General features: G+C 34.6%; 60 protein-coding genes (2 of these 60 cut by a window edge). 41 read left to right on the top strand and 19 right to left on the bottom strand.

What is annotated here, in order from left to right:
• From F0460_RS07305 to F0460_RS07245, 12 genes are all read left to right on the top strand, one after another.
• Nucleotides 1-227, top strand: the 3' portion of a protein-coding gene (locus tag F0460_RS07305; RefSeq protein WP_150011744.1) for a hypothetical protein. The gene continues 31 nt to the left of window position 1, outside the view; only the last 227 of its 258 coding nucleotides appear in the window; its start codon lies off the left edge, out of view; it ends in the stop codon at nucleotides 225-227.
• 340 nt (nucleotides 228-567) lie between these two features.
• Nucleotides 568-1,368 carry an RHS repeat-associated core domain-containing protein gene (locus F0460_RS16295; RefSeq protein WP_223810786.1) on the top strand — a complete coding sequence of 267 codons (801 nt, stop codon included), beginning with the start codon at nucleotides 568-570 and terminating at the stop codon, nucleotides 1,366-1,368.
• Between the two features lie 10 nt (nucleotides 1,369-1,378).
• On the top strand, nucleotides 1,379-1,690 hold the full coding sequence (locus tag F0460_RS07290; protein ID WP_150011742.1) for a hypothetical protein: 312 nt from the start codon (nucleotides 1,379-1,381) through the stop codon (nucleotides 1,688-1,690).
• A gap of 157 nt (nucleotides 1,691-1,847) precedes the next feature.
• On the top strand, nucleotides 1,848-2,066 hold the full coding sequence (locus F0460_RS07285; RefSeq protein ID WP_150011740.1) for a hypothetical protein: 219 nt from the start codon (nucleotides 1,848-1,850) through the stop codon (nucleotides 2,064-2,066).
• A 340-nt stretch (nucleotides 2,067-2,406) separates the two neighbouring features.
• Nucleotides 2,407-3,198, top strand: a complete 792-nt coding sequence (locus tag F0460_RS07280; RefSeq protein WP_150011738.1) for an RHS repeat-associated core domain-containing protein — start codon at nucleotides 2,407-2,409, stop codon at nucleotides 3,196-3,198.
• Entirely contained in the window at nucleotides 3,191-3,658 is a 468-nt protein-coding gene (locus F0460_RS07275) for a hypothetical protein (RefSeq protein ID WP_150011736.1), read from the top strand. Before F0460_RS07280 ends, F0460_RS07275 begins: the two co-directional genes overlap by 8 nt.
• Nucleotides 3,659-4,193: 535 nt before the next feature.
• On the top strand, nucleotides 4,194-4,898 hold the full coding sequence (locus tag F0460_RS07270; RefSeq protein ID WP_150011734.1) for a hypothetical protein: 705 nt from the start codon (nucleotides 4,194-4,196) through the stop codon (nucleotides 4,896-4,898).
• 3 nt (nucleotides 4,899-4,901) lie between these two features.
• The gene (locus F0460_RS07265) at nucleotides 4,902-5,291 is read left to right on the top strand and encodes a hypothetical protein (protein ID WP_150011732.1); all 390 of its coding nucleotides are present in this window, start codon (nucleotides 4,902-4,904) and stop codon (nucleotides 5,289-5,291) included.
• Nucleotides 5,292-5,470: 179 nt separating this feature from the next.
• A complete protein-coding gene (locus F0460_RS07260) occupies nucleotides 5,471-5,689 on the top strand; it encodes a hypothetical protein (RefSeq protein ID WP_150011730.1) in 219 nt (72 codons plus the stop codon).
• 340 nt (nucleotides 5,690-6,029) lie between these two features.
• Nucleotides 6,030-6,857 carry an RHS repeat-associated core domain-containing protein gene (locus F0460_RS07255; RefSeq protein ID WP_150011728.1) on the top strand — a complete coding sequence of 276 codons (828 nt, stop codon included), beginning with the start codon at nucleotides 6,030-6,032 and terminating at the stop codon, nucleotides 6,855-6,857.
• Nucleotides 6,858-7,649: 792 nt separating this feature from the next.
• The gene (locus tag F0460_RS07250) at nucleotides 7,650-8,522 is read left to right on the top strand and encodes an RHS repeat-associated core domain-containing protein (protein WP_150011726.1); all 873 of its coding nucleotides are present in this window, start codon (nucleotides 7,650-7,652) and stop codon (nucleotides 8,520-8,522) included.
• Nucleotides 8,523-8,531: 9 nt separating this feature from the next.
• Nucleotides 8,532-8,837 (top strand): immunity 53 family protein, encoded by a 306-nt coding sequence (locus F0460_RS07245; RefSeq protein ID WP_150011724.1) that lies wholly within the window; start codon nucleotides 8,532-8,534, stop codon nucleotides 8,835-8,837.
• 53 nt (nucleotides 8,838-8,890) lie between these two features.
• Here the strand turns inward: F0460_RS07245 and F0460_RS07240 are convergent, their stop codons facing one another.
• The gene (locus tag F0460_RS07240; RefSeq protein WP_150011722.1) at nucleotides 8,891-9,208 is read right to left on the bottom strand and encodes a helix-turn-helix domain-containing protein; all 318 of its coding nucleotides are present in this window, start codon (nucleotides 9,206-9,208) and stop codon (nucleotides 8,891-8,893) included.
• Nucleotides 9,209-9,497: 289 nt separating this feature from the next.
• On the opposite strand from F0460_RS07240, the gene F0460_RS07235 reads away from it, so the two are divergent.
• Entirely contained in the window at nucleotides 9,498-10,202 is a 705-nt protein-coding gene (locus tag F0460_RS07235) for an IS1 family transposase (RefSeq protein WP_150011720.1), read from the top strand.
• A 249-nt stretch (nucleotides 10,203-10,451) separates the two neighbouring features.
• Here the strand turns inward: F0460_RS07235 and F0460_RS07230 are convergent, their stop codons facing one another.
• Nucleotides 10,452-12,254 (bottom strand): helix-turn-helix domain-containing protein, encoded by a 1,803-nt coding sequence (locus F0460_RS07230; RefSeq protein WP_150011718.1) that lies wholly within the window; start codon nucleotides 12,252-12,254, stop codon nucleotides 10,452-10,454.
• 205 nt (nucleotides 12,255-12,459) lie between these two features.
• On the opposite strand from F0460_RS07230, the gene F0460_RS07225 reads away from it, so the two are divergent.
• From F0460_RS07225 to F0460_RS07185, 9 genes are all read left to right on the top strand, one after another.
• Nucleotides 12,460-13,104, top strand: coding sequence for a hypothetical protein (locus F0460_RS07225; protein WP_150011716.1), 645 nt, complete (start codon nucleotides 12,460-12,462; stop codon nucleotides 13,102-13,104).
• A gap of 152 nt (nucleotides 13,105-13,256) precedes the next feature.
• Complete coding sequence (locus tag F0460_RS07220; RefSeq protein WP_150011714.1) at nucleotides 13,257-13,493, top strand: hypothetical protein; 237 nt, start codon at nucleotides 13,257-13,259, stop codon at nucleotides 13,491-13,493.
• 326 nt (nucleotides 13,494-13,819) lie between these two features.
• Nucleotides 13,820-18,769, top strand: a complete 4,950-nt coding sequence (locus F0460_RS07215; protein WP_150011712.1) for a PKD domain-containing protein — start codon at nucleotides 13,820-13,822, stop codon at nucleotides 18,767-18,769.
• Nucleotides 18,770-19,196: 427 nt separating this feature from the next.
• A complete protein-coding gene (locus tag F0460_RS07210) occupies nucleotides 19,197-20,996 on the top strand; it encodes a T9SS type A sorting domain-containing protein (protein ID WP_190304114.1) in 1,800 nt (599 codons plus the stop codon).
• 361 nt (nucleotides 20,997-21,357) lie between these two features.
• On the top strand, nucleotides 21,358-22,149 hold the full coding sequence (locus tag F0460_RS07205; RefSeq protein ID WP_150011708.1) for a glucose 1-dehydrogenase: 792 nt from the start codon (nucleotides 21,358-21,360) through the stop codon (nucleotides 22,147-22,149).
• Between the two features lie 137 nt (nucleotides 22,150-22,286).
• Entirely contained in the window at nucleotides 22,287-22,712 is a 426-nt protein-coding gene (locus F0460_RS07200) for a MarR family winged helix-turn-helix transcriptional regulator (RefSeq protein ID WP_150011706.1), read from the top strand.
• Nucleotides 22,709-23,131 carry an organic hydroperoxide resistance protein gene (locus tag F0460_RS07195; RefSeq protein ID WP_150011704.1) on the top strand — a complete coding sequence of 141 codons (423 nt, stop codon included), beginning with the start codon at nucleotides 22,709-22,711 and terminating at the stop codon, nucleotides 23,129-23,131. Before F0460_RS07200 ends, F0460_RS07195 begins: the two co-directional genes overlap by 4 nt.
• 5 nt (nucleotides 23,132-23,136) lie before the next feature.
• Nucleotides 23,137-23,505 carry a DUF1304 domain-containing protein gene (locus F0460_RS07190; protein WP_150011702.1) on the top strand — a complete coding sequence of 123 codons (369 nt, stop codon included), beginning with the start codon at nucleotides 23,137-23,139 and terminating at the stop codon, nucleotides 23,503-23,505.
• Between the two features lie 4 nt (nucleotides 23,506-23,509).
• Nucleotides 23,510-24,142: a nitroreductase family protein gene (locus F0460_RS07185; RefSeq protein WP_150011700.1), complete on the top strand. Its 633-nt coding sequence runs from the start codon at nucleotides 23,510-23,512 to the stop codon at nucleotides 24,140-24,142.
• 66 nt (nucleotides 24,143-24,208) lie between these two features.
• Here the strand turns inward: F0460_RS07185 and F0460_RS07180 are convergent, their stop codons facing one another.
• The 4 genes from F0460_RS07180 to F0460_RS07165 form a co-directional block, all read right to left on the bottom strand.
• On the bottom strand, nucleotides 24,209-25,231 hold the full coding sequence (locus tag F0460_RS07180) for a hypothetical protein (protein WP_150011698.1): 1,023 nt from the start codon (nucleotides 25,229-25,231) through the stop codon (nucleotides 24,209-24,211).
• A gap of 275 nt (nucleotides 25,232-25,506) precedes the next feature.
• Entirely contained in the window at nucleotides 25,507-25,836 is a 330-nt protein-coding gene (locus F0460_RS07175; protein WP_150011696.1) for a nucleoside triphosphate pyrophosphohydrolase family protein, read from the bottom strand.
• Nucleotides 25,837-25,887: 51 nt separating this feature from the next.
• Complete coding sequence (locus F0460_RS07170) at nucleotides 25,888-26,574, bottom strand: LytR/AlgR family response regulator transcription factor (protein WP_150011694.1); 687 nt, start codon at nucleotides 26,572-26,574, stop codon at nucleotides 25,888-25,890.
• A complete protein-coding gene (locus F0460_RS07165) occupies nucleotides 26,571-27,674 on the bottom strand; it encodes a sensor histidine kinase (protein WP_150011692.1) in 1,104 nt (367 codons plus the stop codon). Before F0460_RS07165 ends, F0460_RS07170 begins: the two co-directional genes overlap by 4 nt.
• 186 nt (nucleotides 27,675-27,860) lie before the next feature.
• Between F0460_RS07165 and F0460_RS07160 the strand changes: the two genes are divergently transcribed.
• The 4 genes from F0460_RS07160 to F0460_RS07145 all read left to right on the top strand — a co-directional run bounded on the left by F0460_RS07160 (nucleotide 27,861) and on the right by F0460_RS07145 (nucleotide 32,864).
• Entirely contained in the window at nucleotides 27,861-28,547 is a 687-nt protein-coding gene (locus F0460_RS07160) for a DUF2490 domain-containing protein (RefSeq protein ID WP_223810785.1), read from the top strand.
• A gap of 19 nt (nucleotides 28,548-28,566) precedes the next feature.
• Nucleotides 28,567-29,859 (top strand): CitMHS family transporter, encoded by a 1,293-nt coding sequence (locus F0460_RS07155; protein ID WP_150011690.1) that lies wholly within the window; start codon nucleotides 28,567-28,569, stop codon nucleotides 29,857-29,859.
• A gap of 46 nt (nucleotides 29,860-29,905) precedes the next feature.
• Nucleotides 29,906-31,156 carry a cation:dicarboxylate symporter family transporter gene (locus tag F0460_RS07150; protein WP_150011688.1) on the top strand — a complete coding sequence of 417 codons (1,251 nt, stop codon included), beginning with the start codon at nucleotides 29,906-29,908 and terminating at the stop codon, nucleotides 31,154-31,156.
• A gap of 541 nt (nucleotides 31,157-31,697) precedes the next feature.
• Entirely contained in the window at nucleotides 31,698-32,864 is a 1,167-nt protein-coding gene (locus tag F0460_RS07145) for a MalY/PatB family protein (RefSeq protein ID WP_150011686.1), read from the top strand.
• Nucleotides 32,865-33,016: 152 nt separating this feature from the next.
• Here F0460_RS07145 and F0460_RS07140 read toward each other — a convergent pair whose 3' ends face one another.
• Nucleotides 33,017-34,390, bottom strand: a complete 1,374-nt coding sequence (locus F0460_RS07140) for an FAD-dependent oxidoreductase (RefSeq protein WP_150011684.1) — start codon at nucleotides 34,388-34,390, stop codon at nucleotides 33,017-33,019.
• 117 nt (nucleotides 34,391-34,507) lie between these two features.
• On the opposite strand from F0460_RS07140, the gene F0460_RS07135 reads away from it, so the two are divergent.
• Nucleotides 34,508-34,978, top strand: a complete 471-nt coding sequence (locus F0460_RS07135) for an META domain-containing protein (protein ID WP_150011682.1) — start codon at nucleotides 34,508-34,510, stop codon at nucleotides 34,976-34,978.
• Nucleotides 34,979-35,074: 96 nt separating this feature from the next.
• Here the strand turns inward: F0460_RS07135 and F0460_RS07130 are convergent, their stop codons facing one another.
• On the bottom strand, nucleotides 35,075-36,394 hold the full coding sequence (locus tag F0460_RS07130) for an aspartate kinase (RefSeq protein ID WP_150011680.1): 1,320 nt from the start codon (nucleotides 36,392-36,394) through the stop codon (nucleotides 35,075-35,077).
• 293 nt (nucleotides 36,395-36,687) lie between these two features.
• Here F0460_RS07130 and F0460_RS07125 point away from each other — a divergent pair, with 293 nt between their 5' ends.
• The 5 genes from F0460_RS07125 (at nucleotide 36,688) to F0460_RS07105 (ending at nucleotide 41,561) form a co-directional block, all read left to right on the top strand.
• Nucleotides 36,688-37,050: a DUF2200 domain-containing protein gene (locus F0460_RS07125; RefSeq protein ID WP_150011678.1), complete on the top strand. Its 363-nt coding sequence runs from the start codon at nucleotides 36,688-36,690 to the stop codon at nucleotides 37,048-37,050.
• Nucleotides 37,051-37,063: 13 nt separating this feature from the next.
• The gene (locus F0460_RS07120; RefSeq protein ID WP_150011676.1) at nucleotides 37,064-37,519 is read left to right on the top strand and encodes a DUF1801 domain-containing protein; all 456 of its coding nucleotides are present in this window, start codon (nucleotides 37,064-37,066) and stop codon (nucleotides 37,517-37,519) included.
• A 12-nt stretch (nucleotides 37,520-37,531) separates the two neighbouring features.
• Entirely contained in the window at nucleotides 37,532-38,164 is a 633-nt protein-coding gene (locus tag F0460_RS07115) for a class I SAM-dependent DNA methyltransferase (RefSeq protein WP_150011674.1), read from the top strand.
• Nucleotides 38,165-38,341: 177 nt separating this feature from the next.
• Nucleotides 38,342-38,893 (top strand): RNA polymerase sigma factor, encoded by a 552-nt coding sequence (locus tag F0460_RS07110; protein ID WP_223810784.1) that lies wholly within the window; start codon nucleotides 38,342-38,344, stop codon nucleotides 38,891-38,893.
• Nucleotides 38,877-41,561, top strand: a complete 2,685-nt coding sequence (locus F0460_RS07105) for a VWA domain-containing protein (RefSeq protein ID WP_223810783.1) — start codon at nucleotides 38,877-38,879, stop codon at nucleotides 41,559-41,561. Before F0460_RS07110 ends, F0460_RS07105 begins: the two co-directional genes overlap by 17 nt.
• Before the next feature lie 39 nt (nucleotides 41,562-41,600).
• Here F0460_RS07105 and F0460_RS07100 read toward each other — a convergent pair whose 3' ends face one another.
• On the bottom strand, nucleotides 41,601-42,254 hold the full coding sequence (locus F0460_RS07100; protein ID WP_150011672.1) for an NAD(P)H-binding protein: 654 nt from the start codon (nucleotides 42,252-42,254) through the stop codon (nucleotides 41,601-41,603).
• A 131-nt stretch (nucleotides 42,255-42,385) separates the two neighbouring features.
• Here F0460_RS07100 and F0460_RS07095 point away from each other — a divergent pair, with 131 nt between their 5' ends.
• The 3 genes from F0460_RS07095 to F0460_RS07085 all read left to right on the top strand — a co-directional run bounded on the left by F0460_RS07095 (nucleotide 42,386) and on the right by F0460_RS07085 (nucleotide 44,914).
• Nucleotides 42,386-43,327 carry a helix-turn-helix domain-containing protein gene (locus F0460_RS07095; RefSeq protein ID WP_150011670.1) on the top strand — a complete coding sequence of 314 codons (942 nt, stop codon included), beginning with the start codon at nucleotides 42,386-42,388 and terminating at the stop codon, nucleotides 43,325-43,327.
• 85 nt (nucleotides 43,328-43,412) lie between these two features.
• Complete coding sequence (locus F0460_RS07090; protein ID WP_150011668.1) at nucleotides 43,413-44,180, top strand: SDR family NAD(P)-dependent oxidoreductase; 768 nt, start codon at nucleotides 43,413-43,415, stop codon at nucleotides 44,178-44,180.
• Nucleotides 44,181-44,467: 287 nt separating this feature from the next.
• A complete protein-coding gene (locus tag F0460_RS07085; protein ID WP_150011666.1) occupies nucleotides 44,468-44,914 on the top strand; it encodes a KTSC domain-containing protein in 447 nt (148 codons plus the stop codon).
• 79 nt (nucleotides 44,915-44,993) lie between these two features.
• Here F0460_RS07085 and F0460_RS07080 read toward each other — a convergent pair whose 3' ends face one another.
• The 3 genes from F0460_RS07080 to F0460_RS07070 all read right to left on the bottom strand — a co-directional run bounded on the left by F0460_RS07080 (nucleotide 44,994) and on the right by F0460_RS07070 (nucleotide 47,678).
• Nucleotides 44,994-46,094: a lipase family protein gene (locus tag F0460_RS07080; RefSeq protein WP_150011664.1), complete on the bottom strand. Its 1,101-nt coding sequence runs from the start codon at nucleotides 46,092-46,094 to the stop codon at nucleotides 44,994-44,996.
• 126 nt (nucleotides 46,095-46,220) lie between these two features.
• Nucleotides 46,221-46,964: an NYN domain-containing protein gene (locus F0460_RS07075; protein WP_150011662.1), complete on the bottom strand. Its 744-nt coding sequence runs from the start codon at nucleotides 46,962-46,964 to the stop codon at nucleotides 46,221-46,223.
• 135 nt (nucleotides 46,965-47,099) lie between these two features.
• Nucleotides 47,100-47,678 (bottom strand): YdeI/OmpD-associated family protein, encoded by a 579-nt coding sequence (locus F0460_RS07070; RefSeq protein ID WP_150011660.1) that lies wholly within the window; start codon nucleotides 47,676-47,678, stop codon nucleotides 47,100-47,102.
• 134 nt (nucleotides 47,679-47,812) lie between these two features.
• Between F0460_RS07070 and F0460_RS07065 the strand changes: the two genes are divergently transcribed.
• The 5 genes from F0460_RS07065 to F0460_RS07045 all read left to right on the top strand — a co-directional run bounded on the left by F0460_RS07065 (nucleotide 47,813) and on the right by F0460_RS07045 (nucleotide 51,871).
• Entirely contained in the window at nucleotides 47,813-48,628 is an 816-nt protein-coding gene (locus F0460_RS07065) for a hypothetical protein (RefSeq protein WP_150011658.1), read from the top strand.
• 75 nt (nucleotides 48,629-48,703) lie between these two features.
• Nucleotides 48,704-49,270 carry a DUF5715 family protein gene (locus tag F0460_RS07060; protein ID WP_150011656.1) on the top strand — a complete coding sequence of 189 codons (567 nt, stop codon included), beginning with the start codon at nucleotides 48,704-48,706 and terminating at the stop codon, nucleotides 49,268-49,270.
• A 25-nt stretch (nucleotides 49,271-49,295) separates the two neighbouring features.
• Entirely contained in the window at nucleotides 49,296-50,510 is a 1,215-nt protein-coding gene (locus tag F0460_RS07055) for an NAD(P)/FAD-dependent oxidoreductase (protein WP_150011654.1), read from the top strand.
• Between the two features lie 12 nt (nucleotides 50,511-50,522).
• Nucleotides 50,523-51,374, top strand: a complete 852-nt coding sequence (locus F0460_RS07050) for a glycoside hydrolase family 25 protein (RefSeq protein WP_150011652.1) — start codon at nucleotides 50,523-50,525, stop codon at nucleotides 51,372-51,374.
• Between the two features lie 59 nt (nucleotides 51,375-51,433).
• Nucleotides 51,434-51,871, top strand: a complete 438-nt coding sequence (locus tag F0460_RS07045) for a 2-dehydro-3-deoxyphosphooctonate aldolase (protein ID WP_150011650.1) — start codon at nucleotides 51,434-51,436, stop codon at nucleotides 51,869-51,871.
• 100 nt (nucleotides 51,872-51,971) lie between these two features.
• Here F0460_RS07045 and F0460_RS16440 read toward each other — a convergent pair whose 3' ends face one another.
• Together F0460_RS16440 and F0460_RS07035 are read right to left on the bottom strand one after the other, a co-directional pair.
• Nucleotides 51,972-52,079 carry a hypothetical protein gene (locus F0460_RS16440; RefSeq protein ID WP_150011648.1) on the bottom strand — a complete coding sequence of 36 codons (108 nt, stop codon included), beginning with the start codon at nucleotides 52,077-52,079 and terminating at the stop codon, nucleotides 51,972-51,974.
• A gap of 12 nt (nucleotides 52,080-52,091) precedes the next feature.
• Complete coding sequence (locus tag F0460_RS07035) at nucleotides 52,092-53,402, bottom strand: S28 family serine protease (protein WP_150011646.1); 1,311 nt, start codon at nucleotides 53,400-53,402, stop codon at nucleotides 52,092-52,094.
• A 95-nt stretch (nucleotides 53,403-53,497) separates the two neighbouring features.
• Between F0460_RS07035 and F0460_RS07030 the strand changes: the two genes are divergently transcribed.
• On the top strand, nucleotides 53,498-53,836 hold the full coding sequence (locus F0460_RS07030; protein ID WP_150011644.1) for a hypothetical protein: 339 nt from the start codon (nucleotides 53,498-53,500) through the stop codon (nucleotides 53,834-53,836).
• Here F0460_RS07030 and F0460_RS07025 read toward each other — a convergent pair whose 3' ends face one another.
• The 5 genes from F0460_RS07025 to F0460_RS07005 all read right to left on the bottom strand — a co-directional run.
• The gene (locus tag F0460_RS07025) at nucleotides 53,837-54,388 is read right to left on the bottom strand and encodes an REP-associated tyrosine transposase (RefSeq protein ID WP_150011882.1); all 552 of its coding nucleotides are present in this window, start codon (nucleotides 54,386-54,388) and stop codon (nucleotides 53,837-53,839) included.
• Nucleotides 54,389-54,449: 61 nt separating this feature from the next.
• Nucleotides 54,450-54,842: a hypothetical protein gene (locus F0460_RS07020; RefSeq protein ID WP_150011642.1), complete on the bottom strand. Its 393-nt coding sequence runs from the start codon at nucleotides 54,840-54,842 to the stop codon at nucleotides 54,450-54,452.
• Between the two features lie 109 nt (nucleotides 54,843-54,951).
• Nucleotides 54,952-55,131 carry a hypothetical protein gene (locus tag F0460_RS07015; RefSeq protein ID WP_150011640.1) on the bottom strand — a complete coding sequence of 60 codons (180 nt, stop codon included), beginning with the start codon at nucleotides 55,129-55,131 and terminating at the stop codon, nucleotides 54,952-54,954.
• A gap of 311 nt (nucleotides 55,132-55,442) precedes the next feature.
• A complete protein-coding gene (locus tag F0460_RS07010; RefSeq protein WP_150011638.1) occupies nucleotides 55,443-56,546 on the bottom strand; it encodes an ABC transporter permease in 1,104 nt (367 codons plus the stop codon).
• A 71-nt stretch (nucleotides 56,547-56,617) separates the two neighbouring features.
• Nucleotides 56,618-57,671: the final stretch of a carboxy terminal-processing peptidase gene (locus F0460_RS07005; RefSeq protein WP_150011636.1), read on the bottom strand. It continues 1,091 nt past the right edge of the window; 1,054 of the gene's 2,145 nt are visible here — the last part of the coding sequence; the start codon falls outside the window, past its right edge; the stop codon is at nucleotides 56,618-56,620.

Raw genomic sequence — 57,671 nt, 5'->3', positions numbered from 1 at the left:
AAGCATTAATGTATATTGATAACAACCTGCGCAGTGATTTAACAAATTCATGTGCGGTTTACAACTATGTAATTAATAATTTTGACTGTGTAGACCTTCCAGGTTCAGAGGCACCGCACAATCCGCACCACCCGGATATCGATGATGACTGGAAAGACGATACAAGCATAAACGGTCCTGCCGAAGATGGTCCTTACGACGAATATTTACGCAAACCAATTTGGTGAAATCGAAGATTCATCGAAACCAATATAAAATAAAAATGATGAGATATATCATACCGACCATTTGGGAAGCAGTACGTATTTAACGGATTATTTCGGACGTCCAAGCCACTACTACGAAACATTACCTTTCGGTGAAACCAAAGCGTAGCAAGGTTCACCGAACACCAAAACAAAATAGAATGCGTGAGGTAAATGATGGTAGAACACAACCAAAGTGCCAATGTACAATCTGGTGTAGGGTACGACAACAAATTCAAGTTCAACGATTTCGGAGGAGAAAGCGGGCTGAGCTTTAGACGAACGAACCGCGCATGGCGCTGAGTTAGACGATTTTACCCAAATGTATTATTACGGCGCACGTTATTATGATCCAAGAATTAGTATATTTGTAAGTGTGGATCCGCTGGCAGAGAAGTATTCTAATTATACGCCGTATAATTATACTTTAAATAATCCAGTAAACTTGATTGACCCAGATGGAAGAGAACCAATTAAACCATATGTTGGAACTGTAGGTAATTTTATATCACTATTAAATAACAGTCCAAGTAAAGTAGGTGGTTATACTGGCAGTAAAGCCAAACAGTATATGCTAGATCTGAGTAAGACAGAATGGAGTTGGAGTCAAATGCGCCCTATGCCAACTCAAACTGGATATTTTAATATGAAAAAGGGAAGATATATTTATACAAAAAAAGGAGGTTGGTTAGATATGACACACTTTTTGTTTTATGCTAGTAAAGCATATAACTACAGAGAAAATGGTGTGTCTAATCCTATAGGTAAAGCTCTTCAGGACGGTTATAAACAAGAGGCTTCGGACGCTTTAGTCGCGACACATTCAGCTTATAGTTATGAGGATCTTCCAAGTGATTATTATGGAGCAGATTTTGCTATTAATTATTTTCATCCTGATTGTGAAGAAACATTTGGAGAACAATTGCAAGGTTATTTAACAAATATGTTAGATGCAACTTTACCTGAAAATGCTCCTAATTTTGATGCTTTGCCAACAGCTGATAATAGAGAGACCCCTACACGAACAAATAATACGAGAAAGCCAGTATATATTAAAGGTGATAAAGGACACGTTAAGACAAAAGAAGAAATCCCAGGTCGAAAAAAAGTAGGTGAATTATAGACTTTGAATTATGAAAAATTTTATTAAAATAACGGCATTAATATTATGTATGTCCTCATGTGGGATTAATAATGATAAATTAAAGAATGAAGCCGAAGAAGTTATTGTTAATATTAATAAGTATAAGAATAAAAATGGTAGTGTCCCTCCAAACCTTAAAGTAATTGGATACGATGAAAAAGAAGAGGGACCTATTTATTATACTCCTTGGAAAGATAGTGTAAATTATATTATTTATTATAGTACTGGAGGCGTTGGAGAATCTAATAAATATTATTCTGATTCAAAGAAATGGGAAACTATAGATAGAGGAATAAACTAACTATCCGCCTAAGCGGTAATGTTTCAGAAGTGTTGATGGAATTTGAAATCCTTGTAAACTATAGTTTTTCAAGCTCATAATAAATAATTTCATAATAATAAAGACGAGCATTTGTTCGTCTTTATTTGTTTTAAACAGTTGCCCAGTAAAAGCATTAATGTATATTGATAACAACCTGCGTAGCGATTTAACAAATTCATGTGCGGTTTACAATTATGTGGTAGAGAATTTTGACTGTATAGAACTTCCAGGTTCAGAGCAGCCACACAATCCGCACCACCCGGATATCGATGATGACTGGAAAGACGATACCAGTATAAACGGCCCTGCCGAAGACGGTCCTTTCGATGAATATTTGCGCAAACCAATTTGGTGAAATCGAAGATTCATCGAAACCAATATAAAATAAAAATGATGAGATATACCATACCGACCATTTAGGAAGCAGTACGTATTTAACGGATTATTTCGGACGCCCATCACACTATTACGAAACATTACCTTTCGGTGAAACCACAGCGTAGCAAGGTTCACCGAACACCAAAACAAAATAGAATGCGTGAGGTAAATGATGGTAGAACACAACCAAAGTGCTAATGTGCAGTCTGGTGTGGGGTATGACAATAAGTTTAAATTCAACGATTTCGGAGGAGAAAGCGGGCTGAGCTTTAGACGAACGAACCGCGCATGGCGCTGAGTTAGACGATGCCACACAAATGTATTATTACGGCGCACGTTATTATGACCCAAGAATTAGTATATTTGTAAGTGTGGATCCGCTGGCGGAGCAGACAATGGAACCGTATTTGTATGCTGGTAATAATCCAATCCGTTATACTGACCCAACGGGTATGAGTAAGAATGGAGCTGGACCTCCTGTAAATCCAGGAATTTTATTAACACCTATTTATAAAACTAGAGCATTTTCATATATGGGTACTACTCATAAGTCTACGGATGTTGTTGGATATAAATTTAAACCATCAGCTGTTCATTTATTAAGTTTAGTTAGTGGAGTTAAAGCTGAGCATATAAAAAATGCTAGAGTTGAATTTGGTTCCTATGGTGATCCAGGCTCTTCAATTACTACAGGTTCGGATCCAAATAATGCTACAATTACTCACTATCCTTTAGAAGGAGATTTAGAGACGGATCCTAGATATACATTGGCGTTTTTAACGAGAAATGCTCACGAAGTAGGGCATATTCCACAATTAATCAATGGGACTATTAGTCATGTTAGTGAGTCAATAGGCGAGTATCTTCTGAATTCTGTATTTATGTATGATTGGCACGATGGTCCTTTTTCTAGAAAAGAAAAACAAGCAAATCTTGGAGAAGATACCTTCAAAGATTTTAATAAATTTGTTAATGACTATTATGGAAAGGGTAGCTTGAAAAAATTATTTGAAAATTCTAAAAATACCGAAGACGATAAAATAAAAAGAATAGATACCTGGTGGAAAAAATATAGAGAAGAACGACCTAAAATAAAGATAGATGATTAAGTATATTTGCATAGTATTTGTTAGTTTAGTTTTTTTAGGATGTAAACGACAAAATCATGAATTGAGTTTTGATATACAAAGACAAGTTCTGTCTAGTTGTAACAGTAATCCTATTGATAGATTGAGCATAGAAAATGATTCTATAAAAAGTAATAATTTTGCTGTCGAAGCAGGATTACTGATTTATTGGAATGGAGATACAAATGTAAAAATACCAAATGAACTCAATTTGTCTAATATTCCTTCCGGATATATAATCAGACAAGGAGGACGTGATTACAAGGGACGTAAGTATATTTTTAAGCCTAATAGTAGTTATACAATAGAGAAATATGGAAGTGGAAGAGCAGGGTTTTATTTAAGGGTGTGGACTGATTCTTTAGGAAGGGTATTTAAGACAACACATCCAAAGTGTGGGTTAAAAAGTTTGGGTAGCGGTGAGGAAATGTATCAAGGTTAGGTAATTTCTCAGAAGTGTTGATGAAATTTGAAACTCTTACACATTATTGATTTACAACTATTAAATGATTTGTTTGGTAATGTTTCAGAAGTGTTGATGGAATTTAAAACCCTTGTAAACTGTAGTTTTTTAGGTAACGTATCAGAAGTGTTGATAGAATTTACAATGCCTAATAAACGTGACATTATAAATCAAAAAATGACTTGTTTAATGATAATAAAGACGAACATTTGTTCGTCTTTATTAATTTAAGTTGCTTAAAACACTTAAAAATGGTCAATAGTAACACCTAGTGTTTCAAATGTGTTGATGGAATTGATGAGTATTTAAAAATGCCGTACAGCGTTATTTTTATAGGTGAAAAAAGTATATTTGAAAAAGAAAGAGTAGAAGTTCTTTGTGATATTGCGTGATGTACGAGTTGAAAATTGAGTAGATATGGATAAGTGTAGATCCGCTGGCGGAACAGTTCGCAGGCTGGACACCATATCATTACGTTCATCAAAATCCGATAAATCTAATTGACCCTACAGGAATGAGTGCTGAAGGGTCTGATGGTCCGGCCGATCCACCTAAAAAAACAAGAAAGGATGCAGAAAATCAAGGAACGGAGAATGTTGTTACGAAGTATTTTAATACAGCCGTTGCTATAGTAACTGATCCAGTTGGTACAGCTATAAACACTTTAAGTGGAGTTGGAAAATTAGCTAGTGAAATGATTACTAATAAAGAGGATGTTGGTAGTTTTATCTTAAGAAAGGCTAACGAAGCTTATGATTCATATCTGTATAGGATTAAATACAGTCAAGATCCAGAATATGAATTTCATGTGGTAATGGCTGAATTAAAAACAGAAATATCACTTATGATTGCTTCAGAAGGAGCTGTTGCGCTAGCTGGGGAAACTCTAAATGGTATAAGAGCTTTAAGAGCGGTTAAGACTGTTAAGTCTACGGTACAATGGAATTTAGGAGAATCAGTTGTAACTATAAGCCATTATAATTGGAGTAAAATATTTGGAGATCGAAAAATTAGTGTATCAGATGTACAACCAATTGTTGAGATAGCAGTAAAACATGGAAGTTGGAAAGTCGATGGCGTATATCGAGGAAGAAAAGGCGTTGTAGCTGGAGATAGATTAATAATGAATCAAAGAATTCAAGGACATACTATTTGGGTTGAAGGAATGAGGAGTCATTCTACAGGGACAATAATTATTAAGAATGCTGGTGTTAAATAATCTATGAATATAAATTTAATTAAAGGAGACGATTTTTTTGAGAAAGATGATTTTATTAATGCGTTTAATAAGTATAATAAAGTTATAGATGATTGTTTTTTTATAGAAGATGATGATATATCAGAAGCTTATAACATGTTAGGATTGATTAGTGTAATCGAATCACGTGTTAATACATTAGATGAAACAGGTCTATTTTACTTCAAAAAAGCTTTAGAGTTTAATTCTGAAAACATTTCGGCACTAACGAATATTATAAATTGTTTTGGTGAATCTTTTCAGGATCATAAAGATATTGAGATCACTAAAGAATCAATTAGTAAATTAAAATCATTAAAATTTGAATTTTCAAATATAGAATTAGAAAAAATAAATAAAATAATGAAACTTTAAGAGGTAATATGGTATTATATCAGAAGTGTTGATAGAATTAACAATGCTTGTAAACTGTAGCTTTTTAAGCTCAAAATGAATCATTTCATAATAATAAAGACGAACTTTTGTTCGTCTTTATTAATTTAAGGGGCTTAAAACAGATAGAAGTTTTAAACAGCTGTCCGGTAAAAGCACTAATGTATATCGATAAAAACCTGCGCAGCGATTTAACCAACTCATGTGCGGTTTACAATTATGTAATTAATAATTTTGACTGTATAGAACTTCCGGGTTCACAGCAGCCACAAAATCCGCACCACCCGGATATCGATGATGACTGGAAAGACGATACAAGCATAAACGGTCCTGCCGAAGATGGTCCTTACGACGAATATTTACGCAAACCAATTTGGTGAAATCGAAGATTCATCGAAACCAATATAAAATAAAAATGATGAGATATACCATACCGACCATTTGGGTAGCAGTACGTATTTAACGGATTATTTCGGACGCCCATCACACTACTACGAAACATTACCTTTCGGTGAAACCACAGCGTAGCAAGGTTCACCGAACACCAAAACAAAATAGAATGCGTGAGGTAAATGATGGTAGAACACAACCAAAGTGCCAATGTGCAATCTGGTGTGGGGTACGACAATAAGTTTAAATTCAACGATTTCGGAGGAGAAAGCGGGCTGAGCTTTAGACGAACGAACCGCGCATGGCGCTGAGTTAGACGATTTTACCCAAATGTATTATTACGGCGCACGTTATTATGATCCAAGAATTAGTATATTTGTAAGTGTGGATCCATCTGCTGAAAGATATTCTGGCTGGACACCTTACCATTATGTACATAATAATCCTATTATTTATACAGATCCAAATGGAAAAGATGCTATATTAATTATAAAAGGAAATAATATAACAGTGAAATCGAATATTTATATATATGGATCTGGTGCAACAAAGACAACGGCTTCAATAATGAGATCAAATATAATGAAGAAGTGGGGTACAAATAATGGAAAAGCATGGACTTATACTGATCCACAATCTGGAAAAGTTTATAATGTGAACTTTGAAGTTTCTGTTTCAGTATATAAAGGAAATGAAAAAAGTAATCCTTTAGTAATTCCCCAAAGTTGGGATCCTGATAATATGGATAACTTTATAGAAGTTGGAGCTACATTAGATGAGGTAGGCCGTTCTTACGTGTCTGGTGGAGATGAAGGAGTATGGAGAGGTATGGGACGTAATGGAAAATCATTAGCAGACGACGATGCAGCTCCTCATGAATTTGCACATTTATTAGGATTAGACGATAGATATAGCGATGAAGGTGGGGCTTACAAAGGATGGGAAAATAATATAATGGGTAATGCAATAGATGGAAATGTAGATCAGCGAAATATTGATTCTATAGTAAAAGATGGAGTTAATAGAGTTAATTCTATTGTCAAAGAGCTCAAAGATTGGAGAACCAGAGGCAAAGGAAAGTTAAATGATGATGCATTAGAGTATAGAAGTTCAGGTAGATTAATATATAAAATAGATGTTCCAAGACCAAATAAATAATAAAAAATTACTTATAGCATTAATGGTTTATAATATAATAGCGATAAGTATATACATTTATATTCAGCCTTATTGCGAACCATGTTTGCAAAAAGAGTATTGTCCTCCATGTATCTCCAAAGAACAAGTAGTATTACTTTATTTTTCTTTAATTTTTAATATTATTATTTTAATTATATATTATTATTTGAAAAAGAAAAAGATCAAGTAGGGTAATGTATCAGAAGTGTTGATAGAATTTACAACCCTTACAGAACTTGGTTTTATAAGCTTTAAATGATTTATTTTTATAAAATAAAGACGAACATTTGTTCGTCTTTATTAATTTAAGTGGCTTAAAACAGGTGAAAAATGATCAATAGTAACACCTAGTGTTTCAAATGTGTTGATGGTCTTTTGAAAGCATAGAAAGAGATAGTCCTTACGAATATTTACGCAAACCAATTTGGTGAAATCGAAGATTCATCGAAACCAACATAAAATAAAAATGATGAGATATACCATACCGACCATTTGGGAAGCAGTACGTATTTAACGGATTATTTCGGACGTCCAAGTCACTACTACGAAACATTACCTTTCGGTGAAACCACAGCGTAGCAAGGTTCACCGAACACCAAAACAAAATAGAATGCGTGAGGTAAATGATGGTAGAACACAACCAAAGTGCCAATGTACAGTCTGGTGTAGGGTACGACAACAAATTCAAGTTCAACGATTTCGGAGGAGAAAGCGGGCTGAGCTTTAGACGAACGAACCGCGCATGGCGCTGAGTTAGACGATGTTACCCAAATGTATTATTACGGCGCACGTTATTACGACCCAAGAATTAGTATATTTGTAAGTGTAGATCCGCTAGCGGAAGACTTTGCAGGTTGGACTCCATACCATTATGTTCATAACAATCCAATAAATCTGATTGATCCTACAGGGATGGCAGCTGATGGTTGGATTGAACAGAATAAAGATGGTAAAACAACCGTTACTTTTGACCCTAATGTAAATACACCTGAAGAAGCTAAAGCTGCCGGATACGATAACGTATCCCAGGTATTACCATCAGGTACTTTACACGGTCAGTATAATTTGAATTCTGATGGTTCAGTTTGTGGTGATGATGCAAAATGGAGTAGAAGTCAACGTTATGGAGGAATGTCCTTTTTTTGGGCAGACAAAGATACAGAAGTACGCACCTATAATTCGGATGCTTGGAACTCAGAATCTGCTCAATTTAGTTCTTGGCAAAGAGGAGCATCAGGTGCTATAACACCTATGGGCGGTGTTTCTGAATTAGCTGGGATGATTATATATGAATATGTTCAAGAGACTACTGGTAGTAGTGAGTTAGCTTTTGCAGCTGCTTTATTTGCTCCTGGAGCAGGTAAAGGCGCAAATCGCTTGAAGCCTAATCCAGCGGCTGTTGGTGCTCATTCTACTTTTAGTAGAGGGTTGAACGGTCGTATTTTTAAATATGAAACATATGAGATGACTAAAAATGGCTTCTTCAATCCAGTTAAAAGATTTGATGGAGGATTACCTAATGGTGGCGCCGGAGCTGCTCATACTAATAAAAGTACATTAGAATCTATTCCAACACCCCATGTACAAGGAAAAACGATACCTGGTGGAGTTAGAAGGGCGGAAATATGGGAAATACCTAAATAATAAAAATATATGGAGATAATTAAATGGATAGAAAATTGGTTTATGAGTAATTGTGATGGAGAATGGGAGCATGAAAATATCATAAAAATTGAGTCTACTTCAAATCCTGGTTGGAATATTGAGATCACATTATCAGATACTTCATTAGAAGGTGTTAACGTTGATTATTTTCTAAATGAAATATCAGATGATAATTGGTATGGGTACAAGGTTTCAAATAATAAGTTTACTGGTGTAGGTGACTCTTCGAAGCTTATTTTTTTATTAGAATTATTTAAAAAAATTATTTTAGAAAAAAATCCTACTACTACATAACGTATTAACATACTAAAAGCAAAAATCCCAGCCTTAAAGGTTGGGATTTTGTTTTATAAGCTATACGCTTTACGTGTTTTGGCATCTCTTATATAAGTGTCAATAAGATCGTAAAGCGTTTGTTTTTTATTTTCTTCCAAGTCTTCCAGTGCTTCAATACGCTCTAATGTACGTTTGTCAAAAGCCGTTTGTGAAGTACTGCCTACCAGATAATCCAAGGATACTTCCAATGCATCCGCTATTTTCTTAGCAGCGTCAATCGATGGGATTGCTTCCCCACGTTCATACTTACCAATCATCACACGTGAAACTCCGCTTTTATCGGCAAGTTCGCTTTGCGATATTCCCTTTTTATCTCTTAACTGGGTAATGTATCAGATGTGTTGATAGAATTTACAATGATTAAAAACGCTAGGTTTTAAAGCTTAAAATGAATAATTTTATAAAAATAAAGGCGAACTATTTGTTCGTCTGTAGCAATTTAAGTGGCTTAAAACACTTGAAAATGGTCAAGAATAATACCTAGTGTATCAAATGTGTTGATAAAATTCACAGTGCTTACAAACCGTGACTTTATAAGCTTACAATGAAATTTTTTACAAAAATAAAGACGAACAATTGTTCGTCTTTATTAATTTAAGCGGCTTAAAACACTTAAAAATGGTCAATAGTAACACCTCGTGTATCAAATGTGTTGATGGAATTAATACATGTATTTATTGCTGCGGGAAATTATTGAAAAACGGAATTTCAAGAGCTAAAAAACAACGCTATAAATGTAAAGACTGTAATAAAACTATTGTTGAAAATTATACGTATAATGCCTACTTTTCGTATATAAACAAACAGATTGTAATTTTGCTTACTGAAGGCTTGGGAATAAGAAGTATAGCGAGAATTTTGAAGATATCTGTATCAACGCTTTTAAAAAGAATAATTGCTATTTCAGATAGAGTAAATTTACCGGTAATGACACCGGAAAGTAGTTATGAGATTGATGAATTGTGCACATTTGTAAAATGTAAAAGCAAACGTATTTGGATTGTTTATGCATTTGAAAGAGAAACTAAAAATATTGTCGGCTTTAATGTAGGTCCAAGAACCAATTTAACGTTAAAGAAAGTTGTAGACAAAGTGCTTAAAGCAAATCCTCAGGTTTTATTTACCGACAGGTTAAAGAACTACAAAAGCCTTATTCATCAATGCATTCATAAAACTGTTCGTTTTGGAACAAACAATATAGAAAGGGCAAATCTCACATTGCGTACGCATTTAAAAAGATTGAACCGTAAAACAATCTGCTTTAGTAAGAGTGAAATTATGTTCAAGGCTGTTTTAAAGATTTATTTTGGAAGTGTTGCTTGAAAAAATTCCTATATTAAAATCAAATCAATTTATAATGAGCCAACGGGTATATTTAGTTTTATCTAATTATCCCCGTTAGTTTTATTTACAAAACAGTTGCTAAACTAATTGAAAGAATTAGCGAAACTAAAAATATTTATAATTCTAAAATTGCTAATTATCATTAATCATTTTTGCATTTATATTAAAAGTATTCCTAACTGTGGCAATAGTTATGTGGGAAGATTTTAAAATTTTGTATAATTGAGATTAATCTTCTGAGTCTTCACTTTTTAATTTCTGTATGTAAAAAGAAGGAGATATACCGGTAGCCTTTAAAAAAGCGTTGGAAAAACTACGGCTGCTTGAAAAACCGAGTAATTCTGACAAATGTGCTATTTTATATTTTTTCCATTGCGGATTTTCTTCAAAATTTTTAAGAAGATAATCAATTCGTAACTGATTTACATAGTCTGTAAAACTTTTACCTTTATATTGATTTATAAGGGTAGAAAGATAGCTTCTGTTGGTATTCCAAAGTGTGGCAAGTTGGTTTAGATTGATGTCTGAATTCAAGAAAGTAAGATTTTCTTCAAAACTATCTAAGTGTATTAAAATTTCATCTAAGGTTTTAATGCTTGCTGCGTTAATGCCTTTTTCGGTCTTTTTATCGGATGTTTTTTCTTTAATCTCGTTAGAATGTGTTGTTTCTATTTCAGCTATTTTGGGAATTGGTAGATATACTGTAGCTGGTTCAGATAATATCTCAAGTGGTTTTTCTTCACTTCTTAAGTTTTTTCTTAAAATAGAAAGTTCGTTATAACGCCGTAAGTATTCTTTCTTTTTTCGGTAGTTTGATATTAAAAGAAGCAAAAAGATTATACATACTACACAGCCTGCTACAAATGCAGTTTTAAACCATACGTCTTTTAACCTTAAAGAATCTTCCAAACGTTTCTTTTCAGATTCTAAATGTTTTATATCCAGTTGTTTGTGTAACGTATTGCTTAAGTATTTGTACTCGTTCTGCAAAAAAACAGTAACGTTTAAAAACTGGTTGGTATAGTAGAGTTCCCTTTGTTCATTTTTAAGACTTCTATAGTAAGCTGTTAAATAATTGTAGGCATTTTTTATTTCAAGGTTGCTGTAATGCTTTGTTTTGAAAACTTCATTAATTTTATCAAAGTATTTAACCGCATCTTCTTTTTCGTCTAAAGCCCAATAGTTTAATCCTAAGTAATAATATGCATTGTGTTCGTTTGCATAATCTTCATTTTTAGATATTTCAGTAATTGTATTATTTAATATTTCAATACTGTATTTAAACTTTTTTAAGTGGTATAGGTTTATGCCATAAACATAATCTAAATAAGCTTGTTCTAATGCACGGTCCTCCTTCCTAATAGCTGATAACTTCTTTCTCGCAACCGATATAAGCTCAATACTGAATTGATGTTTATTAAGGTAACAAGCAGCTAAAGCTTCATATCGAGCAGAATTATGATAGCCCATTATATGGTTATAATCTGCTGAACCTTCAAAGTAAGCTCTGGCTAGGGAAAAATAATCGAATGCTTCCTGATATTGCTGAAGGTAAAAGTATGTTAACCCTATATTATATATAGTTTTATGGTATTCGTATGCATATTTGATTTTATCAATTGACTGTAGTATAGCAAGTTCATACTCTAAAGATTTCTTATAATTTTTTTGTATATAATAAATTGTTGATCTGGTTTGGTTTGCCTTTATAATGTTTAAAGGTATTCCTGTTTTTTTTGCATAATATATAAGGCTGTCTGCATACATGTGCATTGTCTCGGAATTCTTTTCATTATAAACGTAAAGAAGGTATGCATTAAATAAATGATCTGTATTTTCTAACTCTTTGGCTTTTTCTAAATATTGTTTTAATGACTCAGCATATAATTTTTTTTCATTTTTAGAAATAGAACTTACATTCTCAAATAGATTTTCTAAAGAAGCATTTGTGGATTTATTTTGCTGTTTAGTTTGTGCCCAAGTACTAATATATAGGGTAAAAAAGTAAAAAAGTAAAAAAAACGGACGCATTGGGTTTTAAATTAAGTGTGTTTTTTTAAAGATACTCATTTTTATCTGAATACTAAAACGTTGATAATTAATGTTTTTGTTGTTTTTTTTTCAGTAGTTTGATCAAACTGCAGAACATGTGTTTGCAAAGTTAAAGCCAACTATATAAATTTGAATACTGACTCTTGAAAAAATATATTTAATATTCTTATATAAAAGAAAAATTATGAAAAAAACTACATTTATTTATTTACTAGGGTTTAATTTTTTTCTTTTGTCTTGTACGCTTGATGATGAGAATAATAATTTTACTACTATCGAAAATGCCCAAATGAAAATTAATAATCCTTTAGGAAAACCCTCTCGTACAGATTTGGCTTTTATAACACAGCAACTTACAAACAGTTATAAAGCTAATTTTAATGATAGTAATATGTCTTTGTATCAGAAAATCCACTTATTGGATTCGGCAGCGTTGTACGTTCCTTTATTTACAGCATTAAAACCTGCTAATTTCACATTACCTGATGTAACCGGTTCTCAATTGTACCTAAACAATTATAATACTGTTTACAATACTTTGAATGTTTCTGTAAAGATGAAAGGTTATCTTGATCTGATAATACAAACAGAAGTAGTTGATTATAATTCAATTTTACAAAATATAGAAATAGATTCCCTTTTAACGATAAATGAAAAAAATAGGTTACAGTTTATTATAACCTATCTGCAAGATACGGCAACTATCATTTATGGTGGACCTATAGATGAATCATGGAAAAGAAGAAATATTGTAGCAGCAGTAAAAGGCTTTGAAATAAGCAGTGCAAATGCTGTATTTAACGTAGCCTTAGTGGGCGTGATGCAATAAATGCTATTTATTATAGACTTTGCATCTATGCTTCACAAAAATATATGAGAAGAAGAGAGAATAACACCTAATTTGCCCATCCCATACACAGTCTGCTTTATCTGTGTATGGGTTATTAACAATGAGTTTAAAAAATCATTAAAATAAATAGTATGCAGAATGAAATTCACTTTAACGGAAATGGTGGGAATGAATTTTTGAAATTTATAAATTATTCCATTAATGAACTAAATGTTGTTGAAAATACTATTGTAAAAAAAGTGAAGATTTATAAGAATGAATTATTGACTGAAAATGAATTAATGAATGCTGTTGTAGTGTTAGAGGATATTTTGAAGATGCTAGAAGAGAAGGTAGAAGTTATGAAACAGTATAAAAAAGAATTTTAAATTTTATTACCTCATAATAAATATATAACAGGCAATACACTAATACAATTTCCGGTCTTTCTACCAAATTGCTTCGATTAGATTAAGTTATTTAAACCTTATGTTGATTACCTCCCCCCCCAGCCACACGTGCGTTGTTAGTTTAACACGTGTGGTTTTTTAATTATTTTATATAAAAGTAAATTCAAATAAACTATTGGAGCATTTATAGTTAAAATATAATTACAAAGTAAATACTTCAGCATGAAGTAATATGCACTTAAACTCTTGATCAAGATATAAATCACACTAAACTAAAATTAAACAATCATTAAACTATATTAATTATGAAGAGAGATTCCTTTCTACCCCTCATAAGGGGAATGGGCATCGTAATGATGCTCCTGTGGTCTTTAGGATTAAAGGCTCAAACTGCAAATAATCCTGTACTTACCTGGGATCAGGAAGTAGGATGTATAGAGTATGATGACAAAGGGGAGCGTGGAGAACAGGCTACTTATGTTGATTTACTCGAAAATATTGAAAATGGCAAATGTATTCGCTTTTGTGAGGAAAGTTTGGTACAGTACACTTTTACTGCAAACAATGTACAGCATGTAAGTTGGCAGGTGACTGGCGGTACTCTCCAACCTGGAAGTACTAACACTAATGCTGAAATTCTGTGGGGTAGTAGTGGTAGCGGAAATCTAACATTAACAGTTACCTATACTAACAATGCAATAGAAGTATTAAGTGTATGTGTAGAAAAGATTGTTAAACCTAGAGCTGAGTTTAAAATAGATGGGATAGATCCTAAGCAAAATAAGTTTTGCGTGGATACCGCTATATCTTTTGACAATCTATCTACACAAAACAATGGAACGGCGATTGTAAGTTATTTATGGGATTTTGGCGATGGAAATTTTTCAAATACATTTGAACCAACCCATTCTTATGATACTCCTGGGAATTATCTAGTTGTATTAACAGTTACAAACAGTTGTAACTGTAGCGACACTTACAAAATGAAACTGACTGTTACCGATGGAAAACCAGTAGAGATTAGTTGTACCAGTGTTACTTGTGAAAACAGCAGAGAAGTATACAGTGTTAATGATGAATGTGGTGGTGAATGGAAAGTTATTGGTGGTACTATTATAGCAAACAATGGTACATCTATCGAAGTATTGTGGGACCAGGTAGATCCTGCCGACGGTTTCGGATACGTAAGTTATCTTTCCAAATGTTCATGTCCTTACTGGAACACAGTCAAAATTCCGGTAGTTTTAGGTAAGGCTAAAATGAATGGACCTAATGTTATTTGTCAAGGTAAGCAAGGACGTTTTTTATTGCCTCAATGGCCAACTACAGATTTTATATGGGCAATAGATGGTGACGAATATCACCCGATGCTTGTATTTACAGATCAACGTAATGAAATTGTTGTTGACGGAGCTACTCCGGGTAATTATACGTTGTCAGTAAGATATCGCAATACGCTTATAAATGGTGGTAAATGTACGGGAGTTTCACAAATGAAATTTACCGTGGTAGAAAATGTAGAAGTTATAACAGACGATGCTTTAACAGTATGTTCCGGAACTTCAAAAACATTTTCTTCTCACAACGGAATGTCTGTAAGTTGGGAAATACGCTTAGGTGGTAATGTAGTGCATACTGCGTTCGGGATAAATACTTCTTACACATTTAATACAGGCGGTGTTTATGTGGTAACAGCAAACAACAACGGCTGTATTAGCAACCCTGTAGTAGTAGAGGTAATTGCAAAACCTGTGATTACAGGAACTGTTTCCGGACCGCAAAAGGTCTGCTTAAATGTTCCATATACTTATCAAATAAACGAAAACGAGCCGGGTGCGATTTACGTATGGAGTATATCTCCAACAGAAGGTTCGGTGGTAGGAAGTAATTCTGGTACCCAAGTAGACTTTGTTTTTACTGGCCCAACAGCAACAATAAAAGTAGTAAAACAGTATATTAAAAATGGTGTAATTTGTGAATCTGACCCTGTATATTTTAATGTAAGTAAGATTGTAGTAAATGCAACTATTTCAAATACGGCAGGCATGTCTCAGTTCTGTCCAAGTAGCACTGCTACATTTACTGCAAATATTAACATTACAGATGCAGACCATATTGAATGGAAAATTGTAGGTGCAGGTGCAACTACAAATTTTGGTAGCATTATTAACGGTGTAAATGCCACAACGGTTACCGTTGGTTTTAACGAGATAAGTGGTGGTGTTAACACAGGGAATTTACAATTGTATGTAACCAAGTGCTCCGAAACAAAAATGTTTACATATCCTGTTCAATTAATTATGTCACCAACAATAACACTTAATTCTGTTGGCCCAATATGCCCGAGTAGTACTTCTTTTCCAATTACAGTTTCAACCAGTAATGGGCTGCCAGCATCGGTAGAAGTAAGTTACAATGGCGGACCTTTTACCGGTAATTACTCTTTTACCAGTGGTAGCACATTTCTTATAAATAACGGGTTCACCAATTTTACGGCAAACAATATTGCTCAAACTTTAACAGTTAGATTGTTAGGTATGTGTACATTTGCAGCAACAGCAACGCAAACCGTAACTATATATCCGTTAACTCAAATTGATATCACTCCAGGTTATAGTTATATAGTTTGTCCAACAAATTATTCGCCTATTACCCTTTATGCGAACATTTCTACAGGAGTAACTCCGTCAGTTACTTATGAATGGCTTAAAAACGGGATTACTGTTTTTGGTCCTTCTACAACAAATCAGTATACTATATCTAATACTACACAAGGAACTTCACCTGGTGGAATATATTCAGTGAGAGTTGTTGATAGCAATCTGTGTGTAGTAACATCACAGAGTATTGAAGTTATTGAGAATTGTATTACACTTCCAGGCAATCCATGTTCCGGTACAATAGATCCAGATTTATCAGTTACAGCCAATTGGAGTTCTTGTGGACAAATTACTGCATCTGTGATATCACCTAACAATACTCCAGCATCAATAATCTGGGTGGGTAGTCCACACTTAAGTTTAGATCCATCAACTCAAGGTACGCCTAATGCTGTATTTACTACTAATGTGCCTGGGGTGCATATAGTTAAGGCTTATGTAACTTACGGAAACTGTACCGTTATTAAAACAACAACGGTTACTAAACATTACGATCCTAAAGTAAAAGCAGCAGTTACATGCAATGGAGGTAGCTATACCGTTAAGTTATTAAACAACTCAACGATTTTCGATATTGATTTTAACGATCTTGATTTTACATTTTCTGGACCGGGTATTACATCAGCACCAATTGGTGATACTTATACCATTAACGGAGTACTACCGGGTACTTACACTTATATGATGACGGTAAGTTCTCTTGGACATCCAGTCTGCATAACATCTGTAACGGTGACAATAGATCCAGATCCGGTAACAAGTTTTAGCGTAGTAAGCCCAACGTGTAGTGATAACCCTGTTACTTTAAACATACCTGGAGGGGTTATGCAGCCTGATTATGAGTATCGTTGGATTTTTAATGGCACTAGCTATGTAGCTAATAATGTAAGTACAAATGTTAATTTTGATTTGCCACCAAATGTTAGTAACCAGAATTTTCCAATTACGCTGCAAATTAAAAATCAATATGGTTGTGTTTTTACCTCATCTCCTGTTACTGTAGTTATCAATCAGGCAGTTTTTGATGGAGTAATAAATCCTGCTATTGGTGATTTCTGTGAAGGTAGTGTAATACCTTTAAGCTTTGTATTGTCAAACCCATTGGCTACTCCTCCAACAAATATTATCTGGATGCGTGACAATGTACAGGTTGGTACAGGCTTAACTTATTTACCAACTCAAAGCGGAAGCTATTGGCCTATACTGATTAACAGTAATAATTGTATTAATCATGATATGGCATTGTCTCCAGCAATTATTAAAGTCCGCAAACCACCTTTCGCAAGTATTAATGGAAGTACAAGCGTATGTTATGGTGAAGGTACAGTACTTACCGGTATCTATACAGACAGTAATGTCCAGCATCGTTGGTCTGGACCATCGCTTCCGGTAGGATATAATAACTGGGTATCTGGTACCACAAATATAGAGTTAAACATAGGTGGCATGGCACCAGGAAGCTATAATTATAGTTTTGAGACTCGCCATCCGGCTGACCCAAGTTGCGCAAATAGTTTTACAGTTACGGTAGTAGTTCATCCGCAGATACCTACTCCTGTAATAAACTACAGTATAGACAACTGTCAGCCTTATACACTGAAACTTACTGCAACTGGTTCTGGTGCAGGAATGTATAACTGGAGTAATGGTATGACGGGACAAACAATTTATGTAACGCAAGGTGGGGCTTACAGCGTTACTTATACAGCACTTACCGGCTGTACCGTAACTGGTTACATACAAGCGCCGCATAATCCGGAACGTTCACTTTGGATTGTACCTGCTGGTTGCTATACTATGTGTTTGAATAAAGGAGAATATCTGCTAGGACCTTTAGGTATATACCAAGGATATGAGTGGACAATAAATGGAGGAACTTCTCAATCGGGAAGTAATACATTCGTGCCAGATCAGCCTATTACAATAGCAGGTTATTACCAGTTAAGCATTACACAGCAGGGATGTATTTTCAAGAGTAGAACTCCTCACATTACAGCTGGTAAAGAATGTGATACTAAGCCTTGTAAGATAGAAGGTGGAATACGCGGTATTAAGCCAGTCAAAGGTGGTGTTTATGAGTTGTCTATATATTTAAATAATCCTTATAGCTACCCTATAACGGTAAACTTGAGCAGTTTAAATGGATATGGAACTTATTCTCCTGCAACGGTTACACTTAACCCAGGAATGAACATAATATATCCTCTGTATTTTTATACTAACAGCTCTTACTATCCAGGTGCGCCAGACGGACTGGTTATACAGATGCCTGATTGTATTTCGGTAATAGACATACGTTTCCCTAAGGAACTATACCCTAAAGTTGTAACTGAAATTATAGAACCACAACTGGTATTGTCTCCAAATCCGGCTTATGAATCAACAACAGCAACCTATAATATTGGTACCGAATACCAGAATGCGCAAAGTATTACGGTATATGATGTCGTTGGTGTACTGCGTCACAAGCAAAATGTAAAAGACAGTATAGGTGAAGTAAGTATTAATGTAAGCCATTTGGCTCCGGGTACATATATCGTAAATCTCGAAGCTGACGGTAAGCCTGTAACACAGCAAAAATTAATTAAAAAATAACTATTTAATATAGAACGGCGTTAAAAGTATAAACTTCTAACGCCGTTCTTATATTTATTTTATTCTGAAATCAATTATAATTTAGTACTAAATAATGTGTTGTTTGTTATTTAATATGGAATGTAGGTCACACCACAAATAATATATTATTTCTTAAAAAGGTACTAACAAATCATCATACATTATGCAACGTATATTATTATCCTTATATTACCATTCCACAAGTATCTCGATAAGAGATGTGTTTTACTGGATATTTCATATTAGAAGCTTTAGTTATAGCTATACATGTTTTGCTGAAGTTGAAAATTTGGAATTTCAGAAACTCAATACTCATCTTAAAGGTATTAGAGAATTTATAAAAAGAACTAGTGAAAAACAGCTACCCGAGATAACCTGTCGTCACTATAAAATAAGTATAAATAAAATGTTTTTACTCACTTTCTGCATGTTCTTCTCTATGATTGCCTCCGCCCAAAACTATAAATGGGAGTGGGCATTAAGCGGAGGCGGTGTACAAGGTGCTGATCAAATCTACGATGTAAAAGTGGGTACAGACAATAATTATTACTTTATAGGAAGTCTGTACGGTACAATTGGTACGCAGCTTAACGGTGCAGTTGTTAGTAGCAACAACAGTTCTATTGGTGGCAACGATATTTTCCTGTTTTCCACAACCTGTGATGGTACAGTACGTTGGAGCCAGTCAATCGGCGGACAGGGACCATTGGATAGGGCTTTTAATTTAGTATTAGATGCTAATAACAATGTGTACGTAGGTGTTCACATAAATGCTGTAAGTAGTAGTGTTTCTTTTAGTCCAAACCCTAATCATTCTACACCTTCGCTTCCAAATTCAGAAGCCTATAAGCGCATCTATTTGGTAAAATATAATAGTAACGGCCTGTATCAGGGTAGAAAGGCGTTACAAGGAGCTGTTAATAATACAAACAATCAGGCACAGCTTTTAGACCTGTTTATTGATAATGATACAGTTCACTTTATAACGGGTCTGCGTTTTGGTACACACCTGGACAATAATGTAACAGTATCAACTGCAATCACAGGATTTCAATATTTCATAGTAAAGTATGATACTAATTTAAACTATGTAAGTAGTGTAGCCTTGCCGATTGCTGACGGTACGGGTTTTAGTAATAGCCCTGTCCGTTTTGCATATGATAATAATTTAAATAGATATTATGTTGGCAGTACTAGAGAAGAGGGAGCTGGATTAATACCTTTAACATATGCTGGAAAAACGGTTGTAAATCGTTCATATATTTTGGCCTTTAATGGAATAAACGGTAGTGTAGAATGGCTTCGAGAAATTTATTCAGCACCTGTAAACGGACTGTCTCCTCAGCTTAACCTGATTAACTCTCTCGTGTTGGATAGTAATTCAGATATATATGTGGGAGGGAGTATATATCGTAGTCCAAATGAAGTGAACTTAAAATTTTACGATCCTACAGACTTGTCTATTGCTCCCTATTTTTTTACTCCGGGAGCTACGTGGACAATGCCCATGATCACAAGACTTAACAGTATGGGGCAGGTGCAGTGGATTCAAACCACTTCTGCGTATAATTCAAATGCATTAACACCCGGACCCCGTTACGGTCAAGGTATAGGTGTTAATACTAATGAAGTTGTTTTAGGCGCGCAGGGAGCCAATGAATTTTGGGATAACTTTCAGATACAACGTCCGATATCCTACCAGCCAGATCCTTTACTAATTCGAATTAGTAAGCAAACAGGTGCTGTAGTGGCAATAGACGAAATAAAGGGAAGTTCAACTGAAAATCAAAGGATAACCGTAGTCGCGGCTGATAATGACGGAAATTACATAGCAGGGGGTACGTTCACCGGTAGTTTATTTACAAATAGTGTAAGTAGTGTTCCAACAACTTATAGTGTGGGCGATATTGATTTTTTTGTATCCAAACTAGCAGCAAGTACTTGCGGCACATCAGTAAGTACCTATAAATTTAACAAGCTAAACGTAAATGTGTACCCCAACCCAACAAATGATATAGTAAAAATAGAAACAGAGGAAAACCTTAAAAACTATGAGGTTTATAATGTATTGGGGCAACAAATACAAAAAGGTATGTTTAGCAACAACGAGCAAATAAACCTGCACAACGCAACTGCCGGTACCTATTTTATAAAAGTAACAACTACCCAAGGCAGTAGTGCTACGGTAAAAGTAGTTAAAAATTAGGTTTTGTTGTAAAATAGTTAAAATGGAAAAGCAGTTATGTTATAAAATGTTAGTGTATAAGGATTGTTGATGAAATTTACAAAACTCTGATTTATTAACCTTATCATTATATTTTAAAAAGGATAATCGTTATTATATATATGCAAGTCGCTCCAAATGTTTAATTAAGATCTTCTTTTTATTTACACCTATTAATAAAAGTAGTTTATGTTTTAATTCCGCAATATCTTCGCTTAACCTTTCAAATAGAGAAGCACTACCTCAAATAAAACACTATTAACATAATCATAAATTAATCTGCATTAAGTGTCCTTCGGTCTTCATTGTCGTAACTTGTATAATGAATTTTAAAACAAAAATTATGTCTGATTTAAAAGGAAAGGTAATTATTGTTACCGGAGCAGCAATGGGATTGGGATTTGCTGCGGCAGATGTGCTGGCTGCTAAAGGTGCACATATAACGCTTGTAGATTATAATGCGGAAGCTTTGGAAAAAGCAAAATCTGAATTATCTACTAAACATCCTGATAGTGAATTTCTGGTGGTTACTGCCGATGTTTCTGTTGAAGAAAATGTAAAAAATTATGTCGATCAAACGGTGCAGAAGTTCGGGAAGGTAGACGGACTTTATAATAACGCAGGAATCGAAGGAAAGCAGGCTCCTTTGATTGATTACGATATCGAAGTTTTTAAAAAGGTGATCGATATTAATCTGTTAGGTGTTTATTACGGTATGAAATATGTAATCCCGGAAATGCAGAAAAACGGAGGCGGACGAATTGTAAACGTAGCGTCGGTAGGCGGTATCAGAGGAGTTTTAAATCAAACGGCTTATGTTGCTACCAAACATGCTGTTGCGGGTATGACAAAAAATGCTGCCTTGGAATACGGTAAAGACAATATTTTGACAAATGCCATTGCTCCGGGTGCGATCTTAACGCCTATGGTTGCCGAAGCTTTCAAACAGGTAAACCCTCAAGATCCTAAAGCTGCCGAAACAGAATACGCATCTCGAAATCCTACTAGAAGGTTAGGTGATCCTAATGATGTGGGTAACCTTGTGGCTTTCCTTTTGAGTGATCAAAATGGATACGTTTCTGGGCAGGTAATCGCAATTGATGGTGGTGAATCGAACATGTACGGAAATTCATAACAAACTAAACAAAAAAACTGTCTGTATTTACAGACAGTTTTTGGTTTTTAATCGTAGTGCGTTAAAATTACGTAAAATTAAATTGTGTAAAATATAATTTTACGTAATTTTGTTTAGTAATTAATCAAGTCTTTATTATGAAAGATCCTTTAAGCCTTAAAAATCAGTTGTGTTTTCCAATATACGCACTAGCCAAAGAAGTGATAAACCAGTACCGACCGTTGTTAGACGAGTTGGATGTTACCTATCCGCAGTATTTGGTGCTGATTGTTTTGTGGGATAACGAAGAACAGACGGTAGGGCAGTTGGGCGAAAAACTTTTTCTGGACAGCGGAACACTGACACCTTTGTTAAAGCGAATGGAACAGAAAGAAATGGTAATTCGCAAAAGATCTTCTAACGATGAACGCATTGTGAAACTTTCACTTACTCCAAAAGGAACTGCGTTAAAAGAAAAAGCGAAAAGCATACCACACCGCATTATGGAATCTATAGGAATTTCACAAGAAGAACTATTGATATTAAAAGAAATAATAATAAAAATTTTAAACAAAAAGAAATGAAAACATTGTATACAACAGCAGCTACCGCAACAGGAGGCAGAGACGGAAGCGTAAAAAGCGAAAATGGAATATTAGATCTTCAGGTACGTATGCCAAAAGCATTGGGTGGAAGCAGTGACGACTTCGCAAATCCGGAAATGCTTTTTGCAGCAGGATATTCGGCTTGTTTTGACAGTGCCTTGAACCTAGTTATAAAGAAGGAAAAAGTATCAACAGGCGAAACATCGGTTACAGCAAAAGTAAGCATTGGTCAGATTGATAACGGTGGTTTTGGATTGGCTGTAGAACTGCACGCGAACATTCCGGGTGTAACGATCGATCAGGCACAGGAACTGATTGAAAAAGCACATCAAATATGTCCGTACTCAAACGCAACCCGTGGTAATATCGAAGTAAATCTAACAGTTTCAAATAACTAAAATTTATGCAAACGGTAGCAGCAATATTCACCGCACTTGTGGCACTTGAACATCTTTACATTCTTTGGATGGAAATGTTCGCATGGGAAACAGCAGGTAAAAAAACATTCGGAAAATCGTTACCTCATGAACTTTTCAAACCTACAAAAGGTCTGGCAGCAAATCAAGGACTTTACAACGGTTTTCTTGCCGCAGGTCTTATTTGGTCATTCTTCATAGAAAATGCAGAATGGAGCAGTAACATCAGGTTGTTTTTTCTGGGCTGTGTTGCGGTTGCCGGTATTTTCGGAGCGTTGACTGCTTCAAAAAAAATATTCTATGTACAGGCACTTCCTGCCCTCATAGCAATATTATTAGTACTAATTTCAAAATAAAAAAATGTCGTTAATAGATAATTTAAACTGGAGACATGCCGTTAAAGCGTATGATCCATCAAAAAAAGTAAGCGAAGAACACATCGCACAAATTGTAGAGGCTGCTCGTTTAGCCCCGACATCTTCAGGATTACAACCCTTTAAAGTAATCGTAGTTCGCGATGCCGAAATCAAAGAAAAACTTTCAAAAGGTGCATTGAATCCCGAATGTATGCGCGATGCTTCACATGTGATTATTTTCGCAGCTTGGGATCGATACACCGAAGAACGTATTGATAAAGTGTACGATTTTACAACAGAAGAACGCGGTTTGCCTAAAGGACGATTTGTAAGTTATACCGATAAATTGAAATCGATCTATCTGCCGCAACCTGCCGAACTGAATTTTGCACATACTGCACGCCAAACCTATATTGCCTTGGGATTGGCATTGGCTCAGGCAGCCGAATTAAAGATCGATACCACTCCTGTGGAAGGCTTTAATAATGAATGGGTTGATGAGGTATTGGATCTTAAAAAACACGGATTAAAAAGTGTTTCACTAATGTATGTTGGTTACGCCGATCAGGAAAAAGATTGGGTGGGATCAATGAAAAAAGTACGTATTCCCAAAGAAGAATTTGTAATGGAATTCTAAATAAAAAGCAGATAAGAGAATTTTTCTTATCTGCTTTTTATTTTTTATATAATGATTTGTAACGGCCTATTTCAGCGAATTAAGATACGCATCCAACTGTTTTACGTAATCCATTGCAAAACCAACAACACCTTTTCCTTCCAACTTTTTCTCTTCGTCTTTTGTCATCTTTTTCTGTTTAATGAAACTTTCGGTTTCGTAATTTTTCTGATCAATCAGGTATTTAGCTTCAACAGATAAATCATCAACAAAATAATCGTCGGCAATAGTTTTAAAGTTCATGGCTACTTTTCCCATTGTTTGGCGGTCGTTCTTTTCAAACGCATATTGCTTTTTGTCGGTTAAAAGCTGCGTGTTTACATAAGCAGTTACCAATTTTGTTTTAGGGTCTGCATCAATGGTAATAAATTCGTTGCTTCCTTTTTCAGATATATAATATTGATCACCAATATGTTGTACAGTACTGCTCTGTATCTGTTTTTTTAACTTATCGAAGTTCTTCTTTTCTGCAAAAAAGATCTCACTAACGTGCGCAATGTACTGATACCTTGGTAATTTGTTGAACGATTTATTGTCTTTAACGGCTTCGGTCCATTTAATGGTGTAATTGTTAAAAGAACTGTTGAAAACATTCCCCAATACTAATATGCCGGCAAATGTTTCCAAAGGTTGTTTCTGTTCAGTTAGTTTAAAATCTATCTGATAGTGCTTTTTGCCCTTATTTGCTTTTTTATAGGTGTCAAAAGAATGATCTAAAACTTCTAAAAGTGCCTTGGTAACACTAGCTCCCGTATCAATTACAAGTTCTGCCAACACATCGCCCGATTCATCTGTACAGATTGTTCCTTTTGTGTTTGCCATAGTAATAAGTCCGAAGGTAGGGTGCGATGCTTCAATTTCGGAAACATCATCAGGAATAGTCAATATACCTTGTTCATCGGTATTTCCGATCCATTCTTTCGTAGCAGCATTGTTTACAATGACGTTTTGCAGCAGCGTGTTATCTGCACAATTTTTAAACTGTGTTTGTGCTGTACAAATTGTTTGAGATAGCAGAAATAGGGCAATAACTGTTTTTAAGTTTTTCATTTCTTTAGGGATTTGGTTGGTAATAATCTGTATTGATTTTCATTGAGGAATTAGTTTTTAAGTAGTACCTGTTTTAAGTATAGACGAAAATAAATATAAAAAGGTTGGAAATGATTTTAGATAAAGTTATTAAACATTTATAATCATATGTTTTGTCAGCATAAAAAAACTATAATAATATTAAAATTTTATACTTTATTTGCAGATAATTTTCTGTGTCGTAAGTATTGCTTCCATCAATCCAGTCTTGTATAAATTCTATTATATCCATTTTGTTATTTTGTATTACCTACCAGTTTTTCAGTTTTGGTAAGGAACTTTTCTGTCGCTTCTTCAATATCAATGTTCATTCGGTTAGCCAAAACAGTAAGCCACCATATACATTCTCCCAACTTATGTTCAAGCGCTGTTTCTGAATTAGCAGCAGGCCAACGTTCTTGTTGTGACATAGTATGTCTGCCAACCAAACCAGCATCTGTTAAAAAAGCCAAAGCATCTTCTTCAACAGTCCATTCACTTCCGTGATACTGTCTTTCTAATTCGTGATAGCTTTCGCGTATCTTTTTTGAACGCTCTATAATCTGTTTAAAATCAATTGCTGCCATTTCTATAGTTGTTAAATTGTATTAATAAATGTTTATAGATATATAGTTGTTCTAAATCAGCTTTAAATTGTCTTTGTAGGTTCTGCCGATAGGGAGTTCTTTTCCATTTTTTAAAATAACGCTACGTGAGTTATAACTTTCAATATGATTTTTTAAAACAAGATATGACTTGTGAATCCTAACAAATCCAAGATATTGGTAGTCCTCTTCAAATTTGCTTAAACGCTGTAAAAGTATGTAGGTTTTAAATTGTGAAACAATCTTAATATACTCGCCAAAACCCTCAATCCATAAAATATCGTCAAGACTTACCTTGTTGATAATGTAGTCAGATTTGAACATGATATAGTCTTCAACCTCGTTTTTAGACTGTTTAAAAAGTGCATATTCTTTTGCTTTTTTTATGGCCTTTTCAAAACGGGTGTAGCTTATTGGCTTTATCAGATAATCAATAACATCTAATTCGTAGGCCTTTGCAGCGTGTTCGGGTTCAGCTGTAATAAAAATACACAGAATGTTTTTCTGTACTTTTTGAAGCAGCTCCAATCCGTTGATGTTTGGCATGTTGATATCTAATATCAGTAAATCGACATCGTTCTGGTTAATGAATTCTATTGCCTTTTCCGGATCATTAAAAGTAGAAATCAGTTCAATATCCGATGCTTTCTCGCAGTAATTCTTTATCAGTTCCAAAGCCGGATGCTCATCATCAACACCAACTGCTTTCAGTGAAATCATATTTTGATTTTTAAAACTGAAAAATACGTTTTATTTAGTTCTTTTTGCGTTAAAACATGTTTTTTTGGAAACTCTATTATCAGAACTTTCTCTAAATCTTTCATACCCATTCCTTTATAACCGTATTCGTTTCCGGTTTTATTTTTTGTTGAAACAGAATTAGTTACGCTGAAAACCATCTCATTATCAATAATTTCGAACGAAACATCTATAAACGAATCCTTTTCTGTGCCAATTTCAGAATGTTTCAGGGCATTTTCAAAAAGTGTAAAATAAATGGAAGGGGGAATTTCAAACTGATCCAGAAATTCGTCAGACTGCCAGTGAAATTTTATCTGCAGTTTGTCTTTAAATTTAAGCTGGTACAGTCCTGCAAGTGCGGTAATCATCTCAAATTCTTTACTCAGAGAAATTCTTTTTTTTCCTGTTTCGTAAATAACATATTGCAGCAGCTGACTCAAGTTCAAGATTGCATCTGCCGATGCACTGTTTTCCCTATAACTTCCAGCATAAATATTATTTAGCGTATTTAGTAGGAAATGTGGGTTTATTCTTGATTTTATAAGGGTTAGATCAGTTTCTGTTTTTTCAAATTCCAAATTTTTATAGTCACTTTCAATTAAAAATTTATGTTTTGATATTCCTAAAAAACTGGCAACCAACAACACAATACTCTGCGATGCATAAATGTTTATAAGCGAAAGTCCGTCTGCAGGGTTTACAGATGTTTCTGCCGATATCAGCGGATCAATCAAAATTCTAAGCAATACAGAAAAAATGAAAAGAAGTAAAGCATATAAAATATACTCGGAATACTTGTTGGTTTCATAAAATGCGGGTACCAGTCTAGAATAACATACGTAATAAAGAACGGCGTTTATAGAAACTATAAAAACAATGTTTAAAATACCGTAAAGCAATGTTTGCTGAGTACTTATTTCTATGTAAGAAATTGCGGAAATATAAACAATGCAGAAAATAACATGCTGTATATTAACAAGATTAGTCCATTTTCTGTTCATTAATCCGTTTAATATTTTCTTCTGGAAAAGAAGCCTTAACGCAATTAGCAGAAACAGTATGTTTATTATCAATAGCATATTTTATATAAACTTAAATTAAGTATACTGTAATTTTTATCATTAAAAAATAACTTTTTCGCAGTGTAAAATCATTTGTTTTGTGTCGTTTACTGATTTTTCTTGCAGTTCGCTGAGTATTAAACAGCTTTTTGTATGATTCTCATATTTTAGCTGTCAGTTAAAAATTAAAATCAATTCCTCAAAGTGAACTTACGAATAACATTTCAAGCATTTTTTTTATCACTGTTTACATCTTCCGCATTTTCACAGACCGATAATTTAAACAGTTGGTATCAGTATACGGTTTCTGCAAAATTAAACGAAAAATGGAGTGCCACCGCATTATCTCAGTATCGTTCGTACGATGTGGTTAAAGACGGGCGCCTGTTTTTGGTTTCTGGTTATCTGGAACGAAACTTTAAAAACGGAATTTCTCCGGCTGCGGGTTACATGTTTCTTATTTTGGAACCTTATACAGACGTAATGGAAAAGAAAATCAGATACGAAAACCGCCCGTACCAGCAGCTTACCATAAGAAACAAGATGGGAAACGTAAGTGTAATGCACCGTTATAGGGCAGAAGAACGCTTTTTAACAAATCCCGACGATTTTATTTTAAGGTTGCGCTACCTTATTTCTTTGAAGTTTCCATTGTATAAAAATGATGGAACAGAAGTTTTGTACGGAATTTTTAAAAATGAAATTAGAATGAATGTGGTTAAAGACGAGCAGTTTGACAGTAATAGAATTACTGCCGGCTTAGGAATCAATTTGGGAAAGAACAGTTCATTGGAACTTGGGTTTATCAATCAGGTTGGGGCAGACGATACGGCAAATTATACGGTGGTATCGTTCAAAAACAACTTCGATTTTTCTAAAAACAACGATTAATAATTAAAAAATAAATCTTATGCTTACATTTTTAGGCTTTGCAATGATTATCGTTTTCATGTATCTTATCATGACAAAACGTTTGTTTCCCTTAACGGCACTTATCCTTATTCCTATTTTATTTGCGATTTTTGGCGGATTTGCTTCCGATTTGGGATCAATTATAATGGACGGAGTAAAAAATATCGCACCTACAGGTATCATGCTTATCTTCGGAATTTTGTTCTTCAGTGTAATGATCGATGCTGGTTTGTTCGATCCTCTGGTAAATTTAATTTTAAAAATAGTAAAGGGAGATCCTGTTCGAATTGCCATGGGAACCGCTATTCTGACTATTTTGGTTTCTTTAGACGGTGATGGTGCAACAACTTATATGATTGTAGTTGCGGCAATGCTGCCCTTATACAAAAAAGTAGGTATGAGCCCTTTGGTACTTTCTGCAATTATTATGTTGGGCGGCGGTATTATGAACATTCTGCCGTGGGGCGGACCCACTGCCCGTGCAATGACTACCTTGAAAATGGATGCTTCGGAACTATTTGTTCCAATGATCCCGGTTATGTTGGGCGGAATTATATGGGTGCTTTTTGCGGCATTCTGGTTGGGATTAAAAGAGAAAAGAAAAATAAGCAAACTGGCTGTTTCTCCTCAATATTTTGAGAGTATCGAGACATTGAATACGCAACGTCAGTTAAAAAGACCAGGGTTAATTTGGTTTAATCTGGCGTTGACGATTAGTTTGTTGGTTTCAATGATGCTGAATATACTGCCCTTGGCCGTTTCGTTTATGATAGGTTTCTGTCTGGCATTAATTATCAATTATCCTAAAATGGATGATCAGCAGAAGGTACTGAAACTGCACGCTGGTAATGCACTTTCGGTTGCTTCCATGATTTTTGCAGCTGGTGTTTTCACAGGAATCTTAACGGGAACAAAAATGATGGATGCCATGGCTGCTTCTATGATTTCTGTGATTCCCGATACATGGGGCACCTTTTTTCCGGTAATTACAGCTGTTACAAGTGCACCCTTAACTTTTTTCTTGAGTAACGATGCCTATTATTTTGGAATATTACCTTTAATTACCGAAACAGGATTACATCTGGGAAGTTCAAAACTAGAAATAGGTGCAGCCTCGTTAATAGGTCAGGGTGTGCATCTTTTAAGTCCGTTGGTACCGTCAACATATCTGTTGGTAGGTTTGGCAGGTGTCGAGTTTTCCGATCATTTAAAGTTCACAATGAAATGGGCATTGGGATCATCGCTGGCAATGCTAATAACCGCTATCATTATCGGTTTAATTGGCTTTTAGATAGTATATTTGTGAATATATATGTTGCAGAATATATTCTTGAATAATGATAAAGGAAGATAAATTCAGTCCGAAAAATTCTGGTGTTCCTACACAGAATAAGTTTGTCAGAAATCTGGCAACTTATGTTTTTGTGGCAATAGCTTTGGGAATATTGGTAGGTCATTTTTTTCCTGAAATAGGCATTAAGACAGAGTTTATTGGAACCTGGTTTTTGTATGTTATTGAGCCATTGATCCAACCTTTAATTTTTCTGACGATAATAATTGGGATCGCTAATGTAGGAAATATTCGCAGGGTAGGTCGACTGGGATTTAAAACAATTGTTTATTTTGAAGTTGTTACTACATTGGCTATGCTTTCTGCAATTGGTATGGGGTTTTTACTGCAACCGGGAAAAATTGATAAAAACTATTTGAATATTGCTGAAGCAGGTAGTTATGCTGTATCGAATTTTAATAATGACTGGTTGCAGTTTCTGGTTCTAAACAGACCCTTGCTGCTTTTAATAGTTGCTGTAATCATAGGTTTGCTGCTGAATGTATCTGAAAAAAAATATAAACTGGTTCCACGGATCGAAAAATTCAGAGCAGTTCTTTACAGAATACTCATGTATGTTTTTTATCTTATTCCGTTTGCTGCTTTTAGTGGTATGGCTTATTCCGTTTCTAAATTCGGTATCAACAGCCTACTGCCTTTAGGAAAGCTAGTTGCAGCAACATATATAACAATGGCACTTTTTATAGTGGTCGTTTTCGGACTTGTTTTAAAGCGTTTTAAAATGAGCCTTTGGAAATTCTTAATCAGTATAAAAGAAGAAATACTGGTTGTTTTCGGAACTTCGTCCTCCCGTGCTGCATTCCCCTTAATTGTTGCAAAGCTGGAAAAAATGGGCTGTGGTAAGTTGGTTACGGGCTTTGTGGTACCACTTGGCTATTCGTTTAATTTAACGGGAGCTTCCATTTTTCTACCAATGTCGGTTATTTTTATTGCACAGCTTTATGATATTCCGTTGCTTTTTACCGATATCATATTTCTGCTGTTGGTGTTAACATTTACAACAAAAATTGCTTCAGGTATTCCGGGATCTGGGTTTATTGCACTTTCTGCAACACTTTCCATCTTACATAAATTCCCTATGGAAGGACTGATTTTTCTTTTTAGTATTGATAAATTCATGAACGAAGCCCGAACATTAACCAACTTTATTGGAAATGCAGTTGCAGTTCTGGTGATTTCTAAACTGGAAAATGATTTTGTTCCAAATGAAGAAATCAATATATCAATAGATAAATAAATGTATATACAAGTTGCTAATTTTAAAGAAGATTTTATTTGGTTAAATCAAGTATATAGGTGTCAAAACAAATTACAATATATATGACCTGGTTAAAATTTATTAAGGTACTTAACAACTATTTACAGATGGGCTGGTGAACATGATTGTGGACGAAGGTGACTAGTAGTATTTTGTAATATGTATCAGGTATAAGGATAAAAATGAAGCCGACTATCTTTTATCTTAGGTTTATTGCCTGTCACACAATTGAATGTCTGTACGAAACGGTTTTTCAATTCTGCAAGGTTATATAGTAAACTGTGTCTATGTAAGATTTTTTGGCTTAATTTGTTCAATTAAACAGCTATTTATAAATGTTAAGTATTTGTTGTATGGGTATTAGGTAGTTGTTTTTTATGATGGATAAAATGTAAGCAAAGTTATAGAGTTATTGCTTCAATAAATGTAGAATTGGTATAATCAATTTTTATCTAACTTTTATGTTATTTTAGTTATATGTATTTATCTATTTGAATAATCAATATTAAAAAGAGAATTTATGCAGTATAATTTTGATGAAGTAATTGACCGCCGCGGAACAAATTCGGTAAAATGGGATTTATGCGAGCCTGATGTTTTGCCAATGTGGGTTGCCGATATGGATTTTAAAACCGCAAGCGTAATTACCGAATCGCTTCAAAAAACAATATCAACAGGTATTTACGGATATAGTCTGATACCCGATGCATTTTATGAATCTGTAATTTCGTGGTGGGTAAAACAACATAATTTTACAATTCAAAAAGAATGGCTTTTGGCAACTACAGGTGTTTTACCATCGCTTTCTGCCATCATAAGAACCTTTGTAAAACCGGGTGAAAATGTAATTCTGCAAACGCCGGTTTACAATCATTTCTTCTCAACACTTGAAAATTGCGGATGTAACATTTTACAGAACGATCTTTTGTATGATGATGGTATTTACAGTATCGATTTTGAAGATTTGGAAAATAAGATAGCAGATCCACAAACAAAATTGTTGTTGTTGAGTAATCCGCATAACCCGATTGGCAGAGCTTACGAAAGGGCAGAGCTTGAAAAAATATGCCAGATATGTTCAAAACACAACGTTATGGTGGTTTCAGACGAAATTCATTCTGATTTAGTCTTCCAACCTAAAAAGCATACTCCTTTTATTGAAGTTTCCTCCCAATATGATATAGATGCCATTTCATGCGGATCTCCATGTAAAACCTTCAATATGTCGGCCTTGCCGATTTCGTATCTTGTATCACAAAATAAGGAACTGCTTGATAAAGTTCAGCAAACTTTGGATATGCAAGATACTTTATATCCAAATATTGTGGCGGTAAATGCTTTAATTGCTGCGTACAGTCACGGTGCTATTTGGGTAAAAGATCTTAAAAGTTATGTAGTTGAAAATTATAAATACCTGATTGATTTTTGTAGTGAAAATCTTCTGCATGTAAAAGTTATTCCTTTAGATGCTACGTATTTAGTGTGGCTTGATTTCGGTTTTTTAAATCAAAATGCTGCGCAACTTTCACAAATATTGCTCGAAGAAGAAAAGCTTTGGCTTAATGCCGGTATCATGTATGGAACTTCGGGTGAAGGATTTCTCCGAATGAACATCGCATGTCCGCGTGTATTACTTTTAGAAGGTTTAGATCGACTTAAAAGATTTTACGACAGAATAACTGTTTAATTTTAAAAGTTAATTCCAAAAAAAAAGAGGTTGCAGTATTAAAACTGACAACCTCTTTTATAACCAAAAAAAACACTTATGAACTCCAAATGTAGTACATTTTTTTGTTAGAACAAATAAGTAGTGTGTTTTTTTGAAATATTTTAACTATTTTATTTTTTAATCACGCTTCCCCTCGGCTGGTTGCTTTCGTGCAATGCAATTTCAGAATGAAGAAATTCAGCTGCTGCTGCGGAATCGGCTACTTTTATAGAACTACGTTCTATCATTTCTGCTTCAAAACTTTTTAATACGGTTTCCCTTAATCCTTTTGATCGCCAATCAGATTTCGAGTTTCCGTTTTTGTAAATTGTTCGTGCCAACGCTAATGCGTCTAACAAAGCTTGGTTTGCGCCCTGACCTTTAAACGGACTCATTGGATGTGCTGCATCGCCAATTAGGGTAACCGAACCTGCGTTTTGCAGTAATTCAGCAGATAGCTGCTCGCGGTCATAAACGGGATATCCTGTGATTTGATCTGGTTTTGTTGCCGATAAAATCTGCGGAATAGGTGCGTGCCATCTTGTACGTTTACAAGCTTCTTCTTTTAAGGACTCAACGCCATTTCTATTTAAAATTTTTGCTGCAGCTTCATCTATCGGAAAACTCAATTGCCACATAACCGAATCCGCATCATAAGGCATTATGTAAATGCGCTCGTTACCGTTTGCAGTTTGAAATACGGTAGCAGAATCCAATAATGTCCGATCTGTGTTTTCTATGGAATCCAACTTACAAATTCCTAAAATTACCATGCAACCAAGGTAACGTAACGGAGCTTTTTCTTCGCCGATTATGAGGTTTCTAACGGTACTTCGAATTCCATCTGCACCAATAACCAAATCTGCAGTTTTTGTTTCTATTGTACCATTAAATCCAAAAGTCAAATTTATTTTATTTTGCTCACTTTCGTTAAAATGAAGCAGTTTATGTCCCCATTTTACTGCATCAGTATCTTGTAATTGTTCCATAAGTGCATAGCGAAGTGCTTGTCTGGCAATATGAATATTTGTTTTTTTTGAAGTTTTTTGTTCCGAAGTTTCAAGCCATTTTCTCATTCCCCATTCGGCAACAATTTTTCCGTCAGGTGTATGAACGATATGTTTTGTAGAAACAACCCCATTTTCAAGATTGGAAATTCCGAAGCCTTCCATAGCTTTGCTTGCTTGCTGCAAAGTTAATCCATAACCCTGTGAACGAGCATTAAAACTACTATCACGTTCATAAATGGTAAACGGAATTCCACGCTGTAAACAAGCAACCGCAAGCGCAACGCCACCAATTCCGCCACCGATAATCGCAATATGCGGGAATTCTTCTGTATTGGGAGTAGTTTGATTTTCAGATGAAGTTAATCCAGATCCCGAACAATTTAAGCAAAGTTTTAGAATTATATTTTGGCTTATTTTTTTACGAATACGTTGTTTTTTTTTGCCAGTGCCGTTGCATCCTTTACATATTGTCCAATAAGGTGTTTTGTTTTGCATGTTCACAGTGCACCATAATTTTTAATTGTTCAAAAATAGTAACTATATTTTAAATGGTCTTTACAGATTGATCTAAATAACTTTATTAAATTTGGTAATAAACATAATTTATAATAGATGAAAAAGATTTTATTTATTGCTGTACTATTAGTTATTACAACAGCATGTGCCGACAAAAAAGCAGAAGAAAATTCAGAAAATATAAAATTAGAAACTACAGAAGTTACTTCAGATCCCAAAAAAATGTTGGGAAAAGAATGGGAACTAAAAGAGTTGAACGGCGTGCAGGTTGTGTTAGATATCACGTTTACAAAATATCCCTACATAAAGTTCGAAGATCTTAAAACAGCTACCGGAAACCTTGGTTGCAACGGTTTTGGTGCTAAAGTAGAATTTACAGGCAGTAACAGTATTAAGCTATCTGAAATTACGTCTACAGAAATGGCATGCGGCAATTTAGAAACCGAAACACAGTTTAACAAAGCATTGCAAAGTACTACAAATTATGTTGTATCAGAAAATACACTTTACTTGAATAATAGTGAAAATATTACGGTTGCTACCTTGGAAGTTACAGTAAATCCATAATTTTTCATTGCTTTAAATAAGATTTGATATAGATTTCTTATAAAAAAACAAAAGACTGTCCTTTATAATAAGAACAGTCTTTTTTGATGGATCATACTAAAATAATCTGTTATGTAACGATCTCAATGCTTCAATTTTATAAGATGAAGGGACTAATAGCGAAATATTGTTTTCACTTCCGCCATACGAAATCATTCGGATTGGAATGTGCTTCACAGCTTCGGAAACTATGGTGGCATGTCCGTGATTGTTTTTCTTAAAATCCCCCACGATGCAGATGATTGATTGATCATTGTCTGTTTCAACCATTCCGAAAGATTCTAATTCTTCTATAATTTCAGGCAAATATTCGGTTTGATCTATTGTAAGTGAAACAGCAACTTCTGAAGTGGTAATCATGTCAATCGGAGTTTTGTATCGTTCAAACACTTCGAAAACCTGTCTTAAAAAGCCATACGCCATTAGCATTCGCGACGATTGTATGCGGATCGCCGTAATACCGTCTTTTGCTGCAATGGCAACAATTTGGTTCTGGTTGGTTGTTTCGCCCGAGATTAAAGTTCCTGATGCTTTTAGGTTCATAGTATCAAGCAAGCGCACGGGTACATTGAATTTACGTGCAGGAAATACACTTTGAGGATGCAGAATTTTTGCGCCGAAGTAAGATAATTCGGCAGCTTCATCAAAATTTAAATGAGCAATGGGCTTGGTATTGGGAACATATCGTGGATCATTGTTATGGAAACCGTCAATATCTGTCCAAATCTGAATTTCTTCTACTTGTAACGCAGCACCTAAAAGCGAAGCGGTGTAATCAGACCCTCCTCTACGTAAATTATCAGTTTCTCCTTGTGCATTTTTGCAGATAAATCCTTGGGTAATGAACATATTTTCATGAGGATATTTTTCCAATTCTTTGTTAGAATATTCTCTTATATAATCAATATCCGGTTCGTTTTCATGATCGATAAGCATAAAATCTAAAGCCGAAAGTAATATAGATGAAATTCCTTTTTCTTTTAAATGCAAATGGAACAGGGTAGTAGAGATGATTTCACCTTGAGCCAATACAATTCGTTCTTCTCTTGTTGTGAAATCTGTATTTTCGAAACTGTAAAGTAGTTCAAAAATTTGATCGATAAAAGTATGAGCTTCAGATTTACCTTCTGGGGTTTTGAATAATTCGTGTGTAAATATTCTGTATTTGTTGTAAAGGAAATCGATGTGTTTTCGGGCAGCATTGTTTTCTTTCTTCGAATAAAGTTCTGATAAGGTTACAAGATCATTTGTAGTTCCTGAAACGGCTGATAACACCACAAGATGTTTATCTGCTGTCTGCGATTTGATGATTGGCAATAACTGCTCGATACGCTCCGGACTTCCTACTGAAGTTCCTCCAAATTTTAATACTTTCATAGATTAGGTGTATGTTGTTGAATTATAAACAAAAAAAAGAGCCTGTCGTGATGACAGGCTCCTTATATTATTTGGTTTCTAACCACAGGAAAATGACTCACGATTTGCTACGTAAGTTCTGTTTCTTTCCCTTTTTTAAGTTAGATAATATCATTTCTTATTTTTTGATAGGCAAATATACATTTTTTTATTTGGAAATAATATTACTTTAGTTCAATAAAAATTCCCATACTCTTTACTTCAACAATATCCAAAATCGAATTATATTTGTTATAGAAAAGAAATCACCGCAAATGAAAGAAACCGATAAACATAACGAACGAATTGCCAAAATGGTTTTTGCATCGGTGTATCCGCATTATGTTACCAAAGTGGAGAGTAAGGGTAGAACCAAAGATGAACTTCACAAGATAATAGAATGGCTTACGGGTTTTAACGAAGAAAAGTTACAACAGCTTATGGATGAAAAAGTAACGTTTGAAACTTTTTTTGATCGTGCCGAACTAAATCCAAATGCCGAACTGATTAAAGGCGTTATTTGCGGATATAGAATTGAAGAACTTGAAAATCCGCTGACAAAAAAAGCACGTTATTTGGATAAACTGGTTGATGAACTAGCGAAAGGAAAAGCAATGGAAAAAATATTACGAAAATAAAATATAGAAAAAAATGAAAGCATCAGGAAATACTGTAAAAGAAATTTTAACCAACGTGCCCGAAGACAGGGCAGAAGCTTTTAACAACCTGCACAATGTTATCGTTAAAAATCTGCCTCAAGGTTTTGAAGCTGCAATCAGCTACGGCGGTTTGGGTTATGTGGTACCGCATACGGTTTATCCTGCGGGTTACCATTGTAAACCTATAGAACCGTTGCCTTTTGCAGGCTTGGCATCACAAAAAAAATCAATTAATTTTTACCACATGGGCATTTATTCCGATCCCGAATTGCTGGATTGGTTCGTTGCAGAATATCCTAAACACAGCAAGCAAAAGTTAGATATGGGTAAAAGCTGTATTCGCTTTAAAAAGTTCGATCAGATTCCTGTTGAACTTATTGGCGAATTAATGCAGAAAATGACTGTTAGACAATGGGTGGATCTGTATGAAAGCAAACTAAAAAAGTAAATCAAAAGCAAAATGGATCAATACAAAGAAACTTTTGACACTTGGAATAAGATTGCCGAACTATATCAAGATAAGTTTATGAAGTTGGATTTGTACAATAATTCTTACGATTTTTTTTGCGATACCATTACAAAACCAAATGCGAAGTTGCTTGAAATTGGCTGTGGTCCTGGAAATATTACTAAATATCTTCTGAACAAAAAAGCTGACTTTGATATTTTGGGAATTGATATTGCTCCGAATATGATCGAACTGTCAAAGAAGAATAATCCCACTGCCAATTTTGTTGTTATGGATACTCGCGAAATCAACACGCTTGCAACTAAATTCGACGGAATTATTGCAGGATTTTGCCTGCCTTATTTGTCACAAACCGAATGTCAGGATCTTATTTTAAATTCATACGAATTGTTGAATGAAAACGGCGTCATTTATTTGAGTTTCGTTGAAGGTGATATAAAAGAATCGGGCTTTAAAGTAGGAAACGCAGGCAGGGTTTATTTTTATTATCATAATCTCGATGATTTAAAAGATAAGCTTATCAAAACAAAGTTTCAAGAAATTGAAACTTTTAAAGTTGCATATAAAAGATTAAAAACTGAATCTGAAATCCACACAATTCTTATCGCTAAAAAAATAGCTTAATTTCAGTTACTGATACTTGTCAGCAATTATAATTATTCGGAAATGATACTTCCTCCGAATTTTCAACGCTCTCAAAATCATCCATTTCTAAAAAAGAATAAATTTTTAGAAAAAAAACTATATCTTATCCCAACCTTTCAGGTGTTTTGGTACTCTTTATAAGAAAGATACATTTATATGGATGAAAACCTAATAAACCAATGCAGAAAAATGGATCGTACGTCGCAACGGCAGATGTACGAACTATTGGCTCCCAGATTATATATCGTGTGCAAAAGGTATTTAAAGCAGGATATTGAAATAGAGGAAGCCTTGGCAGATGCCTTTTACACCATTTTTACGAAGATGGATCAGCTAAAAGAAAATGCTGCTTTTGAGGTTTGGGCAAAAAAAATAGTGATTAATCAGTGTTTGCTGGCTATTCGCAGAAAATCGGATCGACAAATTTATGTGAACGATATGACTGTACCGCCTTTTGCTGCAGAAGAAAACGATGCGTTGCTGAACGAACAGGATGTATTGAAACTACTTGATTACCTGCCACAGGGTGCAAAAAACATCTTTTGTTTGTTTGCTATAGAAGGTTATTCGCACAAAGAAATTGCCGAACAGTTGAATGTTTCAGAAGGAACATCCAAATCGCAACTCAATGTAGCCCGTACCAAACTTAAGGAACTAATAGAATTGTATTACAACCAAACACCTGAAAGCTATGGAAAATCAAGATAAAAATATAGAAAAATACTTCCGCAAGCTGTTGGAAGAAAAAGAACCCCAAGCATTTCCGAATATGGATAAGGTTTGGGATAAAATAGAACAGAAATTAGATCAAAAAGAAACTAAAAAAATAATTCCTTATTGGAAATATGCCGGAATTGTAGCGGCGTTACTGGTTTTTGTTTCGGTAGGAATTCAGTTAATAAACACCACGCCCGATAAAGAGAATCTGCCTGATGTGAACGATCAAAGAATTGTGATTGATGAGCAAAAAGGTAAAGAATTTCTTGAGGATCAAAAAAACTCGCAAAAAGATGTTTATGCTTTTGAAGACGTTGAAAAGAAGGAAGAATCAAATGCTATGCAGAAGAAAAATGAATTTCTGCCTAAAAAAGAAGCTGTTTCAAATTCGTCTAAATCAGAAACAAACGATATTAAGTTCACTGATGTTGAAGCTAAAAGTGATCCTGTCGTTAAAGATCAACAAGTAACTACTCAACAAGATTTTAATGACGCTACCGTTGTAGGGCGAGATAATTCACGGAATGAGGAAATATCAAAATTGATTAAGGGAGTTGTAAAAACTCAAGATGGCGATCCTATTCCCGGAGCAACTGTTATGTTAGCAGGAACTAATTTAGGAACAGATACAGGAGTAGAAGGAGAATACACTTTTAACGCAAATAAAGGTGAAAAACTTAAAGTTATTTACGAAGGTTATAAGCCTGTTACATTGACAGTTTCAGATAGTAATGTACTTAATGTGACTATGATTGAAGACGATTCTTATGCTTTGGCTGATATTGTAGTTGACAGTTACCGCACAACATCTAAAGTAGCATCGACAACTGCCGTAAGTACTGTAACATCAAAAACAATCGAAGGTCGTCCGAATGCATCTTTCATTCAAACATTACAAGGGCAGGTTCCGGGATTGAATATTTCTACAGGTTCGGGGCAACCGGCAGCCGGTAATACCTCTGTTATTTTAAGAGGGATAGGTTCAATAAGTGGTAATGTAGAACCATTGTATGTCATTGATGGCGTTCCTGTAAGTTCAGCAAGGTTTCGCGCTTTAGATCCAAAAGATATTGAAAGTGTTATTGTTTTAAAGGATTCAGGTGCAACTGCTATTTACGGAAATCGTGGTGCAAATGGTGTAATCAATATAAAAACACAGGAAACCGATAAATCCAAAAAAAGAAAAAGTAGAAAGCAACGTAAAAAAGAAGCGTTACAGATACAAGAAGCTTTAAAAACGATACAGCCAATCGAAGTTGATTCGGAATCGTATGAGTCTTATCAGGAAAATCTGTTTGAAAGCAGCAGTGTAAATCCCGTTTCCACTTTTTCGATTGATTTTGATAATGCCGCATACACGAACATTCGCCGACTGATTAACAACGGACAAAAAGTTCCGAAAGATGCAGTGCGTGTCGAAGAAATGATCAACTTTTTTAAATACGATTATCCAAAACCACCAGACAATCATCCGTTTTCAATCAATACCGAATACAGTGATTCGCCTTGGAACGAAAATCATAAATTGTTAAAAATTGGCTTGCAGGGAAAAGAAATTCCGACAGATAAATTGCCGAAATCTAATTTTGTTTTTCTGGTTGATGTTTCTGGTTCGATGGACGATGTAAACAAACTACCGCTTTTAAAGGCATCAATAAAGGTTTTGTTGAATGAATTGCGAGATGACGACCGAGTTTCTATTGTCTATTACGCAAGCGGAACGGGTGTTTTGCTTGAACCTATGAAAGCTTCCGAAAAAAACAAAATCATTCATGCGGTTGATAACATGCGTGCCGGCGGAGGAACTTCGGGTGCTGCAGGTTTGGATCTGGCGTACGAAATGGCAGCAAAACATTTTATTAAAGACGGGAACAACCGTATTATTCTGGCAACCGATGGCGATTTTAATATAGGGAAATCGTCTGACAAGGAAATGCAGGAATTGATTGAAGAAAAACGTAAAAGCGGTGTGTTTTTAACCTGTCTTGGTTTTGGAATGGGGAATTATAAAGACAGCAAAATGATTACGCTTTCTAAAAAAGGCAACGGAAATTATGCCTACATAGATAATATTCAGGAAGCAAACCGATTTTTAGGAAAAGAATTTAAAGGTAGTATGTATGCTATTGCTAAAGACGTGAAAATTCAGATTGAGTTTAATCCGGCACATGTTCAGGCGTACCGATTGGTTGGTTACGAAATGCGCAAATTACGAAATGAAGATTTTACTAACGATGCTATTGATGCAGGCGAATTAGGAAGCGGACATACGGTTACGGCTCTTTACGAAGTGATTCCAACCGGTGTGAAAAGTGATTTTTACCAACAACCAACCGAATTGAAATATACCGAAAATAAAGCTGCAGGAACGTATCAGAACGAATTGGCAACAGTAAAGTTCCGCTACAAAAATCCTAAAGAAGATAAAAGTATCGAAACCGTACAAACGATCGAAAATAAATCCACCGATTTAAAAAACGCATCTGCCGATTTTAAGTTTGCTTCTTCGGTAGCTTGGTTTGGTTTGAAACTGCGCGATTCTAAACTGATAACAGATAAAGAAAGCAACCATATTGTGGATCTTGCCAAACAGGGCATAAAAAATGATAAAGATGGATACAAAGCCGAATTTGTTAGGCTTGTAGAAAGTGTCAAGTAGAAAAAATCCCAATCGAAAGATTGGGATTTTATTTTTGGTTTATTTACTGTTAATGCCTAAAGTGTGAATATCATTAAGTTTTATAACGTCGTAGGAATTTGCCTGATTCTTGGCGGCGTTAATCATTGCTTGTGCTAAAACTTCGGTCGATAAAGGTTTGTGCTTTCTAAAAAGCCCTAACATATTAATAAATCGAAGTACTTTTTCCATAACAACTTCTCCTGATCTGTCGGTATTTTTACGTTGCAGCATACCCGGATTAAAAATGGTGGTTTTGTGAAATCGAAGAGCTTGAACAGTATCTTCCAATTCGCCTTTAATTCGAGAATAAAAAATACTCGATTTTGAATTGGCTCCGTACGATGAAACCAAAATAAAATGTATTACATTATTCTCTTTTGCTGCTTTTGCAAAATTATACTGATAATCATAATCAACTTTTCGTTGTGCTTCTTTACTTCCCGCAGCTTTTAAAGTCGTTCCCAAACATGAAAAAGCAACGTCGCCTTTTACAAGATGTTCCCATTCTTCTGGTCGATCAAAATTTACCACATGAACCTTTAATTTATCGTTTGTAGTAGCAATTGGTTTGCGCACAAAAACAGCTACTTCCTCAAAAGTGGTATCGTTAAGTAACTTTTCCAACAAATCTGTTCCGGTGGCACCTGTTGCACCAATAAGCAATGCTTTCATATAATTTTTTATAGTGATCTAAATTTACAAACTTCTTTGTAATTTCTCTTAAACAATTTTATATAAATGGTTTAGGTTTATAAAAAATAATAAGTTTGATTTATTTATCTTTGATTTTTACAAGCGAAAAAATGAGTTCAGTAACGATAAAAGAATTTTATCAGGATATTTTAGGAGGTTCATGTCCCGATATAGATCAGTTTCTTAATGAAAATATCAACAGCGATATAGGTCATTTTAATGTTTTTGATATATCTGAAATATACCGCACCAGTACTTCAAAAACGCAAATGCCTTACAACCGCAGAACTTACTATAAAATTAGTTTGATCAACGGACAAAATAGAGTAGAGTACGCCGATAAAACAATTGAAATTAACGATTGTGCCGTGCTTTTTGCTTCGCCCAAAATACCTTACAATTATACACATCTTTGTAATAATCAGTCGGGGCATTTTTGTGTTTTTACCAAAGATTTTTTACCCTCGTCAAAAATAGGAGTTGATCTGGATAACCTTCCTGTTTTTTCACCGCAGAGCGATTTTATCTATCAGATTTCTACAGCACAATTTCATCAGTTCGAAGCCGTTTTCCTTAAAATGCACGCGGAAATCAAGTCTGATTATCACTACAAATACGATCTTTTACGCAATTATGTAATGGAACTCATTCATTTTGGTCAAAAACTAAAACCGGTACTTCCTTTAGAAAATAATAAAACGGCAGCTTCCAGAACTACTACGTTGTTTATAGAATTGCTGGAACGACAGTTCCCTATTGAAAACAGCAGCCAACTGTTACAGTTACGAACCCCGGCAGACTATGCCTCAATTTTGGGCGTGCACGTAAACCACCTTAACAGGGTGCTTAAAGAAACCACAGGTAAGACAACCGGTGAAATAATTGGGAGCAGAATTTATCAGGAAGCAAGATTACTTTTACAGCAGACACAATGGAATGTTTCAGAAATTGCCTTTATATTGGGGTTCGAAGAAGTTGCGCATTTCTCTAACTTTTTTAAAAAATACGGCAAGCAGTCTCCGCAACATTTCAGGGAAAATGTTATTGTTTGATTTTTGCAAATTTCCATTTGATTTATACAACTCAAAGGCTATACTTTTTTTCAACTTTGTATCATTAATTTAAAACAGCAACAAAATGACACATACAAACGGAAAAATAGTATTGGTTACCGGTGGAAGCCGTGGACTTGGTAAAGATTCAGCTCTTCAGCTTGCAGAAAAAGGTTTTAACGTAATTATTACGTATCAAACCAAAAAAGAAGCGGCAGACGAGGTTGTTAATCACATTATAAACACGGGAAAACAGGCGTTTGCACTGCCGTTGGATATTGCTTCAACATCAGGTTTTGATCTATTTGTAGGACAGGTGCAGGATCTTTTAAATACACATTTTAATGGAGCAAAATTAGATGCTTTGGTAAATAATGCGGGAATAGGACTTAATGCTTCTTTTGAAACTACGACCGAAGAAGCGTTGGATGCCATGACGAATATCCATTTTAAAGGACCGTTCTTTTTAACGCAGAAATTACTTCCGTTGTTAAATGACGGCAGCAGCATTGTAAATACATCGTCTGGTTTGGCAAGATTTTCTTTTGAAGGATACGCAGCTTACGGTGCAATGAAGGCAGCGGTTGATTCATTAACGCGTTATCAGGCGTTAGAATTGGGTAGTCGCAAAATTCGTGTAAATTCTGTTGCGCCTGGGGCGATTGAAACCGATTTTGGTGGCGGAGCCGTACGTGATATTGCCGAATACAATCAGGGAATTGCATCGCAAACTTCATTAGGCAGAGTTGGATTACCTGACGATATTGGCAGCGTGGTGGCATTTCTTTGCTCCGATGATTCTAAATGGATCAATGCACAGCGAATAGAAGTTTCAGGCGGATTCCGAATTTAATAAGATCAATGATGTTAAGTTCTTTATGTCATTTCTAATCAAATTCTAATTTATTTAACTGTTTACAGTTGTTAAATTTACGGTTTCATAAATGTTTTTATATAACATTTTTTTTAGCTAGCGTCTGTAAGAAATTACAGGCGTTTTTTGTTGAATAATAAAAAAGTTCGTTGTAAAATCAAGAGGAGTTTCGGCAGCCAGTTCCCCACAAAATAAAATACTTTCTAATTGTATCTTCTTTTGAAATTTAATTGCCTAATTTTGCAGGCTGAATTAAGGATTATATTATGAAAAGAGTTGTAGAGTACAGAAAACTGCTTGGAGTTGATAAAACTGCTACTTTAAAGGAATTGAAAACAATTTACAGAAATACGATGAAAGATGCGCATCCTGATAAATTTGTGAATGATGAAGAAGGAAAATTGGCAGCTGAAGAAAAAAGTAAGGCGGTTATAGAAGCTTATCACTTTTTGGTAAGTATAAATCCGGAAACACACGAGAAATACAGCGAAGAATATTTAGAAACCACTGCGAAATCAAATATTCACGAGTTTTATTTTGAAAAGCAGATTTTAAAAATACAGCATTTAAACGGGAAAATGTACGAATACATTGGTGTACCAAGAAATACGTATGTAAAAATGGTAAATGCCGAATCGCCAAGCCGTTTTGCAAGAAGACATATTTATGGAAGCTTTATTCACAGAAAATCTGGTGAAGCTATGGAGGAATAATCAATCCTCATTGTAACAAAAAGTGCTTTTAGAACAATCTGAAAGCACTTTTTTATTATTAGAAATTAAAACAAACTTGTTATTCTAATTTTTCTGCAAGAAATAAATATTGTTTTGGAAGGTGGTGCTGCCAGATATCGGGATTATCGGCTGCGTTACTGTAAAGTTTAAAATAATCTTCTTCGGCATATAAAACGATCGTACGCCCGGTTCTTACATAATAATTACTACTATAATACTTTGGTGCTTTGAAATTTGGTAATTGCTTTTTAACTGCTTTTGAAACTATATTTCCCAAGTATTTTTCGTAACTTTTTTGAGCTTTTATACTGGGTTTACTTAATTGGTTGTAGGCTCTTTTTAGAACAATGTTCATAGGGAACTTCTGTTTTTTAATCATTGACTTGGCATTGCGGAAAGGATTTACCGAAGTAAAATCGTTTATAGTCTGAACAGAGAAAGGAACATCTGGAACCCAGTCTGCTGTATTAACCACATTAAATGCCCAATCGCTTTCAGTCATTTTTTCGTAATCATAAGCAAAAAATAAATTTCCTGGTTTTGGACCCGCACTACAATAAGTTTTAAAACGTATATTTTGCGGTAGCTTTTTCTCAAGCTTTAAATTTTCTAAATGTGCGTTTAAAAGATAGGTAATACCGCCACCCTGACTGTGCCCTGTAAGAATAAAATCTTTAATACCCGCCTTGTAGCAAGAATCTATTTTTGTTTTAACAGTTTTAGAAAGATATGCCATTGCCACAAACCAGCCTGCATGAACAGCCGCATTAGGATTTTCTGCAAGTTTATACTTAAACAAAAAATCGTCATCAAGCTGAAGTTCTCCCTTTGCAGGCAGCATAGCCGCATACAGATTTGCAAGAAAACTGGCTTCGGTCTGAATACTTCCTTGAACAGCAATTAGTGCAACAGGCTTTTCTTTATGTATCCACAAATCCCATATATTGTCAAAAGCTACAACAGGAGAGCGGTATACAAAATCGAATTGCTGTGGATCAGGAACGGTTTTTATTTCGCCCCATTTTTCAACAGCTATATGTGCCTTGTGATTAATTTTTAGTGTTTCAATATATTCGGCTTTATCGAAACCAGGTTTCAAAATCTGACAGTAACCGCGTGAAAAAAAAGCTAAAAATAGTAGCGCTACGAATGTTTTCATAAGTTGTTTTTTAATATTGTCTTTTTTTGTTCATTTCTAAAGAAAAATCTTTTGCTTCAGACTATGAATTTTACCGTATAGCGAGCAAATTTAGAGTTGTTTGCAAAAAAATAGTTGAAATTCTATTTACTTAAGCTTCAAATAAATGTGTCTTATGTTTTTTACGCCTGTATCCCGTTCGTCTATTTCAAACTTACCTATGTGTTTTATAAGCGGATAAAGTTTAGTGAAACCGTAATTTCTAGGATCAAAATCGGGTTTCTTTTTAGAAATCAAATTGCCTAAATTCCCTAAAAACGTCCATCCGCTTTCATCGGCAAGATCGTCTACACTATCTTCGATAAGTTTAATAGTTTTAACGTCAATTTTATTAAGCGGATTTTCGGCAGTTGTAGTTTTCTTTCTTCGTGTAGAAGCAACTTCATTCACCGGTTCTTTTACTTTAAGAATCTCTATATAAATAAATTTGTTGCAAGACGATATAAATGGTTGTGGAGTCTTTTTCTCGCCAATTCCTATAACGGTCATTCCGGCTTCACGCAAACGAGTGGCAAGTCTTGTAAAATCACTATCGCTTGATACAATACAGAAACCGTTTACTTTTTCAGAATACAAAATGTCCATGGCATCAATAATAAGTGCGCTGTCAGAAGAATTTTTCCCCGAAGTATAGCTGTATTGCTGAATTGGTGTAATGGCGTTGTCTAACAACACATTTTTCCATCCCGAAAGTGTGGGTTTGGTCCAGTCGCCATAGATCCGTTTAATGGTCGGAGTTCCGTTTTTCGAAATCTCTTCGAGCATTTCTTTCACATTGGCATACGGAACGTTATCTGCATCAATCAGTACGGCAAGTCTTTCGTCGTTCATTGCAACAATTTTAAGGTTAAATACAGTTTGTTAAAAAAAATGGTTGTTTACCCAAATATAGTTATATGTGCTGATTTTAAGGTGAAAAGAAACGGTTTTCTTTATATGGAAACGATGTTTTGTGGAATACTACCTTTACATATGTTTTGGTTTTTGCTGTTTTGATGCACATTCCGCAATTTCGGCAATTCTTTTTTGTCTAGTTTCAGGTCGTTTGGCAAGAACAATCCAGTGTAAAATCATTTTTTTAGATGATTTGCTTAAACCTGAAAAATAATCTTTAGAGCCTTCGTGAATTTTAAAAGCCTCTTCTAAATCATCAGGAACAATTAGTTCTTCAACTTCGTCTAAAATAGTCCATGAACCGTTTTGCTTGGCAGTTTCAATACTTTTATATCCTGCTTCTGTCATTAACCCTTCTGCAATGAGTCTGTTTATTTTTTCCTTGTTGATTTTAGACCACGTACTTTTGGCTTTTCGTTTGCTGAAAAACTGGTGCGATGTATCATCGCTAATTTTGATCTTTTTACTGTCGATCCAACCAAAACATAAAGCCACATCAACAGCTTCGCTCCAACTTAACAATTCTTTTTTTGATGCCTTTTTATGAAAAACAATCCACACAGCTTGTTTCGAAATGTGATTTTCTTGTAACCAATTTCTAAAAGCCATAGTATTCTGCGGATAAAAAACTTCTATTTGCGGTTGCTCCATTTTAAATGATAATTAAGAGTTAAGATAGTAAAAGTTTACTGTTTTTAATTAATATTTTTTTGTAAATAGAATTTTTAAAGGAAACATAAGTACACCTGCAATAATTTCCTATCTTTAAATTATAAAACAAAAGAATGAAAAAAAGCGTTGTTTTTATGGGAATGGTAATGGCACTCATCATGGTAGTTATGGTGCCGCTGTTAGCCTATCTGTTTACCCATAAAAGTTGGTTGATTAGTTTAAGTGGCAAGAACGAATTGGGCGATGCCATTGGAGGAACCACTGCGCCAATTATTGGAACCTGTGGTGTGGTTTTTACCTTTATGGCATTTTACATTCAGTATGAATTTAATAAAAGGCAGAGCGAAATTTTGCAATTGCAAGTCAAAATAAATATTCGACAGTCATTAGAACCGTATTTTATTTATTTGATCGACAGTTTAAAAAAGTTTAAGCTTGAAAATAATTCTCAAAAAAAGATCAAGTATAATGGCGAATATATCGAACCTGTAAATCCAGGCGAAGCAATTAAATTAAAGTATCAGGTATCAAACGTTTTTGTAAGTATTATCGATTTTAAAGAAGATCATCATACCATAAAAAATCTGCAGTTAAGCGATTTGTTTGCTTACGAAAAAGAAATTGCCTTTAGCGAGAATGTCATCGACGAATATGTTTTTCATGTGAACACTATTTTTAAGTTTTTGGGCTACAACATGGAAATTGATAACGGCGAAGATAAAAACGAAATCATCGAAGAGTTTTTGTTCAAGTATCTTTCAAGTTTATCTATTAACGAAATCCATTTTAACCTGTATTATCTCTTGATTTTTCATACCGATTTAGCTGTAAGTTGTAGAAACATCGTATTGAGATCGATTGAAAATCTGTCGGCTGATCGAAAAAAACAGTTTTTGCTAGACATCTTTCACTACAAAATAATAGGCTAGATTTTCGGTATTCCTTAACGCTTAATTTTGTCGTTACGTATTAATAATATTATTTTTGTAGTAAAAGAAAATTCAATGACCCGTATTATTTTTGCCCTAGTATTATTATTGATACCCTGTACGTTTTTTGCCCAAACAAAACCGTCTAAAGAATATACCACTCATTTAAATGCCGCTAAAAACCACAATGTTGGTTTGGTAAAAGACAAAGCGCATTTAAATAAATTAACCAAGCAAGGTAAATTGGTAGCAATTAAACAGCGTGGTTACGGATATCGTATCGATAAATTAACCCACAGCCATGCGTATTTGGTGCCTAAAGGCAGAACTATTTTAAATGCCATGGCACGAGATTTTGTAAAGGCTGCCGGACAAAATTTCTTTGTGGTAACCTCATTAACCAGAACCGAAGCTGATCAAAAGCGTTTACGACGTGTAAATTCTAACGCGTCTTCTAATGATAGTTCACATAGTTATGGTGGTGCAATTGATATTTCGTATGTACGTTTTAACCACAAACTAGGTGCAAATGCAAAGTTGGAAAAACATCTTGAAACAGTTCTAAAGCAATATCAGGCAAGCGGTAAAATTTATTTTGTAAAAGAGCGTCAGTCACGTTGTTTTCACATCATAATTAGGTAAATTTATTCAACTTAAATAAAAGTTTATGGATTTGCATTCGGGTATGCCATTTTGGGTGGTTTTAAATCCACTTTACAATTATTTCAATCCGCTTAAAAACAATATAGAAACACACACCGTGATCATTGGTTCGGGGATTACCGGAGCTTTGGTAGCGCATACGTTGTGCAGTTTGGGTGTTAAATGTATCGTGGTTGATAAGCGAACAATCGGTACCGGAAGCACCGCGGCTTCAACTGCGCAATTGCAGTATGAAATCGATGTTCCTTTGGTAGATTTGATCGAAAAAGTCGGAGAAAAACAGGCGGTTGATGCCTATAAATGCTGTTTACAGTCGATTACCGATGTTGAAAGCGTATTTAAATCAATAGGAAAAAATCCTGATTTCGAACGTGTTCCAACGTATCTGTTAGCTTCTGATAGATCCGGTAAAAAGTTATTGGAAAAAGAATTCAACGCTCGAAAAAATGCCAGACTTCCTATGGAATATTTAGAACAAGATGTTGTAAAATCCGATTTAGGAATTGATGCAAAAGCAGCCTTGTATAACGATACTTCTGCCCAGCTTGATTGCTACAAGGGAGCAACTTATATTTTAGATCATTACCTACAAAAAAAGGAATTACAGCTGTTTTCGCATACTTTGATTGAAGATTATGTAGAAACTGAATCTGGTTACGAACTGGTTACAGAACACGGCAGTAAAATCACCTGTAAAAATGTGGTTATTGCTGCAGGTTACGAAGCAGGCGAGTTTCTTCCAAAAAAAGTAATGGATCTGCTAACTACTTTTGCCATTGTTTCTCATCCGTTAGACGAGAAACTTCTTTGGAAAAACCGCGCACTGATTTGGGAAACTAAAGAGCCATATCTTTACATGCGTACCACAAATGACAACCGCATTATTGTTGGCGGCGAAGATGAAGATTTCAATAATCCCAATAAACGCGATAAATCATTGCGAAAAAAAGCCACGATTCTTGAAAAGAAATTCAAAAAAATGTTTCCCGAAATTCCTTTTGTGACCGATATGTCTTGGGCGGGAACTTTTAGTGCAACCGCAGACGGGCTGCCGTATATTGGCACGTATCCAAACAAACCTAACATGTATTTTGCATTGGGATACGGCGGCAATGGCATAACGTTTAGTATGATTGCGGCGCAGGTTATCGGTAATTTAATTACGGGTAAGGGTGATCCTCGTGCCGAATTGTTTGGTTTCGATCGATCTAAACGTTAATCAGATACTAAAATGGCAGTTCCAAAACCCAAAAAATACGTTCGCAAACGTGCACCTAAAAAGAAAAAGGTCGCCGTATGGAAATGGCATGTTTTGGCGTACACGCTGCTTATTCTTGCTTTTTTGGTTTTTCATTACCGTGACGGAATCGGATATTTTGTGACCGATTTGTATGAACGAATTTTTAAGAAGGAAGACAGCAAAGAAGTAACCGTTCACGATTTCCGAGCGATGGAGATTTTAGATAAGCACAACGATCATTTGTTTGGATTTGATGTGTCGCATTATCAGTACGATATCGATTGGAAAGAAATTGATTCGTTGTACGGAAAATTTGCGGTTGATTATGTTTTTTTACGATCTACCATGGGAACCGATGGGGTAGATGCCAAGTTTACGTACAATTGGAAAAAGGCCAAAAGCAGATTGTTGATTCGTGGTGCGTATCATTATTACCGACCAGATGAAAATAGTACACAACAAGCACTAAACTTCATTAAAAACACCCCTTTAGAACCTGGAGATTTTTTTCCGGTGTTGGATATTGAGGAACTTCCAAAAGAACAGTCGAAAGAAAAAATGCGAGAAGGTTTAAAAAACTGGTTGCTTATTGTAGAAAAACATTACGGTGTAAAGCCTATTATTTATTCGGGTGCCAATTTTTACGAACATCATTTAAAAGAGCATTTTCCCGAATATAAAATCTGGATTGCAAAATACAGTTTGTTTAACGAAAAAATGAACGACGACTGGCATTTTTGGCAGTTTACCGATAAAGGCACAGTAAACGGCATTGAAACAAAAGTTGATTTGAATATTTTTAAAGGCGACCGCTACGATTTAAAACAGTTTGTTATTCAGTAGATTTTAATAAATGTTAAACTTTTTTGTATATTGTCAACACTAAAAAATAAACATTAATTATGAAAAGAATATTAGTTTGTACTGCCGCTTTAACTATTTTAGCTTGCTCTTCTACAAAAAATACATCTGCTTTCAAAGATGTTAAAACCGAACTTTTAGATAATGACACTTTTTTATTGAAAGATATTTCAAATGATAAAACGTATGGATTATCAGAAAAAAATCCTATACAGGTTGGTGGTGTAGATACAAGTGATGGACCAATCAACGAACGCAGATTTTTAAACGCATTAGCCGGACCAAACGGTGAAGAAGTTAGCTATTACAGAGCCGGAAGTTGTTGTCCCATTAAAAGCGATAAAGCATTTATTGGTGATAAAGTAATGTTAGATAATTACCGTGTAACGTGGGAAGGTTCAACAGATACTGTTTCAATCTACATAAATATGTACGATTATGGTCAGCTAAAAGCACCGGTAGGTTTTACTATAAAGTAGTTTAGAAACAAGATTATTTTTAAGCGTGAGGATTTTACTTACGCTTTTTTTAGTTTAAGGTTCAACTTTTTTTATTCGAAATCAATAAGAACCTGGAAAATTAATAATTAAGATTATCGTCAATATCCATTTGTTCGTGTAAAATTCTAATGATTTCTATTTCATTATTTTTTTGATTTATTTTATAGAAAATAAAATGAGATTTCACTTTTGCTGATACTTATTTTAACCAAAAATTTAATCTTTCCATTATTTTTTCTTTTTCCTTAGCGCTAAAATCTCCAATCTCTACCGAATGATTTGCCGTAGGATGAACCAATAAAAGATTGTCACTTTTTGGTGGAACAGTTACAGATGTTGCTGTCCACGGGTCATTTGCCCCGTAAATAAAAATCATTTTATCAATTGTGGTTTCGGTAAAAATTTTAATTGCTTTTGCGTTGTCACTATTATATGTCACTGTTTTTTGGGCAAAAATTTCTAATGCGTAATCCTTTTGTTTCAAGTATTTTTCGAAAGGCTTCTCATTGTATCCGTAATATCCCATTTCTGAAAAAGCCTGATAATAATGTGGTGTATAGTTTGGATCTGTGAAGCCGTGTACACAGTCTAACAAATAAATGACCATTTTATCTTCAAAATTGTTTAGTTCAATAGGGGTTACAAATCCTTCTTTAACCAAATAATCATAAGATTCGTTAATATATCTTTCAAAATTTTGAATCGAGGGATCATTTTGCCAAAAAGTAAAATCCATTTCTAAAACAGCATAATCGTAAAGTATTTCTGTGTCTGTGAGAGGTTTTGTATTCATGCCAGCGGTTTTCACCATTTTATCGAAAACAGGCATTAATTCTTTTTTATTTTTTAATAAATACAATTGGTACTCAAATATTCTTTTCCCAACCTCTGTTTTTCTTTTTTCCTCCAAAAATGTTTCCGGACGCTTGTCTTCTTTTTCCAAAGGAAATGGAGCAACGTAAGCAAACGAAGCATTTACATCATTCGGATAATAATATTTGTATGCAAGTGTAGCATAACCGCCTTTGCTTGTACCCGATGAAAGCCATTTGTTGGGATAAATTTTGCCCAGCAATTGACGAATATTATGGTAATCACCGCTTGCTTGTTTACATGTTAAATATGCATTTGTAGCATCGGGAACAGATTTACCAAAATATCTGTGCTCTACATAAACCTGATTGGCATTTAGTAATTCAGTTAATTCTAGTTTCGTGTCTATGGTTACAAATGGTGGAATTTGGTAGCCCGAAGTTTCTAATAATGTTGGTGATTGTGTATTGTTATGACCCAGAAAAATCCGTTGATAAAAATAGCCTTTATTAGTATCGGTATGATCTATAGGTTGCTTTACGTTTATGTAATAATACTCGTTAAATACACTGCTGTTAGCAGAAACTACATTTTCTGTCCCAAAAATCTGCTGCAGTTTAGGTAATAACGATTGGCTTGTGGCGTGAACCCAAAAGAACAATAATAGAAATGTGATTAAAATATTTTTTGTTTTCATTTTTTTGAGTTTTTATTGAATGAAACGAAGTTAAATCTGCATTATTGAGTGACTTTGCGCAGCGAGTAATTACTACAATTTAAAACAGTTTGTTATTGGGTAAGTGGTACTCACCCGATTTGTGTTGCTACCGACCCGATTTGTATTTTGGAGTACCCGATTTCTATTTTGGAGTACCCGATTTCTATTTTGGAGTACCCGATTTGTATTTTGCAACACCCGATTTGTATTTTGTAGCACCCTATTTGTATTTTGTAGCACCCGATTTGTATTTTGTAACACCCGGCTTTTATTTTGTAGCACCCGATTTGTATTTTGTAACACCCGGCTTTTATTTTGTAGCATCCGATTTGTGTTGCTACCGACCCGATTTGTATTGCTCTGAATTATTATCGCTGGCGCGAGCATCTTGCTCGTGCAATTGTAGAATTTAATTAACGATTTATATCTATCTTTAAAATACCCTCAAAATCATTGCAATAATTTCTTGCGCTGCTGTACTTCCATTCCCAAGGTTCAGTTACAAAACCACTTTCTACGGGATTTTGATGTATATAATTTAATTTTTGTTCAAATACTTTTAATGACCATATTTGAATTGTTTGATTATGTTGTTGCCACAATTGATAATTTTTTACATTCGAATTTTTTTCTCCTGCTTTAGCAAACATCCATAACATCCATTCTTTTCTACTTTCCTGATTGTTTTCTTGAATTGCCTTTATAATTTGTCGAGATGTAAAACCTTTAAAATCTCTTATCAGTTCTGATGGTTTTTCGTCTGCTGAACGAAATATTAAATGTATATGACTTGGCATTATGCAGTATCCAAAAAATTCCATTCCTTTACTAGTCCTGCAATAATCTAGTGCTTTAATTATAATATCAAAATATGCTATTCTTGTAAAAAGATCAATCCAATAAACAGTTGCAAAACTTATAAAATAAGCACCATTTTTTTCGTGAAATTTATATTTTCTGCTCATGGTTTTGTTTATTGGTTTTAGCATTTGGCACGAGCAAGATGCTCGCGCCATCGTGGTGGTTTTACCCTAACCAAAGACTGATTAGTGAAATAATTATTGCAATAATTGAAAAGCAAAAACTAATTTTATCATATTTAAATTTCTCAATTGTTTTGTCAATTATTATTTGTTCTTGGGAATTTTTCTTATCTAAATATTTGAATCCTTGCTCTCTGGTTATAAATTTTCTTCCTTTTGGAGTAATTCTTAACTCAATACCTTCTAAAATAACATATTCTTCTTCTATTAATTCATTTTGTAAAGATTTCATTTCCCATGGAACCAACTCTAATCCAATAGCACTATTTATAAAAGGCATTGTAATTTTTTTTGAAATTTTTTTGCTATCAAGTTCTTCTTTTTCAACCCAAAGAAGAATGTATAGTATTTGGTCAAGTTTTTCTGATCTTGCCATTATTATAGATTTAATAAAATGTTCATTTGAATATTTTAGTGACTCTGCATTAAGCTAATGTTGGTTTTTATCCCTAACCTTATATTTCTTCAGGTTGATTTACCTGTTTTTATTTTTTTTTAATGATATTATCAATGTCAGTTATCATAAATTTCAACATATCCCATTCTTTTAATTTTGTTTCCTTATTATAAATATCTTTTCTAATACTTAACAGAAAATTTCCGAATTTTCTCATTGTTTCAGTTGGATTTATATTAGCCTCATCTTTGTAAAATCCTTGCATCATTTCATTGTATGCGTTTACCATTTCGTCAGAACCAAATGTTATTAAATTAAATCCAGCTTTGCGATATTCTACAGAAGTGATTTCGTCGAGAGCTTTATCTTTTAATTTTTGATTCTCTTTAGCTGCAAAAAGTGTTATAAAAGGGTTTAGAATTTTATTGTAGGTTTCAATCCTCTTTTCTATTTTTCAAAAACCAACTTAATAAACCTCCAATGAATACTAATAATGGGGCGCCTAATGCAGTAATTAAAGTGAAAATATTTGTTTCATTCATTTAAAGTATAATTTAAAAAACTATTCTACAATTCAACCTACCCCTTTACATCCAAAGCATCTCTTAACGCATTACCAATCATCATAAAGGCAACTACTACCAAGCACATTGCCAAGCCCGGAATTAATGCCAAATGCGGTTTACCTAAAATAATGTAGTTGTAGTGTTCTTTAATCATTCCGCCCCAGCTTGGTACAGGTACTTGTGCGCCCAAACCTAAAAAGCTTAAACCGCTTTCTACCAGAATTGCCGATGCAAAATTGGCTGCCGAAATAACAATTACCGGTGCCATGATATTTGGTATAATGTGTTTAAAGATAATACGCATGTCAGAGAAACCCAATGCGCGGGCTGCGGTTACATACTGCATTTGTTTTACGCTCATAACTTGTCCGCGAACCACTCGGGCAACTTCAACCCACATGGTTAAACCAACGGCAATAAATACCTGCCAAAATCCTTTTCCTAACGCCAAGGTTATTGCGATAACCAGCAAAAGGGTAGGGATAGACCATATTACGTTGATGAGCCATAAAATAAAAGCATCGGTTTTTCCGCCAAAATAACCGGCAAGTGCTCCTAATGTAATTCCAATAATCAGTGAAATAAATACGGCAACAAATCCAATTGCCAGCGAAACGCGTGCACCAACCAGTAAACGACTTAAATAATCGCGCCCCTGATTATCGGTACCCAAAAGATATTTTTTTGTTTTAATATGGTTTTCTTCTATCGATTTTTGATCAGTATCGGGAAATACATTAGTAAGCACGTATTTGGTTTGTGAAGTAGATGGATCAACCGAAAATTCTTTGTAATAAAGGGTGTCGCCTTTAAAAGCGTAAGACAAAACAGGAATAAACTGCTCTTTAATTTCTTCGCCTGTAAAATAATCAAAAACCGATGATTTGTTTTTATTACCCAACGGAATATTGATTGTTTTAACGGTAAAGCCGGGTTTTTGCGTGCTTATAGAAACATCGCCGTTGTTTGCATTCATGGTGTTATCGGGCGCAATAATATAGGCACATAATGCAGACAGACTTAAAACCACGATAAAGACTAATGAAAAAACGCCCCAAGAATTTCTTTTGAATTTTTGGAGCGCTTTTTTATTTGCCGAAACAAATTTTTTAAACACTTTTTTATTTTTTAAAGGACTATCAGTAATTCTGTGTTTTGATCAAGTTCTTGACAAGCTCGAACTGAAATTTACTTCACTAAATTTGATGACGACCCAATTTTAAATTTACTTGATTTTATATCTTTTAAAACATTCACGGCTTCTTCTACGTAAACATCGTTGTTCAAGCTTTTAAACCAGCGTTTGCGTTTATTTTGCAGCACGGTATCGTTTTTAATCAAAGATTCATCGTGTGGTAATGATGTAAAAGCCAAACTGTTTTTATAATCTTTCAACACATTGAAGCGTTTTGACTGTTCTTCCAACTGTTTCGATTTTGCCAGATACTCATTATATTCCAACGGAAATGTATTGTCGTCTTGCTGTGATTTTACCCACTTCGCACTTTCATCAATCAGTTTAAATTGTGCGTTGGCAGCGACACGGCTCTTACTTTTGTCTTTTACTGGGGCAAAATTATAATCGAAAACGTTGTACTTTGCTTTAGCAATTTTATCCCACTGCATAGCATTGTCGTTGTCGCGTTCGCCCGTGTCAACATATAAGAAACGATCCGGTAAAACCAAATCACTTTCTACACCTTTCAATTGTGTAGATCCACCGTTAACTCGGTAGAATTTCTGACTTGTGAATTTCATGGCACCTAAATCACCGATTTTTTTATTGCCGAATCTGTTTAGATCCAATAAATTTTGAACGGTTCCTTTTCCGTATGAATGTTTAGATCCTAAAACCAAACCACGGTTATAATCTTGAATGGCAGCTGCGAAAATTTCAGAAGCCGAAGCCGAATAATTATTTATTAAAACCACCAAAGGTCCTGTCCATTGTGTTTTGTTATCGCGGTCATAAAGCACATCACTTTCGCCCGATTTTGCTTTTACCTGCACAACAGGTCCTTGCGGAATAAACAAACCAACCATGTCAACAACCGTTTGCAGTGATCCACCGCCGTTGTTACGTAAATCTACAATGATTCCTTCTATATTTTGTTCTTTAAGATATTCCACTTCTTTGGCAACATCTTTAAAAGCATCACGACCGTCGCGGTTTTCAAAACTAATGTAGAATTTAGGTAAATGAATGATTCCGAATTTTCCTTCAGGTGTATCAATGATCGAC

The organism is Paenimyroides baculatum (genome assembly GCF_008629655.1).
Lineage (GTDB): Bacteria > Bacteroidota > Bacteroidia > Flavobacteriales > Flavobacteriaceae > Flavobacterium > Flavobacterium baculatum.
Note: the sequence above shows the minus strand (reverse complement) of the source record. Positions and strands in the feature narration are given on the sequence as shown.

Bases quoted from the DNA above. Each gene is read 5' to 3' on its own strand.
- F0460_RS16295 (WP_223810786.1), top strand. From the start codon at position 568: ATGTATTATTACGGCGCACGTTATTATGATCCAAGAATTAGTATATTT.
- F0460_RS07290 (WP_150011742.1), top strand. From the start codon at position 1,379: ATGAAAAATTTTATTAAAATAACGGCATTAATATTATGTATGTCCTCA.
- F0460_RS07285 (WP_150011740.1), top strand. From the start codon at position 1,848: ATGTATATTGATAACAACCTGCGTAGCGATTTAACAAATTCATGTGCG.
- F0460_RS07280 (WP_150011738.1), top strand. From the start codon at position 2,407: ATGTATTATTACGGCGCACGTTATTATGACCCAAGAATTAGTATATTT.
- F0460_RS07275 (WP_150011736.1), top strand. From the start codon at position 3,191: ATGATTAAGTATATTTGCATAGTATTTGTTAGTTTAGTTTTTTTAGGA.
- F0460_RS07270 (WP_150011734.1), top strand. From the start codon at position 4,194: ATGAGTGCTGAAGGGTCTGATGGTCCGGCCGATCCACCTAAAAAAACA.
- F0460_RS07265 (WP_150011732.1), top strand. From the start codon at position 4,902: ATGAATATAAATTTAATTAAAGGAGACGATTTTTTTGAGAAAGATGAT.
- F0460_RS07260 (WP_150011730.1), top strand. From the start codon at position 5,471: ATGTATATCGATAAAAACCTGCGCAGCGATTTAACCAACTCATGTGCG.
- F0460_RS07255 (WP_150011728.1), top strand. From the start codon at position 6,030: ATGTATTATTACGGCGCACGTTATTATGATCCAAGAATTAGTATATTT.
- F0460_RS07250 (WP_150011726.1), top strand. From the start codon at position 7,650: ATGTATTATTACGGCGCACGTTATTACGACCCAAGAATTAGTATATTT.
- F0460_RS07245 (WP_150011724.1), top strand. From the start codon at position 8,532: ATGGAGATAATTAAATGGATAGAAAATTGGTTTATGAGTAATTGTGAT.
- F0460_RS07235 (WP_150011720.1), top strand. From the start codon at position 9,498: ATGGTCAATAGTAACACCTCGTGTATCAAATGTGTTGATGGAATTAAT.
- F0460_RS07230 (WP_150011718.1), bottom strand. From the start codon at position 12,254: ATGCGTCCGTTTTTTTTACTTTTTTACTTTTTTACCCTATATATTAGT.
- F0460_RS07225 (WP_150011716.1), top strand. From the start codon at position 12,460: ATGAAAAAAACTACATTTATTTATTTACTAGGGTTTAATTTTTTTCTT.
- F0460_RS07220 (WP_150011714.1), top strand. From the start codon at position 13,257: ATGCAGAATGAAATTCACTTTAACGGAAATGGTGGGAATGAATTTTTG.
- F0460_RS07215 (WP_150011712.1), top strand. From the start codon at position 13,820: ATGAAGAGAGATTCCTTTCTACCCCTCATAAGGGGAATGGGCATCGTA.
- F0460_RS07210 (WP_190304114.1), top strand. From the start codon at position 19,197: ATGTTTTTACTCACTTTCTGCATGTTCTTCTCTATGATTGCCTCCGCC.
- F0460_RS07205 (WP_150011708.1), top strand. From the start codon at position 21,358: ATGTCTGATTTAAAAGGAAAGGTAATTATTGTTACCGGAGCAGCAATG.
- F0460_RS07200 (WP_150011706.1), top strand. From the start codon at position 22,287: ATGAAAGATCCTTTAAGCCTTAAAAATCAGTTGTGTTTTCCAATATAC.
- F0460_RS07195 (WP_150011704.1), top strand. From the start codon at position 22,709: ATGAAAACATTGTATACAACAGCAGCTACCGCAACAGGAGGCAGAGAC.
- F0460_RS07190 (WP_150011702.1), top strand. From the start codon at position 23,137: ATGCAAACGGTAGCAGCAATATTCACCGCACTTGTGGCACTTGAACAT.
- F0460_RS07185 (WP_150011700.1), top strand. From the start codon at position 23,510: ATGTCGTTAATAGATAATTTAAACTGGAGACATGCCGTTAAAGCGTAT.
- F0460_RS07180 (WP_150011698.1), bottom strand. From the start codon at position 25,231: ATGAAAAACTTAAAAACAGTTATTGCCCTATTTCTGCTATCTCAAACA.
- F0460_RS07175 (WP_150011696.1), bottom strand. From the start codon at position 25,836: ATGGCAGCAATTGATTTTAAACAGATTATAGAGCGTTCAAAAAAGATA.
- F0460_RS07170 (WP_150011694.1), bottom strand. From the start codon at position 26,574: ATGATTTCACTGAAAGCAGTTGGTGTTGATGATGAGCATCCGGCTTTG.
- F0460_RS07165 (WP_150011692.1), bottom strand. From the start codon at position 27,674: ATGCTATTGATAATAAACATACTGTTTCTGCTAATTGCGTTAAGGCTT.
- F0460_RS07155 (WP_150011690.1), top strand. From the start codon at position 28,567: ATGCTTACATTTTTAGGCTTTGCAATGATTATCGTTTTCATGTATCTT.
- F0460_RS07150 (WP_150011688.1), top strand. From the start codon at position 29,906: ATGATAAAGGAAGATAAATTCAGTCCGAAAAATTCTGGTGTTCCTACA.
- F0460_RS07145 (WP_150011686.1), top strand. From the start codon at position 31,698: ATGCAGTATAATTTTGATGAAGTAATTGACCGCCGCGGAACAAATTCG.
- F0460_RS07140 (WP_150011684.1), bottom strand. From the start codon at position 34,390: ATGCAAAACAAAACACCTTATTGGACAATATGTAAAGGATGCAACGGC.
- F0460_RS07135 (WP_150011682.1), top strand. From the start codon at position 34,508: ATGAAAAAGATTTTATTTATTGCTGTACTATTAGTTATTACAACAGCA.
- F0460_RS07130 (WP_150011680.1), bottom strand. From the start codon at position 36,394: ATGAAAGTATTAAAATTTGGAGGAACTTCAGTAGGAAGTCCGGAGCGT.
- F0460_RS07125 (WP_150011678.1), top strand. From the start codon at position 36,688: ATGAAAGAAACCGATAAACATAACGAACGAATTGCCAAAATGGTTTTT.
- F0460_RS07120 (WP_150011676.1), top strand. From the start codon at position 37,064: ATGAAAGCATCAGGAAATACTGTAAAAGAAATTTTAACCAACGTGCCC.
- F0460_RS07115 (WP_150011674.1), top strand. From the start codon at position 37,532: ATGGATCAATACAAAGAAACTTTTGACACTTGGAATAAGATTGCCGAA.
- F0460_RS07110 (WP_223810784.1), top strand. From the start codon at position 38,342: ATGGATGAAAACCTAATAAACCAATGCAGAAAAATGGATCGTACGTCG.
- F0460_RS07105 (WP_223810783.1), top strand. From the start codon at position 38,877: ATGGAAAATCAAGATAAAAATATAGAAAAATACTTCCGCAAGCTGTTG.
- F0460_RS07100 (WP_150011672.1), bottom strand. From the start codon at position 42,254: ATGAAAGCATTGCTTATTGGTGCAACAGGTGCCACCGGAACAGATTTG.
- F0460_RS07095 (WP_150011670.1), top strand. From the start codon at position 42,386: ATGAGTTCAGTAACGATAAAAGAATTTTATCAGGATATTTTAGGAGGT.
- F0460_RS07090 (WP_150011668.1), top strand. From the start codon at position 43,413: ATGACACATACAAACGGAAAAATAGTATTGGTTACCGGTGGAAGCCGT.
- F0460_RS07085 (WP_150011666.1), top strand. From the start codon at position 44,468: ATGAAAAGAGTTGTAGAGTACAGAAAACTGCTTGGAGTTGATAAAACT.
- F0460_RS07080 (WP_150011664.1), bottom strand. From the start codon at position 46,094: ATGAAAACATTCGTAGCGCTACTATTTTTAGCTTTTTTTTCACGCGGT.
- F0460_RS07075 (WP_150011662.1), bottom strand. From the start codon at position 46,964: ATGAACGACGAAAGACTTGCCGTACTGATTGATGCAGATAACGTTCCG.
- F0460_RS07070 (WP_150011660.1), bottom strand. From the start codon at position 47,678: ATGGAGCAACCGCAAATAGAAGTTTTTTATCCGCAGAATACTATGGCT.
- F0460_RS07065 (WP_150011658.1), top strand. From the start codon at position 47,813: ATGAAAAAAAGCGTTGTTTTTATGGGAATGGTAATGGCACTCATCATG.
- F0460_RS07060 (WP_150011656.1), top strand. From the start codon at position 48,704: ATGACCCGTATTATTTTTGCCCTAGTATTATTATTGATACCCTGTACG.
- F0460_RS07055 (WP_150011654.1), top strand. From the start codon at position 49,296: ATGGATTTGCATTCGGGTATGCCATTTTGGGTGGTTTTAAATCCACTT.
- F0460_RS07050 (WP_150011652.1), top strand. From the start codon at position 50,523: ATGGCAGTTCCAAAACCCAAAAAATACGTTCGCAAACGTGCACCTAAA.
- F0460_RS07045 (WP_150011650.1), top strand. From the start codon at position 51,434: ATGAAAAGAATATTAGTTTGTACTGCCGCTTTAACTATTTTAGCTTGC.
- F0460_RS07035 (WP_150011646.1), bottom strand. From the start codon at position 53,402: ATGAAAACAAAAAATATTTTAATCACATTTCTATTATTGTTCTTTTGG.
- F0460_RS07025 (WP_150011882.1), bottom strand. From the start codon at position 54,388: ATGAGCAGAAAATATAAATTTCACGAAAAAAATGGTGCTTATTTTATA.
- F0460_RS07020 (WP_150011642.1), bottom strand. From the start codon at position 54,842: ATGGCAAGATCAGAAAAACTTGACCAAATACTATACATTCTTCTTTGG.
- F0460_RS07015 (WP_150011640.1), bottom strand. From the start codon at position 55,131: ATGATGCAAGGATTTTACAAAGATGAGGCTAATATAAATCCAACTGAA.